This is a genomic window from Pseudomonas sp. GV085 (genome assembly GCF_003050925.1).
Lineage (GTDB): Bacteria > Pseudomonadota > Gammaproteobacteria > Pseudomonadales > Pseudomonadaceae > Aquipseudomonas.
In genome coordinates this window covers 172,378-228,809 of sequence record NZ_QAOV01000005.1, presented here as the reverse complement: position 1 = coordinate 228,809, position 56,432 = coordinate 172,378, and the positions used below count along the sequence as shown (strand labels likewise).

51 protein-coding genes and 1 riboswitch (2 of these 52 only partly in view) are annotated in these 56,432 nt (G+C 61.5%); of the genes, 35 read left to right on the top strand and 16 right to left on the bottom strand.

From position 1 onward, the window contains the following. On the bottom strand, window positions 1-936 hold the 5' portion of the coding sequence (gshB, locus tag C8K63_RS12805; protein ID WP_108217044.1) for a glutathione synthase. 18 nt of this gene lie to the left of the window's left edge; the window shows 936 of its 954 coding nt (coding positions 1-936); the start codon lies at window positions 934-936; the stop codon falls past the left edge of the window. Between the two features lie 344 nt (window positions 937-1,280). On the opposite strand from gshB, the gene pilG reads away from it, so the two are divergent. The 15 genes from pilG (at window position 1,281) to madM (ending at window position 18,864) form a co-directional block, all read left to right on the top strand. Beyond that, window positions 1,281-1,685, top strand: a complete 405-nt coding sequence (gene pilG, locus C8K63_RS12800; RefSeq protein WP_108217043.1) for a twitching motility response regulator PilG — start codon at window positions 1,281-1,283, stop codon at window positions 1,683-1,685. Window positions 1,686-1,742: 57 nt separating this feature from the next. Further along, entirely contained in the window at window positions 1,743-2,108 is a 366-nt protein-coding gene (pilH, locus tag C8K63_RS12795) for a twitching motility response regulator PilH (protein WP_008068134.1), read from the top strand. A gap of 10 nt (window positions 2,109-2,118) precedes the next feature. Then, window positions 2,119-2,658: a chemotaxis protein CheW gene (locus tag C8K63_RS12790; RefSeq protein ID WP_108217042.1), complete on the top strand. Its 540-nt coding sequence runs from the start codon at window positions 2,119-2,121 to the stop codon at window positions 2,656-2,658. Between the two features lie 154 nt (window positions 2,659-2,812). Beyond that, window positions 2,813-4,873, top strand: a complete 2,061-nt coding sequence (locus C8K63_RS12785; RefSeq protein ID WP_108217041.1) for a methyl-accepting chemotaxis protein — start codon at window positions 2,813-2,815, stop codon at window positions 4,871-4,873. 37 nt (window positions 4,874-4,910) lie between these two features. Then, window positions 4,911-10,931: an Hpt domain-containing protein gene (locus C8K63_RS12780; RefSeq protein WP_108217040.1), complete on the top strand. Its 6,021-nt coding sequence runs from the start codon at window positions 4,911-4,913 to the stop codon at window positions 10,929-10,931. Beyond that, window positions 10,924-11,385 (top strand): chemotaxis protein CheW, encoded by a 462-nt coding sequence (locus C8K63_RS12775; RefSeq protein ID WP_108217039.1) that lies wholly within the window; start codon window positions 10,924-10,926, stop codon window positions 11,383-11,385. The genes C8K63_RS12780 and C8K63_RS12775 overlap by 8 nt, the downstream gene beginning before the upstream one ends. 220 nt (window positions 11,386-11,605) lie before the next feature. Beyond that, a complete protein-coding gene (gene mdcA / locus C8K63_RS12770; protein ID WP_108217038.1) occupies window positions 11,606-13,276 on the top strand; it encodes a malonate decarboxylase subunit alpha in 1,671 nt (556 codons plus the stop codon). Then, window positions 13,276-14,151 (top strand): triphosphoribosyl-dephospho-CoA synthase, encoded by an 876-nt coding sequence (locus C8K63_RS12765; protein ID WP_108217037.1) that lies wholly within the window; start codon window positions 13,276-13,278, stop codon window positions 14,149-14,151. Before mdcA ends, C8K63_RS12765 begins: the two co-directional genes overlap by 1 nt. Next, entirely contained in the window at window positions 14,151-14,450 is a 300-nt protein-coding gene (locus tag C8K63_RS12760; RefSeq protein WP_007975424.1) for a malonate decarboxylase subunit delta, read from the top strand. Before C8K63_RS12765 ends, C8K63_RS12760 begins: the two co-directional genes overlap by 1 nt. Continuing rightward, window positions 14,443-15,294, top strand: a complete 852-nt coding sequence (locus C8K63_RS12755; protein WP_108217036.1) for a biotin-independent malonate decarboxylase subunit beta — start codon at window positions 14,443-14,445, stop codon at window positions 15,292-15,294. The genes C8K63_RS12760 and C8K63_RS12755 overlap by 8 nt, the downstream gene beginning before the upstream one ends. Next, complete coding sequence (mdcE, locus tag C8K63_RS12750) at window positions 15,291-16,094, top strand: biotin-independent malonate decarboxylase subunit gamma (protein WP_108217035.1); 804 nt, start codon at window positions 15,291-15,293, stop codon at window positions 16,092-16,094. The genes C8K63_RS12755 and mdcE overlap by 4 nt, the downstream gene beginning before the upstream one ends. Next, window positions 16,088-16,708: a malonate decarboxylase holo-ACP synthase gene (locus C8K63_RS12745; RefSeq protein ID WP_108217034.1), complete on the top strand. Its 621-nt coding sequence runs from the start codon at window positions 16,088-16,090 to the stop codon at window positions 16,706-16,708. The genes mdcE and C8K63_RS12745 overlap by 7 nt, the downstream gene beginning before the upstream one ends. Next, window positions 16,705-17,616 (top strand): malonate decarboxylase subunit epsilon, encoded by a 912-nt coding sequence (gene mdcH / locus C8K63_RS12740; protein ID WP_108217033.1) that lies wholly within the window; start codon window positions 16,705-16,707, stop codon window positions 17,614-17,616. The genes C8K63_RS12745 and mdcH overlap by 4 nt, the downstream gene beginning before the upstream one ends. Before the next feature lie 65 nt (window positions 17,617-17,681). Then, window positions 17,682-18,098 carry a malonate transporter subunit MadL gene (gene madL, locus C8K63_RS12735; protein ID WP_108217032.1) on the top strand — a complete coding sequence of 139 codons (417 nt, stop codon included), beginning with the start codon at window positions 17,682-17,684 and terminating at the stop codon, window positions 18,096-18,098. Window position 18,099: 1 nt separating this feature from the next. Then, on the top strand, window positions 18,100-18,864 hold the full coding sequence (gene madM / locus C8K63_RS12730) for a malonate transporter subunit MadM (RefSeq protein WP_108217031.1): 765 nt from the start codon (window positions 18,100-18,102) through the stop codon (window positions 18,862-18,864). A 110-nt stretch (window positions 18,865-18,974) separates the two neighbouring features. On the opposite strand, the gene C8K63_RS12725 is transcribed toward madM, so the two are convergent. Continuing rightward, a complete protein-coding gene (locus tag C8K63_RS12725) occupies window positions 18,975-19,889 on the bottom strand; it encodes a LysR substrate-binding domain-containing protein (RefSeq protein ID WP_090451917.1) in 915 nt (304 codons plus the stop codon). Window positions 19,890-20,109: 220 nt separating this feature from the next. Here C8K63_RS12725 and C8K63_RS12720 point away from each other — a divergent pair, with 220 nt between their 5' ends. Continuing rightward, on the top strand, window positions 20,110-20,727 hold the full coding sequence (locus C8K63_RS12720) for a hemolysin III family protein (protein WP_108217030.1): 618 nt from the start codon (window positions 20,110-20,112) through the stop codon (window positions 20,725-20,727). Here C8K63_RS12720 and C8K63_RS12715 read toward each other — a convergent pair. Then, on the bottom strand, window positions 20,724-21,641 hold the full coding sequence (locus C8K63_RS12715) for a LysR family transcriptional regulator (protein ID WP_108217029.1): 918 nt from the start codon (window positions 21,639-21,641) through the stop codon (window positions 20,724-20,726). The two genes, C8K63_RS12720 and C8K63_RS12715, sit on opposite strands and share 4 nt — an antisense overlap. Window positions 21,642-21,750: 109 nt before the next feature. Here C8K63_RS12715 and C8K63_RS12710 point away from each other — a divergent pair, with 109 nt between their 5' ends. From C8K63_RS12710 to C8K63_RS12700, 3 genes are read left to right on the top strand one after another with little or no spacing between them, the layout of a single operon-like run. Next, a complete protein-coding gene (locus C8K63_RS12710) occupies window positions 21,751-22,992 on the top strand; it encodes a D-amino acid dehydrogenase (protein ID WP_108217028.1) in 1,242 nt (413 codons plus the stop codon). Between the two features lie 27 nt (window positions 22,993-23,019). After that, on the top strand, window positions 23,020-23,370 hold the full coding sequence (locus C8K63_RS12705; protein WP_108217027.1) for a RidA family protein: 351 nt from the start codon (window positions 23,020-23,022) through the stop codon (window positions 23,368-23,370). Window positions 23,371-23,399: 29 nt separating this feature from the next. Then, window positions 23,400-24,302: a transporter substrate-binding domain-containing protein gene (locus C8K63_RS12700; RefSeq protein WP_108217026.1), complete on the top strand. Its 903-nt coding sequence runs from the start codon at window positions 23,400-23,402 to the stop codon at window positions 24,300-24,302. Window positions 24,303-24,367: 65 nt separating this feature from the next. On the opposite strand, the gene C8K63_RS12695 is transcribed toward C8K63_RS12700, so the two are convergent. Together C8K63_RS12695 and C8K63_RS12690 are read right to left on the bottom strand one after the other, a co-directional pair. Further along, window positions 24,368-25,087 carry a 16S rRNA (uracil(1498)-N(3))-methyltransferase gene (locus tag C8K63_RS12695; RefSeq protein WP_108217025.1) on the bottom strand — a complete coding sequence of 240 codons (720 nt, stop codon included), beginning with the start codon at window positions 25,085-25,087 and terminating at the stop codon, window positions 24,368-24,370. 81 nt (window positions 25,088-25,168) lie between these two features. Beyond that, on the bottom strand, window positions 25,169-26,575 hold the full coding sequence (locus C8K63_RS12690) for an adenosylmethionine--8-amino-7-oxononanoate transaminase (protein ID WP_108217024.1): 1,407 nt from the start codon (window positions 26,573-26,575) through the stop codon (window positions 25,169-25,171). Window positions 26,576-26,798: 223 nt separating this feature from the next. Between C8K63_RS12690 and C8K63_RS12685 the strand changes: the two genes are divergently transcribed. The 3 genes from C8K63_RS12685 (at window position 26,799) to C8K63_RS12675 (ending at window position 29,993) form a co-directional block, all read left to right on the top strand. Beyond that, window positions 26,799-28,550, top strand: coding sequence for a flavin monoamine oxidase family protein (locus tag C8K63_RS12685; protein ID WP_108217023.1), 1,752 nt, complete (start codon window positions 26,799-26,801; stop codon window positions 28,548-28,550). Window positions 28,551-28,815: 265 nt separating this feature from the next. Continuing rightward, complete coding sequence (locus C8K63_RS12680; protein WP_108217022.1) at window positions 28,816-29,367, top strand: cytochrome b; 552 nt, start codon at window positions 28,816-28,818, stop codon at window positions 29,365-29,367. A gap of 32 nt (window positions 29,368-29,399) precedes the next feature. Next, window positions 29,400-29,993: a YceI family protein gene (locus C8K63_RS12675; protein WP_108217021.1), complete on the top strand. Its 594-nt coding sequence runs from the start codon at window positions 29,400-29,402 to the stop codon at window positions 29,991-29,993. Between the two features lie 178 nt (window positions 29,994-30,171). Here the strand turns inward: C8K63_RS12675 and C8K63_RS12670 are convergent, their stop codons facing one another. From C8K63_RS12670 to ahcY, 4 genes are all read right to left on the bottom strand, one after another. Continuing rightward, window positions 30,172-32,043 (bottom strand): DEAD/DEAH box helicase, encoded by a 1,872-nt coding sequence (locus tag C8K63_RS12670; protein WP_108217020.1) that lies wholly within the window; start codon window positions 32,041-32,043, stop codon window positions 30,172-30,174. 224 nt (window positions 32,044-32,267) lie between these two features. After that, window positions 32,268-33,083: an ABC transporter substrate-binding protein gene (locus tag C8K63_RS12665; protein ID WP_108217019.1), complete on the bottom strand. Its 816-nt coding sequence runs from the start codon at window positions 33,081-33,083 to the stop codon at window positions 32,268-32,270. A 215-nt stretch (window positions 33,084-33,298) separates the two neighbouring features. Continuing rightward, on the bottom strand, window positions 33,299-34,144 hold the full coding sequence (gene metF / locus C8K63_RS12660) for a methylenetetrahydrofolate reductase [NAD(P)H] (protein WP_108217018.1): 846 nt from the start codon (window positions 34,142-34,144) through the stop codon (window positions 33,299-33,301). Between the two features lie 158 nt (window positions 34,145-34,302). Then, window positions 34,303-35,712 (bottom strand): adenosylhomocysteinase, encoded by a 1,410-nt coding sequence (ahcY, locus tag C8K63_RS12655; RefSeq protein WP_108217017.1) that lies wholly within the window; start codon window positions 35,710-35,712, stop codon window positions 34,303-34,305. 23 nt (window positions 35,713-35,735) lie between these two features. Then, window positions 35,736-35,835: riboswitch (S-adenosyl-L-homocysteine riboswitch) on the bottom strand. Window positions 35,836-36,033: 198 nt separating this feature from the next. Between ahcY and C8K63_RS12650 the strand changes: the two genes are divergently transcribed. Continuing rightward, window positions 36,034-36,438: an acyl-CoA thioesterase gene (locus tag C8K63_RS12650; RefSeq protein ID WP_007994339.1), complete on the top strand. Its 405-nt coding sequence runs from the start codon at window positions 36,034-36,036 to the stop codon at window positions 36,436-36,438. A gap of 43 nt (window positions 36,439-36,481) precedes the next feature. On the opposite strand, the gene C8K63_RS12645 is transcribed toward C8K63_RS12650, so the two are convergent. Next, on the bottom strand, window positions 36,482-37,651 hold the full coding sequence (locus C8K63_RS12645) for an MFS transporter (RefSeq protein ID WP_108217016.1): 1,170 nt from the start codon (window positions 37,649-37,651) through the stop codon (window positions 36,482-36,484). A gap of 316 nt (window positions 37,652-37,967) precedes the next feature. Here C8K63_RS12645 and C8K63_RS12640 point away from each other — a divergent pair, with 316 nt between their 5' ends. Then, window positions 37,968-38,801 carry an EamA family transporter gene (locus C8K63_RS12640; RefSeq protein ID WP_108217015.1) on the top strand — a complete coding sequence of 278 codons (834 nt, stop codon included), beginning with the start codon at window positions 37,968-37,970 and terminating at the stop codon, window positions 38,799-38,801. A gap of 49 nt (window positions 38,802-38,850) precedes the next feature. Continuing rightward, complete coding sequence (locus C8K63_RS12635) at window positions 38,851-39,234, top strand: MAPEG family protein (protein ID WP_108217014.1); 384 nt, start codon at window positions 38,851-38,853, stop codon at window positions 39,232-39,234. 65 nt (window positions 39,235-39,299) lie between these two features. Here C8K63_RS12635 and C8K63_RS12630 read toward each other — a convergent pair whose 3' ends face one another. Beyond that, window positions 39,300-40,484 (bottom strand): murein transglycosylase A, encoded by a 1,185-nt coding sequence (locus tag C8K63_RS12630; protein WP_108217013.1) that lies wholly within the window; start codon window positions 40,482-40,484, stop codon window positions 39,300-39,302. 128 nt (window positions 40,485-40,612) lie between these two features. On the opposite strand from C8K63_RS12630, the gene C8K63_RS12625 reads away from it, so the two are divergent. After that, entirely contained in the window at window positions 40,613-41,062 is a 450-nt protein-coding gene (locus tag C8K63_RS12625) for a cytochrome c (RefSeq protein WP_108217012.1), read from the top strand. 42 nt (window positions 41,063-41,104) lie between these two features. Here C8K63_RS12625 and C8K63_RS12620 read toward each other — a convergent pair whose 3' ends face one another. From C8K63_RS12620 to C8K63_RS12605, 4 genes are all read right to left on the bottom strand, one after another. After that, on the bottom strand, window positions 41,105-41,500 hold the full coding sequence (locus C8K63_RS12620) for a DUF1090 domain-containing protein (protein WP_108217011.1): 396 nt from the start codon (window positions 41,498-41,500) through the stop codon (window positions 41,105-41,107). Window positions 41,501-41,596: 96 nt separating this feature from the next. Then, window positions 41,597-43,276 carry an NAD-dependent DNA ligase LigB gene (ligB, locus tag C8K63_RS12615; protein ID WP_108217010.1) on the bottom strand — a complete coding sequence of 560 codons (1,680 nt, stop codon included), beginning with the start codon at window positions 43,274-43,276 and terminating at the stop codon, window positions 41,597-41,599. 281 nt (window positions 43,277-43,557) lie between these two features. Continuing rightward, on the bottom strand, window positions 43,558-44,748 hold the full coding sequence (gene metK, locus C8K63_RS12610; protein ID WP_108217009.1) for a methionine adenosyltransferase: 1,191 nt from the start codon (window positions 44,746-44,748) through the stop codon (window positions 43,558-43,560). 18 nt (window positions 44,749-44,766) lie between these two features. Then, window positions 44,767-45,762, bottom strand: a complete 996-nt coding sequence (locus C8K63_RS12605; protein ID WP_108217008.1) for a metalloregulator ArsR/SmtB family transcription factor — start codon at window positions 45,760-45,762, stop codon at window positions 44,767-44,769. Between the two features lie 272 nt (window positions 45,763-46,034). Here C8K63_RS12605 and tkt point away from each other — a divergent pair, with 272 nt between their 5' ends. The 6 genes from tkt to fba all read left to right on the top strand — a co-directional run bounded on the left by tkt (window position 46,035) and on the right by fba (window position 52,393). Further along, window positions 46,035-48,032, top strand: coding sequence for a transketolase (gene tkt / locus C8K63_RS12600; RefSeq protein WP_108217007.1), 1,998 nt, complete (start codon window positions 46,035-46,037; stop codon window positions 48,030-48,032). Between the two features lie 172 nt (window positions 48,033-48,204). After that, the gene (epd, locus tag C8K63_RS12595) at window positions 48,205-49,263 is read left to right on the top strand and encodes an erythrose-4-phosphate dehydrogenase (protein ID WP_108217006.1); all 1,059 of its coding nucleotides are present in this window, start codon (window positions 48,205-48,207) and stop codon (window positions 49,261-49,263) included. Between the two features lie 26 nt (window positions 49,264-49,289). Beyond that, window positions 49,290-50,453, top strand: a complete 1,164-nt coding sequence (locus tag C8K63_RS12590; protein ID WP_108217005.1) for a phosphoglycerate kinase — start codon at window positions 49,290-49,292, stop codon at window positions 50,451-50,453. Window positions 50,454-50,488: 35 nt separating this feature from the next. Then, the gene (locus C8K63_RS12585) at window positions 50,489-50,710 is read left to right on the top strand and encodes a hypothetical protein (protein WP_108217004.1); all 222 of its coding nucleotides are present in this window, start codon (window positions 50,489-50,491) and stop codon (window positions 50,708-50,710) included. Window positions 50,711-50,766: 56 nt separating this feature from the next. After that, window positions 50,767-51,096, top strand: coding sequence for an MliC family protein (locus tag C8K63_RS12580; RefSeq protein ID WP_108217003.1), 330 nt, complete (start codon window positions 50,767-50,769; stop codon window positions 51,094-51,096). A 232-nt stretch (window positions 51,097-51,328) separates the two neighbouring features. Further along, a complete protein-coding gene (gene fba, locus C8K63_RS12575) occupies window positions 51,329-52,393 on the top strand; it encodes a class II fructose-bisphosphate aldolase (RefSeq protein ID WP_108217002.1) in 1,065 nt (354 codons plus the stop codon). A gap of 103 nt (window positions 52,394-52,496) precedes the next feature. On the opposite strand, the gene C8K63_RS12570 is transcribed toward fba, so the two are convergent. After that, complete coding sequence (locus tag C8K63_RS12570) at window positions 52,497-53,162, bottom strand: polysaccharide lyase family 7 protein (RefSeq protein WP_108217001.1); 666 nt, start codon at window positions 53,160-53,162, stop codon at window positions 52,497-52,499. A 323-nt stretch (window positions 53,163-53,485) separates the two neighbouring features. Here C8K63_RS12570 and C8K63_RS12565 point away from each other — a divergent pair, with 323 nt between their 5' ends. The 3 genes in view from C8K63_RS12565 to C8K63_RS12555 are tightly spaced (at most 45 nt apart) and all read left to right on the top strand, a layout consistent with a single transcriptional unit that may run on beyond the window. Beyond that, window positions 53,486-55,609 (top strand): bifunctional diguanylate cyclase/phosphodiesterase, encoded by a 2,124-nt coding sequence (locus C8K63_RS12565; protein WP_108217000.1) that lies wholly within the window; start codon window positions 53,486-53,488, stop codon window positions 55,607-55,609. Between the two features lie 45 nt (window positions 55,610-55,654). Continuing rightward, window positions 55,655-56,143: a YgjP-like metallopeptidase domain-containing protein gene (locus C8K63_RS12560; protein ID WP_108216999.1), complete on the top strand. Its 489-nt coding sequence runs from the start codon at window positions 55,655-55,657 to the stop codon at window positions 56,141-56,143. Between the two features lie 37 nt (window positions 56,144-56,180). Further along, a protein-coding gene (locus tag C8K63_RS12555) for a helix-turn-helix domain-containing protein (RefSeq protein WP_007894945.1) crosses the window boundary here: on the top strand, window positions 56,181-56,432 show its 5' portion. 45 nt of this gene lie beyond the right edge of the window; the window shows 252 of its 297 coding nt (coding positions 1-252); the start codon lies at window positions 56,181-56,183; its stop codon lies off the right edge, out of view.

The following is a 56,432-nucleotide window of genomic DNA, read 5'->3' as shown; positions in this document are numbered from 1 at the left end:
CTGATCGATGGCATCCATCAGCAAGCCGCCGATGTCGGTACCAAACGCATTATCAATCTCGCGAATGCAGGTCGGGCTGGTGACGTTGATCTCGGTCAGGTGCTCGCCGATCACGTCCAGGCCAACGAACAACAGGCCTTTTTCACGCAGGGTCGGGCCGACTTGCGCGGCGATCCAGCGGTCTTTGTCGGTCAGCGGGCGGGCTTCGCCACGGCCGCCGGCGGCGAGGTTGCCACGGGTTTCGCCCAGGGCCGGAATCCGCGCCAGGCAATAATCCACCGGCTCGCCATCGATCATCAGGATGCGCTTGTCGCCATCGACGATGGCCGGCAAGTAGCCCTGGATCATGATTTGCTGCTGGCCATGCAAGGTCAGTGTTTCGAGGATCACCGACAGGTTCGGGTGGCCGGCGGTGTGGCGGAATATCGAAGAACCGCCCATGCCGTCCAGCGGCTTCAGGATCACATCGCCATGGTGGTCGGCGAATTCGCGCAGGACGTCCGGGCGACGGCTGACGATGGTCGGCGGCGTGCATTGCGGGAACAGTGTGGCGAACAGCTTTTCGTTGCAGTCGCGCAGGCTTTGCGGCTTGTTGACCACCAGCACCCCGGCGCGCTCGGCTTGTTCCAGCAGATAAGTGGAGTAGACGAACTCCATGTCGAACGGCGGATCCTTGCGCATCAGGATCACGTCCAGGTCGCTCAGCAGCGCGTCGCTTTCAGCGCCCAGTTCGAACCATTTTTCCGGGTTGGCGAACACCTGCAGCGGACGCATCCGCGCCCGCGCCTGGCCTTCGCCCTGATACAGGTCGCGCTGTTCCATGTAGAACAGCTCCCAGCCACGCTTCTGCGCGGCCAGCAGCATGGCCAGCGAGCTATCCTTTTTATAGGAAATGCTGGCGATAGGGTCCATGACAATCCCGACGCGAACGCTCATTGGGTTTTCCTCGAAATTTTGGGGGCTTGTGCCGATCTGTAGGAGCGAGCCTGCTCGCGATGGATGTCAGAACACCGCGTTCATCCAGCCTGCACGCGTCATCGTTAGCGATCATCGCGAGCAGGCTCGCTCCTACAAAGAGCCGTATAAAAGTGGCGTCAGAGTGGCGCTGAGTGTGTTCCCGGTCAAGGAAAAACCACCTTGCAGGTCGGCCGATAGATTGGTTTTGGAGACTGTGCTAAAAAGACTGCCATGTCGTGCCGGCCCTTGAACATCAAGGGTTTCGAGCCGCGTTAACCGGCAAACGGACAATTTGTTTCGCAAAGGCGACGGTAGAGCATTTTATGGAACGGTACCCCAGCGCCTTGAAGGTCATGGTGATCGACGATTCGAAGACGATTCGTCGCACCGCCGAAACGTTGCTCAAGAACGTGGGTTGTGAGGTCATCACGGCCATCGACGGCTTCGATGCCCTGGCCAAGATTGCCGACAACCACCCCAGTATCATCTTTGTCGACATCATGATGCCGCGCCTGGATGGCTACCAGACCTGCGCCCTGATCAAGAACAACAGCGCGTTCAAGTCCACGCCGGTGATTATGCTGTCGTCCAAGGACGGGCTGTTCGACAAGGCCAAGGGGCGCATCGTCGGCTCTGACCAGTTTTTGACCAAGCCTTTCAGCAAGGAAGAATTGCTTGATGCGATCCAGGCCCATGTACCTGGTTTTGCCGCCGTTTTGCCGCAGTAGGACACGCACAGTGACGCTCGGCCATCGGGCCCGGTGTCGACAAGAATGGGGAAGACCATGGCACGTATTCTGATCGTCGATGATTCGCCGACCGAAATGTACAAACTGACCGGCATGCTGGAAAAGCACGGTCATGAAGTGTTGAAAGCCGAAAACGGCGCCGACGGTGTGGCCCTGGCCCGCCAGGAAAAGCCCGACGCGGTGCTGATGGACATTGTCATGCCCGGCCTCAACGGCTTCCAGGCGACCCGCCAGCTGACCAAGGACCCGGAAACCGGACACATCCCGGTGATCATCATCACCACCAAGGACCAGGAAACCGACAAGGTCTGGGGCACGCGCCAGGGCGCCAAGGATTACCTGACCAAACCGGTCGATGAAGAGACCCTGATCAAAACCCTGAACAACGTGCTGGCCGGTTGATCATCAGGTCATGAACGAGTCGCTGACGGCTTTTGAACTGCTGCTGCAAATCGACCGGCGCTGTCGATTGCTGGCGGCGGACTTGCCGTCCCAGCCACCCCGGCGGGACAGCTGGAGCGGCATCGGATTTCGCCTGGGCGAGCACTGGTATGTCGCGCCCATGAGCGAAGTCAGCGAAGTCCTGCACGAACCGCGTTTCACTCAGCTACCGGGGGTCAAACCCTGGGTCAAGGGGGTTGCCAACCTGCGCGGGCGTTTGCTGCCGGTCATGGATCTGTGCGGCTTCTTCGGGCATGAGCTTTCGGCGATGCGCGGGCAGCGGCGGGTGTTGGTGGTGGAACATGACGAGGTGTTTGCCGGGTTGTTGGTCGACGAAGTCTTCGGCCTCCAGCACTTTGCCCAGGACAGCCTGGAACCGGTGCCGGCAGAGGAGTTGAAGGGGCCGATGGCGGCGTTTGTCAAAGGCCGGTTTCAGCGCGAGCAGTGCTGGCAGGTGTTCAGCCCGTTTGCGTTGACGCAGTCCCAAAGCTTCATGCATGTGGCGGTGTAACCGGGCAACAGAGAACCCTGTGGGAGCGAGCCTGCTCGCGATTGAACGATAACGCGGTATTCCTGAAACACCGCGGCGCCTGAATCGCGAGCAGGCTCGCTCCCACAAGGGGCTTGGTATGCTTTACAGGGTGTTGGTTAACAGGCGAGGACCGATGATAAAAGCAAAAGCAGGCAAGCCAATGGAAGGGTCGCGCAGCCGGTCGCAGATTATCGTGCTGTTCATCGCGCTGATCGTCTTCATCATGCTGCTGTTCGCCAACTTCGCGTACCTCAACACCCAGGCTACCTACGACAAACAGTACATCGGCCACGCGGGCGAGCTGCGTGTGCTGTCCCAGCGTATCGCCAAGAACGCCACCGAAGCCGCCGCCGGCAAGGCTGCCGCGTTCAAGTTGCTCAGCGATGCGCGCAACGATTTTGCCCTGCGCTGGGGTTACCTGAAGAAAGGCGACCCGGCCACCGGCCTGCCACCGGCCCCTGCTACCGTGCGTCCGGAGATGCGCGCGGTGCAACAGGATTGGGAGCGTCTGCTGAAAAACACTGATGCGATTCTTTCCAGCGAGCAAACCGTACTATCGCTGCATCAGGTCGCCGCGACCCTGGCCGAAACCGTGCCGCAGTTGCAGGTCGAGTACGAAAAAGTCGTCGAGATCCTGCTGCAACGGGGCGCCCCGGCAGCCCAGGTGGCCATGGCCCAGCGTCAGTCGCTGCTGGCCGAGCGCATCCTCGGCGCGGTGAACACGGTATTGGCCGGCGACGAAAACTCACAGCAGGCCGCCGACGCGTTCGGACGCGACGCGACGCAGTTCGGCAAGGTGCTCAACGGCATGCTCCAGGGCGACCCGGCGCTCAAGGTCAGCCAGGTCGAAGATCGCGACGCCCGTGCGCGTCTCGCGGAAATCTCCGAGCTGTTCGAATTCGTGTCGGGTTCGGTGGACGAGATCCTCGAAACCTCGCCAGAGCTGTTCAAGGTCCGCGAATCGGCCTCGAACATTTTCAGCCTGTCGCAAACCCTGCTCGACGAAGCCTCACACCTGGCCAGCGGGTTCGAAAACATGGTCGGCGGGCGCACCACCGACACCATCGGCGGTTATGTGCTGGGCTTGCTGGCGCTGGCTTCGATCATCCTGATCGGCATGGTGATGGTGCGCGAAACCAATCGTCAGTTGCACGAAACCGCCGAGAAAAACGAGCGTAACCAGAACGCGATCATGCGCTTGCTCGACGAGATCGAAGACCTGGCCGACGGTGACCTCACGGTGACCGCCTCGGTGACCGAAGACTTTACCGGCACCATCGCCGATTCGATCAATTACTCCGTCGACCAACTGCGTGATCTGGTCGCGACCATCAACCTCACCGCTGGTCAGATCGCCGCCGCCGTACAGGAAACCCAGGCCACCGCCATGCACCTGGCCCAGGCTTCGGAACATCAGGCCCAGCAGATTTCCGAGGCCTCCATGGCGATCAACGACATGGCCGAGTCCATCGACCAGGTGTCGGCCAACGCGGCTGAATCTTCGGCGGTTGCCGAACGTTCGGTGGAAATCGCCAACAAGGGCAATGAGGTGGTGCACAACACCATCCACGGCATGGACAACATTCGCGAGCAGATTCAGGACACCGCCAAACGCATCAAGCGCCTGGGTGAGTCGTCCCAGGAAATCGGCGACATTGTCAGCCTGATCGATGACATTGCCGACCAGACCAATATCCTTGCCCTCAACGCGGCCATCCAGGCGTCCATGGCCGGTGACGCCGGCCGCGGTTTCGCCGTGGTCGCCGATGAAGTGCAGCGCCTGGCCGAGCGCTCATCCGCTGCCACCCGGCAGATCGAAACCCTGGTGCGGGCGATCCAGACCGACACCAACGAAGCGGTCATCTCCATGGAGCAGACGACGACCGAAGTGGTACGCGGCGCCCGTCTGGCGCAGGATGCAGGTGTGGCCCTGGAAGAAATCGAAGGCGTGTCCAAGACGCTTGCGGCGCTGATCCAGAGCATTTCCAATGCGGCGCAACAGCAGACGTCGTCGGCCGGTCAGATTTCCCTGACGATGAACGTGATCCAGCAGATCACCTCGCAGACGTCGTCGGGCTCCACTGCTACGGCCGAGAGCATCGGTAACCTGGCGAAAATGGCCAGTCAGTTGCGTCGCTCGGTGTCCGGTTTCACCTTACCGGCAGCCAAGGCGCAGGCTGTGGACAAAGCGTGAATCGCCCGCGGGTAGAACTATGGTGACTGAAGTGGTTATGGGGGATCGGCACGACTATGTGGCCCTCGAATGGGTCAAGGGCGAGATTGCCGAAACGCTGAAACAGGCTCATCACGCGATTGAAAACCTGCTCGATGACCCGCAGGCGACGCAAGCGCTGGATGATTGCCTTTCGTGCATTCATCAGGTCCACGGCAGTTTGCAGATGGTCGAGTTCTACGGCGCGGCGTTGCTCGCCGAAGAAATGGAACAACTGGCCATGGCCTTGCAGGACAACCGTGTCAGCCATCGCGACGAGGCGTTGCACCTGTTGATGCAGGCCCTCGGGCAGCTGCCGATCTACCTCGACCGGGTGCAAGGCGCGCGTCGCGACTTGCCTCTGGTGGTGTTGCCACTGATCAACGACCTGCGCAGTGCCCGCGGCGAAAGCCTGCTGTCGGAAACCAGCCTGTTCAGCCCGCAATTGCCCGAGTTACTGGCGCTGGACGCAGATACGCTGGCGCAGCTGGAGCCGGCCGAATTGCCCAATGTGCTGCGCAAGCTGCGGCAGATGCTGCAAATGGCGCTGGTCGGTTTCCTGCGTGAACAGGACAACGACACCAATCTCGATTACCTGGCCAAGGTCTTCACCCGCCTCGAAGCACTGTGCGCCAATGCACCCCTGAGCCCGTTATGGCAGGTGGCATCGGCGCTGGTCGAAGGCATGCAGGGCGGTGCGATCGCCAACAGCCCGGCTTTGCGCAGCCTGTTCAAGGATGCCGACAAGGAACTCAAGCGCCTGCTCGAACAAGGCATGCCCGGCATCAACCAGCCGGCCCCGCCGGAGCTGCTCAAGAGTTTGCTGTTTTACATTGCAAAGGCCGAACATCCCACCGGGCAGATGCTGACCATGAAAGAACGCTACTCACTGGACGACGCGCTGCCCGACAGCGCGATGGTCGATGAAGAACGCGCGCGGCTGGCCGGTCCCGACCGTGACGCCATGCGCTCGGTGCTGGCAGCGCTGTGCGAAGAGCTGGTGCGGGTCAAGGAACGTCTGGATCTGTTCGTGCGCAGTGACCGCCAGCACACCTCTGACCTCGAGAGCCTGCTGGCACCGCTGCGGCAAATCGCCGACACCCTGGCGGTGCTGGGCTTCGGCCAGCCGCGCAAGGTGATCATCGATCAATTGGCGGTGGTGCTCAGCCTCGCCCAGGGTCAGCGCGAACCCAACGATGCGATCCTCATGGACGTTGCCGGGGCCTTGTTGTACGTCGAAGCGACGCTGGCCGGCATGGTCGGTACCGTGGAACCGGAGAGCCAGGATGACAATCGCCTGCCGACCACCGACCTGACGCAGATCCATCAGATCGTGATCAAGGAGGCCCGCATCTGTTTGCAGCAGGCCAAGGACATGATCGTCGACTACATCGACGCCGATTGGGACCGCCAGTATTTGCAGGCGCTGCCGGCCTTGCTGACCCAGGTGCGCGGCGCGCTGGCGATGATTCCGCTGGGCCGGGCGGCGAGCCTGGTCGAAACCTGCAATCACTTTATCCGCGAGCACCTGATGCTCGAACCGGGTCAACCGGGTTGGCAGGAACTGGACAGCCTGGCCGACGTGATCACCAGCATCGAGTACTACCTCGAGCGCCTCAGCGATGACCCGCAAACGCAGGGTGAAAACCTGCTCGATGTCGCGGAAAAAAGCCTGGCCAGCCTCGGGTTTTTCCCCAGTGAGCAGCATGTGCCAGTGCTTGATGATGCGCTCAACCCGACCGAAGCGCAGGTGATGCAAATGATGCAGGAGCTGGATGATCCGCAGACCGTCCAGACCCTGGCCGATGTGCTTGCCAGCCCGGTTTCGAGCCTGAATCCACCCGCCCTGAACATTCCGGGCAGCCTGCTGCCGCCGCCAGCAGGCGAAGAGCCGGTGGACGAGGAACTGCGTGAGGTGTTCCTCGAAGAAACCGACGAAGTCCTGGAGATCCTGCGCGAGTACTTGCCGGGCTGGTCGGTCAACCCTGAAAACCGCTCGGCCCTGAGTGAGCTGCGCCGTGCCTTCCATACCCTCAAGGGCAGTGGTCGCATGGTGCGCGCTCTGGTGCTGGGCGAGCTGGCCTGGGCCGTGGAAAACCTGCTCAATCGCGTACTGGAAGGCAGCGTGGAACCGGGCGCTGCGGTGCAGCAACTGATCGGCGATGTGCTGCAGCTGCTTCCGGAGCTGGTGGCTGAATACGCCGCCAATGCCCAGCGCCAGCGCAACGATGTCGATCAGTTGGCCGCCTCCGCCCATGCCCTGGCCAAGGGCGATGAGCAGGTGTCCGATGAGGATACGCAGGATGTCGCGGCCCTCGACCCGCTGTTGCTGGAGATCTTCCGCAAAGAGGCTGAAACCCACTTGGGCAGCCTCAATCGCTTCCTTGATAAGGCCGCCGAACATGTGCCGTTGCCGGCCAGCGACGAATTGCAGCGCGCCTTGCACACCCTCAAGGGCAGTGCCTCCATGGCCGGTGTGTTGCCGATTGCCGAGCTGGCCGCACCGCTGGATCAACTGGCCCGGGAGTACAAGGCGCATCTGATCGCGCTGGATCTGGATGAAGTCGAATTGCTGCTGGAAGCTGAAGGATTGTTTCGCCTCGGCTTGCGCCAGCTCAAGACTGATCCGCTGGCGGAAATTCCCGGCGCCCGGGATTTGACCGAGCGAGCCAGGGCGCTGCTGGCCGAGCGTCTGGAAAACCTTCTGAACACGCCGAACACCGGGCTGCGGATCAAGCGCGATCCGCAACTGATCAACAACTTCCTCGCCCAGGGCATGGACATCCTGCTGGACGCCGAAAGCCTGTTGCAGCGTTGGCAGCAACACCCCGGCGAACGTCAGGAACTCAGCGCACTGCTGGACGAATTGACCACCCTCGGCGAAGGCGCCCATCTGGCCGACCTGCACCCGGTGGATGAGCTGTGCGAAGCGTTGCTCGACCTGTACGGGGCCGTGGAAGAAAGCAGCCTGGCGGTCAGCGAGCGGTTTTTCCATGAGGCACAGGGTGCCCACGAAGCGCTGATCAACATGCTCGACGAACTGGCTGCCGGTCAGGAAGTCAGCCCGCAGCCACAACGGATCAGGGCCTTGCGCAAACTGCTCGACGAGAGCCTCGACCCGTCGGCCATGGGCCTGATCCGCAGCGATGGCAGCCGTAGCCTGAGCATCCGTGACCTGTCCGATGCCACCGCCGAACTTGAGCGCACGCTACCCCCCGCCCCTGTAGGAGCGAGCTCGCTCGCGATGGACGTTAACGATGACGCGTTGTCATTGGATAAACGCGGCGCCGGTGAGCCCATCGCGAGCGAGCTCGCTCCTACAGGAGAGGGGCGCGAGCTGGATGCGGAAATCGTTGCGATCTTCCTTGAAGAAGCGGTGGATATCCTCGACAGCGCCGGTCAGGCCTTGCAGCGTTGGTTGCGCGACCCGGACAACGCCGCGCCGCTGTCGTCCCTGCAACGGGATTTGCACACCCTCAAGGGCGGCGCACGCATGGCCGAGATCGGGCCGGTCGGCGATCTGGCCCATGAACTGGAAAGCCTTTACCAGGGCTTGGTGGACCGTCGTTATGCCTTCAGTGATTCACTGGCGGTGCTGCTCAAACAGAGCCATGAGCGATTGGCGTTGTACCTTGAACAGTTGCAGCCCAACCAGCCACTGGACGACTCCCGTGAGCTGATCGAAGCCATGCGTGCCTACCGTCAGAGCTACGCGGGCGGCACCGAGACGGCCCGGCAGGCGACCGGCAACGACTCGGCTGCGCATGATCCGCAATTGCTGGAAATATTCCTCGAGGAAGGTTTCGACATCATCGAAAGCTCCGGGGCGGCGCTGGAGCGCTGGCAGGCCCAGCCTTCGAATCGGCAGGAAGTGGAAACCCTGCTGCGCGACCTGCACACCCTCAAGGGCGGCGCGCGCATGGTGGAAATCGCCGCGATTGGTGATCTGGCCCATGAACTGGAGTTCCTCTACGAAGGCCTGTCCACCGGCGAGTTGCAACCGACGGAGCCGTTGTTCGCGCTGTTGCAGCGCAGCCATGACCGCTTGGCGCAGATGCTCGACGCGGCCCGCGCCGGTGAACCGATGCCGCCCGCCGACCGTTTGATCGATGCGATCAGGAACTTCAGCCACCCGGCCGTGCTTGAAGCCCCCGCGCCGATTGCTCCGCCGGCCACGCCCAAGGCGGAGCCGCTGGCGCCGCCGTCCGATGCCGGCACCGACATGGTCAAGGTCTCGGCGGAGCTGCTCGACGATCTGGTCAACCTGGCCGGTGAAACATCGATCTTCCGTGGCCGGATCGAACAGCAGGTCAACGATGCGCACATCGCCCTGAATGAGATGGAGACCACCATCGAGCGCATGCGCGACCAGTTGCGCCGCCTCGATACCGAAACCCAGGGACGGATCCTCAGCCGCCAGCAAGTCGACGCCGAACGCCTGGGGTACGAGGAATTCGACCCGCTGGAAATGGACCGCCATTCGCAGTTGCAGCAGTTGTCCCGGGCGCTGTTCGAATCGGCCTCTGACTTGCTCGACCTCAAGGAAACCCTCGAGCGACGCAATCAGGACACGGAAAACCTGCTGCAACAGCAGGGCCGCATCAACACAGAATTGCAGGAAGGCCTGATGCGCACGCGCATGGTGCCGTTCGAACGCATGCTCCCGCGTTTGCAGCGCATCGTCCGGCAGGTGTCCAGTGAACTGGGCAAGGACGTGGATTTCATCGTCGATAACGCCGAAGGCGAGATGGATCGCAACGTTCTCGAACGCATGGCCGCACCGCTGGAACACATGCTGCGCAACGCCGTCGACCACGGCCTGGAGTCCGTCGAAGCACGGCTGGCGGCGGGGAAACCGGCCAAGGGCAAAATCACCCTCGATCTGCTGCGCGAAGGGGGCGACATCATTTTCGACATCCGCGACGACGGCGCCGGTGTGCCGCTGGACGCGGTGCGGCGCAAGGCGATCAAGCGCGGCCTGCTCGCCCCGGACAGTGTCATCAGTGATCACGACGTGTTGCAGTTCATCCTGCAACCGGGGTTTTCCACCGCCGAAAAAATCACCCAGATCTCCGGGCGCGGCGTCGGCATGGACGTGGTGCACGAAGAGGTGCGGCAACTGGGCGGCACCATGAGCATCGACTCGGTGCCCGGGCAGGGCGTGCATTTCCGCATTCGCCTGCCGTTCACCGTCTCGGTCAACCGGGCGTTGATGGTGCAGTGCGGAGAGGACCAATACGCGATCCCGCTCAATACCATCGATAGCATCGTTCGTGTCCTGCCCAATGAACTCGAAGGGTATTTCCGTTTCGATTCGCCGACCTACGAATACGCCGGACAACGTTACGAGCTGTGCTACCTGGGTGAGTTGCTGAAAACCAGCCCGCGCCCGAAGCTGTTGGGCCAGAGCCTGCCACTTCCGGTGTTGCTGGTGCAGTGCAATGAGCGGCACATCGCGGTGCTGGTGGACGCCATGGCCGGCACTCGCGAAATCGTGGTCAAGAGCCTGGGGCCGCAGTTCGCGGCGGTGCAAGGGGTATCCGGGGCGACGATTCTCGGGGACGGCCGGGTGGTGCTGATTCTGGATTTGCTGGCGCCGATCCGCGCCATGCAGGCCCGTGTGCCCCAGCGTCCGCCAGGACAAGAGGTCGAGGCCGAGCCGCATCGGCCGCTGCTGGTGATGGTGGTCGACGACTCGGTCACCGTGCGCAAGGTCACCAGCCGCTTGCTCGAACGCCACGGCATGAGCGTGCTGACTGCCAAGGATGGAGTCGATGCCATGCTGCTGCTGGAAGAACACGTGCCCGACCTGATGCTGCTGGACATCGAGATGCCGCGCATGGATGGCTTCGAAGTCGCGACCCAGGTGCGCAATGACGAACGTCTGCGACACCTGCCGATCATCATGATCACCTCCCGCACCGGACAGAAACACCGCGACCGCGCCATGGCCATCGGCGTCAACGACTACCTTGGCAAGCCGTACCAGGAATCGGTGCTGCTCGAAAGCATCGCCTTGTGGAGCAAGACCCATGCTTGAGCACCGCACCAGCAACCTCACTGGCCTGCTGCTGCCATTGGCCGACCGCAACCTGATCCTGCCCAACGTCGCCGTAGCCGAGCTGATCGACTACCAGCAGCCGGGGACCTTCGACCTGGACACACCGCCGTGGTACCTGGGCCTGGTGGCGTGGCGCGACCGGCAGATTCCGCTGCTGAGTTTTGAGTCGGCCTGCGGACAGAAAATCGTCATCGGTTTACGCGCGCGGATCGTCATTCTCAACGCCCTCGGCGGGCGCCCCGAGCTGAAGTTCATCGCGCTATTGGTGCAGGGCATTCCGCGCTCCTGCAAGCTCGACAGCCAGTTGAGTTATGTGGATGTGCCGTTGTGCGCGCTGGAGCAGGCGGCGGTGCAGGTGGGTGAGCAGGTGGCCAAGGTGCCGGATCTGTTGGCGCTGGAGGGGTTGTTGGTGGATGCCGGGTTAGTCAACTGATCCCGACTCAGCGGTGAACTGACCGGCCCCTTCGCGGGCAAGCCCGCACCTACAAGGTTTTGTGTGCACCGCCGACCCACTGTAGGAGCGGGCTTGCCCGCGAAGGCGTCAGTTCTGACAACCATTACCCTGAGCGTAACGATCCGCCACTCTGCTTGATTGATACGCTACGACCAACACTCCTAAGGTAGCTCCACGACAGCGAACCCGTGGAGTGGTCATGACAACAACAATATCCCCCGACTCGCGATGGACGCGGCGGCGCAGCGAAAAGCAGCGGCGCCTCGAGCTGGTGCGAGGGCTTGCCGACGGCGTGGTGTTGCCCACCGACAACATCGTCGCGGCGCTGGAGGCCTTGATCCTGCCTGGCGACCGCGTGGTGCTCGAAGGCAATAACCAGAAGCAGGCGGATTTCCTTTCCCGTTCCCTGGCCAAGGCCGATCCCGCAAAGCTGCATGACCTGCACATGATCATGCCCAGCGTCGGGCGCACCGAGCACCTGGATCTGTTCGAGCGCGGCATCGCGCGCAAGCTCGACTTCTCTTTCGCCGGCACTCAAAGCCTGCGCATCAGCCAGTTGCTCGAAGACGGCCTGCTGGAAATCGGCGCGATCCACACCTACATCGAACTTTACGCACGGCTGGTGGTGGACCTGATTCCCAACGTCGTGCTGTCGGCCGGGTTCATGGCCGACCGCGCGGGCAACATCTACACCGGGCCGAGCACCGAAGACACCCCGGCCCTGATCGAGCCGGCGGCCTTCAGCGACGGCATCGTCATCGTTCAGGTCAACCAATTGGTGGACGACGTCAGCGACCTGCCGCGTGTAGACATTCCCGCCTCCTGGGTCGACTTCGTGGTGGTGGCGGACAAGCCGTTCTATATCGAACCGCTGTTCACCCGCGATCCACGGCACATCAAGCCGGTGCACGTGCTAATGGCGATGATGGCGATCCGCGGCATCTACGAAAAACACAATGTGCAGTCCCTCAACCACGGCATCGGTTTCAACACGGCCGCCATCGAACTGATCCTGCCGACCTACGGCGAATCCCTCGGCCTCAAAGGCAAGATTTGCCGCAACTGGACGCTCAACCCGCATCCAACGCTGATCCCGGCGATTGAAAGCGGTTGGGTCGAAAGCGTGCATTGCTTCGGCACTGAGTTGGGGATGGAGAACTACATTGCGGCACGGCCGGACGTGTTCTTTACCGGGCGCGACGGCTCCCTGCGTTCCAATCGGATGTTCAGCCAACTGGCTGGGCAATACGCGGTGGACCTGTTCATCGGCGCGACTTTGCAAGTCGATGGCGACGGTCATTCTTCCACCGTGACGCGCGGACGCCTGGCCGGTTTCGGCGGCGCACCGAACATGGGCCATGACCCGCGCGGTCGTCGTCACGGTACGCCGGCCTGGCTCGACATGCGCAACACCGATGTGGCCGAGCCCATGCTCGAACGCGGTAAGAAACTCGTGGTGCAGATGGTCGAAACCTTCCAGGAGGGTGGCAAACCGACTTTTGTTGAAACCCTCGATGCGGTCGATGTGGCGAAGAAAAGCGGCATGCCACTGGCGCCGATCATGGTCTATGGCGACGACGTCACCCACCTGCTGACAGAAGAAGGTATCGCCTACCTGTACAAGGCGCGCTCGCTGGAAGAGCGCCAGGCGATGATCGCCGCCGTCGCCGGGGTAACCGCCATCGGCCTGCGCCACAACCCCAAAGACACCGCACGCATGCGTCGCGAAGGCCTGATCGCCTTGCCCGAAGACCTCGGCATCCGCCGCACCGATGCCACTCGCGAATTGCTCGCGGCGAAAAGCGTGGCCGATCTGGTGGAATGGTCCGGTGGCCTCTACAACCCGCCCGCCAAGTTCAGGAGCTGGTAATGCACGCACTTAACCTGCAACCCAAAAGCCTGAGCCTGGCCGAACGGCTGGCGGACCTGGCGGTGGACGCACTGATCGACGAAGCTGATCTGTCGCCGAAACCGGCACTGGTCGACCGTCGCGGCAATGGCGCCCACACCGATTTACACCTGGGGCTGATGCACGCTTCGGCGTTGTCGTTGTGGCCGGCTTTTAAAGAAATGGCTGAAGCAGCCATCGAGTTCGGCGAAGTCGGCTCGCCCCTGCGCGAAGCCGTGGGCCGCATTGGTCGCGAAGGCGAGCAAGCGATGCTCGACACCACCGGCGGCGTGAACACCCATCGCGGGGCGATCTGGGCCTTGGGCCTGTTGGTCACTGCCGCTGCACTGGAACCTCAATCCTGCAGCGCCAATAGCGTGGCGATACGTGCTGCGCGGTTGGCCTTGCTCGACGACCGTTTTGCACCACGTCCGCTCAGTCACGGTGCGCAAGTCGCCCAACGCTATGGCGCTCGCGGTGCTCGTGAAGAAGCGCAACTCGGTTTTCCGGCTGTGACCCAACGTGCTCTGCCACAACTGCTGCGCAGCCGCGCCGCCGGTCATGGCGAACACAACGCCCGGCTCGATGCGCTGCTGGCGATCATGACGAATCTGGCCGACACCTGTGTGCTTTACCGCGCCGGTGAAGAAGGCCTGAACACCATGCAACTGGGTGCCCGGGCGGTGCTCGATGCCGGTGGCAGTGCCAGCCTCGGCGGACGTCGCCGCCTGCATGAGCTGGACCAACAACTCATCGCGTTGAATGCCTCGCCCGGCGGTGCTGCCGACCTGCTCGCAGCCTGCCTGTTCATCGACCGTATCGCGTCTGGCGACGGCCTCATCCAGGGAGTGTTTTGATGGAAACCTTATCTTTTGAATTCCCCGCCGGGCAGCCACCACGCGGCCGCACCCTGGTGGGCTGTGTCGGCTCGGGTGATCTGGAAGTGCTGATCGAACCGGGTCAGGCCGGCAAGCTGACGATCAACGTGCAGACCTCGGTCAATGGCAGCGAGCAACGCTGGCAGCATCTGTTCGCACGGATGTTCGACGGCCAGACGCCACCGGCCATGGATATCGATATCCACGATTTCGGCGCGACGCCCGGTGTGGTGCGCCTGCGTCTGGAACAAGGCTTCGAGGAGATTGGCCATGACTGACAGCGCATCTCTGCTCAACAAGCACAGTTTCGTCGAACTCGGTGCGCGGCAACGGGCCAAGGCGTTGCTCGACGTCGGCACCTTCCGCGAACTGCTCGATCCCTTTCAACGGATCATGTCGCCGTGGCTGTCGCGCCAGGGTGTGGTGCCGCAAGCCGACGACGGCGTGGTGATCGCCAAGGGTAATCTCGATGGTTTGCCGGTGGTGATCGCGGCCATCGAAGGCGCATTCCAGGGCGGCAGCCTCGGTGAAGTCGGCGGAGCAAAAATCGCCGGTGCACTGGAACTGGCCGCCGAAGACAACCGCAACGGCATTCCGACCCGCGCCGTGCTGCTGCTGGAAACCGGCGGCGTGCGCTTGCAGGAAGCCAACCTCGGCCTGGCAGCCATTGCCGACATCCACGCGGCGATTGTCGACTTGCAGCAGCACCAACCCGTGGTCGGTGTGGTGGCGGGCAGCGTCGGCTGCTTTGGCGGCATGTCGATTGCCGCCGGCTTGTGCAGCTACCTGTTGGTGACCCAGGAAGCGCGGCTTGGCCTGAATGGTCCGCAAGTGATCGAGCAAGAAGCCGGACTCGAAGAATACGATTCCCGCGACAGGCCCTTCATCTGGAGCCTGACCGGTGGTGAACAGCGTTTCGCCAGTGGTCTGGTGGATCGTTACGTGGATGACGATGTGGCACAGATTCGCCAACAGGTGGCTGAGTTGCTCCATCAGGGTTTGCCTGCACAGCCGCGCAGCCGGCAGGCCGAGTTGTTCCTGCAACGCCTGGCGCGTCTGGACGCCGAATCGCAAATCGAGCCGTCCGTGGTTCGCGATCTGTACCAAGGAGAACGCCCATGAGTCCGTATTCCCTGCGTGGTTTGAACTGGTTCAACGCCTTGAGTGCCGGGGCGAAAGCAGTCGAGGGCTTGCCGGCTTCGCTGAAGGTCGCGGACGGAGCGCTTGGCGATCAGCCTGTGCGTTTCATCGCGGTGGTGGCTGACCCGGAAAACCGCTTCGTCCGTGCCCGTAACGGCGAAGTGGGTTTGCTCGAAGGCTGGGGCCTGGCCAAGGCTGTGGATGAAGTCATTGCCGCCGATCAGAACAAAGCACACAAACGCGCCCTTTTCGCCATCGTCGACGTGCCGAGCCAGGCTTACGGTCGACGCGAGGAAGCCCTCGGCATTCATCAGGCGCTGGCCGCCGCGGCGGACAGTTATGCCCGTGCCCGTCTCGCTGGTCATGCGGTGATTGGTCTGCTGGTGGGCAAGGCGATGTCCGGGGCATTTCTGGCCCACGGCTATCAGGCCAATCGCTTGATCGCCCTGCGCGATCCGGGGGTGATGGTGCATGCCATGGGCAAGGCGTCGGCGGCGCGGGTGACCTTGCGTAGCGTCGAAGAACTCGAAGCCCTGGCCGCCAGCGTACCACCGATGGCCTATGACATCGACAGCTATGCCAGCCTCGGGCTGCTGTGGGAAACCTTGTCAGTGGAACAGATCGAGCAGCCGACTGCGGCGGATCTGGCGCGGGTGACTGAGTGCCTGGGTCAGGCGATGGGCGATATCGCTGAAAAGGGTACAGATCTCAGTGGTCGTCTCGGTGCGGCCAACCGTGCGGCATCGAGCAAGGTTCGCCAATTGCTGAGAGCGCAGTGGTGAACACGCTACTGGCCCATGACCTGCTGTGGGGCATGACCCCGCAGCAGTTGCCGACGGATGCGCCTGCGTGGGTAACCGAGTCGATTAGTGCTGGTCAACCGGTGGTGGTCCGTCGCGCCTTGAGCGCGGCGGGGCAGGTGGCGGTGGGCGTGCGCGGGCCGCTGCGCGAACAGCGATTTGCGGCGGTGATGGAAGTCGCTGCCATTACGCGGCAGGTGCGGCCGGAAGAACTCTGCCATGTTCAAGGGCAGCGCGATTTCCCGGCGCTGCGGGCCTTGGAGCAGCTGCGCTCGTACCTCGATGACAGTGGTTGGGTCTGGGGTGTCAGCGGAAGCGCCGGGTTCGAGTTGGCCAGTGGATTTGCCGCTTTGCACACGGGCAGCGATCTCGATCTGATCCTGCGTACGCCACGTCCGATGAGTCGTGTCGGCGCCCAGGCGTTGGCGGCCGTTCTCGACGCCGCCGTGTGCCGCGTGGACCTGCAATTGCAGACACCGTCGGGCGCCGTTGCCTTGCGCGAATGGGCCGGTGCTTCGTCGCGGGTCCTGTTGAAAAGTGCCACTCAGGCCAGCCTGATCACTGATCCGTGGAATCTACAGGAGCAAGCAGCATGAGCAGCTTGCTGGTGTTCCCCGGCCAGGGTGCGCAACAACCCGGAATGCTGGCGCGTTTGCCTCGGGAAACGTTGATCGAGGCGAGCGACCTGCTCGGCGAAGATGTCACGCAGCTGGATTCTGCCGAGGCGTTGCAGTCGACGAGGGCGGTTCAGCTTTGCCTGCTGATTGCTGGAGTCGCCGCTTCACGTCAGCTGGCCATGGCCCCGGACTACGTGGCTGGCTTGTCGATCGGCGCTTATCCGGCAGCGGTGGTGGCTGGTGCCTTGGGTTTCAGCGATGCGTTGCATCTGGTCAGCCTGCGCGGCGAACTGATGCAGCACGCTTATCCACAGGGCTACGGCATGACCGCGATCATCGGTCTGGACCTGGCCACGGTGGAAGGATTGCTGGCCCGGGTGTACTGCGTAGAAATGCCGGTTTATCTGGCCAATATCAACGCCGATAACCAGGTGGTGATTGCCGGTAGCGACGCGGCGATGAAAGCGGTGGCGGAGTTGGCGAAAGGTTACGGAGCAGGCTTGGCCAAGCGTCTGGCAGTGAGCGTGCCGTCCCATTGCCCATTGCTTGAGGCCCCTGCGCAACGGTTGGCCGAAGCCTTCGCCAAGGTGCCGCTGCAAACCCCGAAGATCGGCTACCTGAGCAGCAGTCGTGCGCGTCCGCTGATCAAGCCTGAAGCCTTGCGTGACGACCTGGCCTTCAACATGTGCCGCATCGTTGACTGGCGCGGCACGGTACAAAGCGCCTACGAGCGCGGCGTACGTCTACAGATCGAACTGCCGCCCGGTGCGGTGCTGACCGGGCTGGCGCGCCGGGTGTTCGAGCAGGGCACCGTGATTGCCTTCGACGGTGCACGGCTCGATACCTTGCAGGCGCTGATGCGTGAGGAGGGAAGCCGCCACTCTTAAATCACCCGGCTTAAGGCTTCGAACAACAAAAACAACATTCGAAATGCACTTTGAGGACTACAACAATGATTATTTACGGTGTGGCGCTGTTGGCGATCTGTACGCTGGCAGGGGTGATCATGGGTGACATGCTCGGTGTGTTGCTGGGAGTGAAGTCAAACGTCGGCGGTGTCGGGATCGCGATGATCCTGCTGATCTGCGCGCGGTTGTGGATGCACAAGCGTGGCGGCATGACCAAGGATTGCGAGCTGGGTGTCGGCTTCTGGGGCGCCATGTACATTCCGGTGGTGGTGGCGATGGCGGCGCAACAAAACGTGGTCACGGCGCTGCATGGTGGTCCGGTGGCGGTGTTGGCGGCGATCGGCTCGGTGGTGGTCTGCGGCTGCACCATTGCCCTGATCAGCCGGACCCACAAAGGCGAACCCTTGCCCGATGAACCGGCGGATGTAACGCCGGTTGGCGCACCGGCAGGAGGTCGCTGATATGTGGGAACTCATCGAGAAAGGCCTGGCCACGAACAGCCTGGTCACAGCATTCGCTTTCGTCGGCATCATCATGTGGGTGTCGGTCATTCTTTCCAAACGCCTGACTTTCGGACGCATCCACGGTTCGGCGATTGCTATCGTCATCGGCCTGGTGCTGGCCTGGGTCGGCGGCACATTGACTGGCGGACAAAAAGGCCTGGCGGATTTGACGCTGTTTTCCGGCATCGGGCTGATGGGCGGCGCCATGCTGCGGGACTTCGCCATCGTTGCCACGGCATTCGAGGTGCAGGCCACGGAAGCGAAAAAGGCCGGCTTGATCGGCGTGATCGCGCTGTTGTTGGGCACGGTGCTGCCATTTATTGTCGGCGCGTGCATGGCCTGGGCCTTCGGTTATCGCGATGCGGTGAGCATGACCACCATTGGCGCCGGTGCGGTGACTTACATCGTCGGGCCGGTGACCGGTGCGGCAATCGGTGCGACTTCGGATGTGATGGCGCTGTCGATTGCCACCGGCCTGATCAAGGCGATTCTGGTGATGGTCGGCACGCCAATGGCGGCGCGCTGGATGGGCCTGGATAACCCGCGTTCGGCGATGGTGTTCGGCGGGCTGGCCGGCACCGTGAGCGGCGTGACCGCCGGTTTGGCGGCGACGGATCGGCGCCTGGTGCCTTATGGCGCGCTGACCGCGACCTTCCACACCGGGCTGGGCTGTCTGCTGGGGCCTTCGCTGCTGTTCTTCATTGTTCGCGGGATTGTCGGGTAGCCGCAAATCCTGAGTTGTCTGATCTGACGTCTTCGCCGGCAAGCCGGCTCCTACAAGGACAGCGCAGTTCCTGTAGGAGCGAGCTTGCTCGCGATGGCCGCGACACGGTCTCAAACCTGCCGATTGGCATACATCCGACACTCCGCCAGCAACGCCAGCAGATTCGGATCACGCTCCTTGGCCTTCAGGAACACCACGCCAATGTGCTGCTGCAAGCGGTACTTTTCCTGCAGCGGGATCAGCTTCACCCGGTTCTCGTACACCGCCGCAATCCGCCCCGGCAGCAATGCATAACCCACGCCCGAACTGACCATGCTCAGCAGGGTGAAGATGTCGTTGACCTGCATCGCCACCTTCGGCTCGAACCCTGCCTGCTCGAATACCCGCTTGCCGTCCTGATGGGTGGCGAAGCCCTGGGTCAGGGTGATGAAGGTTTCGTCGCGGACTTCGGCCAGGTCGACTTCGGTTCGCTGGGCAAACTTGGAATCGGCGGGGGTGGCGAGGAAGATGTCGTCGGAAAACAGCGGGATCTGCTCGCAATCCGGATCGTTGACGCTGTCGTCCAGCGACACCAGGGCCGCATCGACTTCCATGTTCTTGAGCTTGTAGAGCAGGTCGATATTGGAACCCAGAATCAGGTCGATGTTGAGCTCGCTGCGGCGGATCTTCAGGCCCATGATCAGTTGCGGCACGGTCTTCACTGTCAGCGAATAGAGTGAACCCAACTTGAAGCGCTCGGCGGAGAAACCGGCGGCCTCGCGGGTCAGGCGCACGCTTTCGACCACGTCCTGAATCAGCTTCTGTGCCCGCTCTTCCAGCACATAAGCGCTTTCCAGCGGCGTCAGGCTGCGGCCTTCGTGCTTGAACAACGGGCAGCGCAGGGCGCTTTCCAGGGAATGGATCGCCCGATGCACGCTGACATTGCTGGTCTGCAATTCGGCAGCGGCCCGCGCCAGGTTGCCGGTGCGCATGAAAGCCAGGAACACCTCGAGTTTTTTCAGGGTCAACTCTTCATCGATCAGCATGGGGCGGACTCTTTTTGGTATCGGTCAATTGTGCCCGGTAAACACGGAGCGTTGTAGGAGCTGCCGAAGGCTGCGATCTTTTGATCTTGAAAAATCCAAATCAAGAGATCGCAGCCTTCGGCAGCTCCTACAGGGATCATGACGTACGGAAACATTGCGCTTTTACGCTTGAAGCCTGAGCCTTGCGCGTTGCGGTGATGAAATTCGAGGTGAGTAACGCATGTATCACGGGGAAAGACTGAACGCCTGGACGCATCTGGTCGGGGCAGTGGCGGCGTTTGTCGGCGGGGTGTGGCTGATTGTGCTGGCCAGTCTCGACGGCAGCCCGTGGAAGATTGTCAGCATGGCAATCTACGCCTTTACCTTGCTGGTGCTATACAGCGCATCGACCGTGTACCACAGCGTGCGCGGGCGCAAGAAAGCGATCATGCAGAAGGTCGATCACTTTTCGATCTACCTGTTGATCGCCGGCAGCTACACGCCGTTCTGCCTTGTGACCCTGCGCGGGCCGTGGGGCTGGACGTTGTTCGGGACTGTCTGGGGACTGGCGCTGATCGGCATCCTGCAGGAGATCAAGCCGCGTTCGGAAGCACGCATTCTGTCGATCGTGATTTATGCGGTGATGGGCTGGATCGTGCTGGTGGCGGTCAAGCCGCTGCTCGCGGCGCTGGGTGTCGTCGGGTTTGCGTGGCTGGCATCGGGCGGGGTGCTGTACACCGTCGGGATTATCTTTTTTGCCCTCGATCATCGACTGCGCCATGCCCACGGCATCTGGCATCTGTTCGTGATCGCCGGGAGCCTGCTGCACTTTGTGGCGATTTTCTTTTATGTCCTTTAAGGCTGTACCGGGACCAGGCGATCCAGCTGCTCCCGGGCTCGACGGCTGAACACCTGCAACAGGTCGTTCAAGGTGTGGGGCGGTGGTTCGGCGGCGCGGGTCACTGCGTACAGGGTGATGGGTAGCGGCGGTGCCAGAGGGCGGATGGTTGTGCTGGCGCAAGAGGCGCCAAGGGCGGTGAACGGATCGATCACCGCCAGGCCCGCGCCGGATTCCACCATCGCCCGTGCCAGTGAGTAGGTTTGCACGGCGATGCGTACCCGCGGCGGCGGTTCGACCGCTTCCAGGTAACTGTCGAGTCGCGCGGCCAGCGGATCAGCGCTGGATAAACCGATCAGTGGTGCATCCGCCAGCGCCATCAGCGGCAACGGTTTACCCGCCTCTTCCTGAGGCCAGTAACCACTCGGCGCCAGCGCCACCAGCACGCCGGACGCCAGCGCCTGGGCCTTGAGCCCCGGGTGATCTGGGCGTTGCAGGGTCAGGGCGACATCCACTTCGCGCATCAACAGGTTCTGCACCAGTTCGCGACTGTGGGCGCTGGAGAGTTCGCAAACGATGTCCGGGTAACGCCCGGTCCACTCGTGTATGGCCGGCGGCAGCAATGACAGGGCCAGTGCCGGGGTGGCACCGATGCGCAGGCTGTGGCCGGGTTCACGGCGCAGGCTCTGCGCCAGGCGTCGCACGCCTTGCAGGCTTTCACTGACCTTGTCCACCTCGCGCTCCAGCTCCAGCGCTTCCGGCGTCGCCTGCAACTTGCCGCGTACCCGCAGGAACAACGGGAAGCCCAATTGCTGCTCGGCGTGCTGCAACACCTTGCTCACCGCTGGTTGCGAGACGTGCAGCAATTGCGCGGCAGCGCTGATCGATCCGGTCTGGCGGATGGCCTGGAAAATTTCGATATGGCGAAGGCGCATGGCAAGTCCATAACCTTTGTTTATGGGGTTGCCATCTTTATGCATTGTTCAACGTCTGTCACCTGGCTCTAACCTTGGCCTTGTCTTCACAACGTATTTAGGGACCGACATGGCTCAGCGTGTGTGCATCATCGGTGGCGGCGTGATTGGCCTGGCAACGGCCTATGCGCTGGTGCGCGACGGCTTCGAGGTGACGGTGGTCGAGGCACGGGACTCGCTGGGCAGCGAAACCAGCTTCGCCAACGGCGGCCAGTTGTCCTATCGCTATGTCGCGCCCCTGGCCGACGCCGGTGTGCCTTGGCAAGCCATCGGCTGGATGCTGCGCGGCGATTCACCGCTGAAGCTGCGCCCGCGCTTCGACCCGGCCCAGTGGCGCTGGATGGCGTCGTTCCTCGGCGCCTGCCGCCGCTCGGTCAACCGCGAGAACGCCGCGCACTTGCTGCGCCTGGCGCTGTTCAGCCAGGACACCTTGAAGTCCTGGCGCGAGGACGACGGATTGGCGGGATTCCAGTGGCGGCGCAATGGCAAACTGGTGACTTTCCGCCAGAACAGCAGCTTCGAACATGCGCGTCAGGGCCTGGCCGACCCGCAGCAACAGCAGGTGTTGTCGCCGGCCGAATGCGCGCAGCTGGAACCGGCGCTGACCGATGCGCCCTTTGTCGGGGCGATCTACACCCCGGACGAAGAGGTCGGCGATTGCCACGGTTTCTGCCAGCAACTGGCCGCACGACTGAAGGCGTCCGGCCGTTGCGAGTTTCTCCTCGGGCAAGCGGTGACCGGCATTCGCCACAGCAACGGCAGCGTCAACGCCATCGAACTGGGCGAACACGTGCTGCCGGTCGAGCAACTGGTGATCGCCGCCGGCCACCGCAGCCCGCTGTTGGCGTTGCCGGGGCTGCAACTGCCGCTTTATCCGCTCAAGGGCTACAGCCTGACCGTGCCGATTCGCGCCGGTCACCGGGCGCCGGACGTGAGCATTACCGACTACGACCGCAAGATCGTCTGCGCCCGCATCGGCGAGCAATTGCGCGTGGCGGCGATGGTCGACATCGTCGGCTTCGACCCTGCGCTGGACCCCAAACGCCTGGCACTGATCAAGCGCCAGGCCCATGACACCTTTCCAAATGCCGGCGCCTACGACGAAGCCGTCGAGTGGGCCGGCATGCGCCCGGCCACCCCCAGCGGCGTGCCGTTGCTCGGTGCGACGGCGTATCGCAATCTGTGGCTCAACCTCGGCCACGGTGCGCTGGGCTTCACCCTGGCATGCGGCAGCGGGCGCTTGCTCAGCGAGCTGATCGGCGAGCGCGAGCCTTCCATCGACCTGCTCGGTTTCAACCACCGGGCCGCCTGAACGCCGACTTCTGAAGAGGACATTGCAATGACCATTACCCGACTGCACAGCAACCCGCGCCTGTCCGGCGCCGTGACCTTTGGCGACCTGGTGTTTCTCTCCGGGCAGGTGCCGGGCGATACCCTGGATGCCAGCGGCCAGACCCGCGAAGTGCTGGCGAAAATCGATACCTTGCTGGCCGAGGCGGGCAGCGACAAGGATCATCTGCTCAGCGCGACCATTTACCTGAAGAACATCACCACGGATTTCGCCGCGATGAACGAGGTCTGGTCGGCCTGGCTGTCGCCGGGGCAGGCGCCGAGCCGCACCACCGTGCAGGCCGAACTGGCCCGCCCGCAGGTGCTGGTGGAAATCACCGTCATCGCTGCACGCGTCTGATAAACCAACACCCACAACGGAGAATAACAATGCAAAAAATCACGTTGCTCGCTTGTACGCTTGGCCTGTTGCTCGGCAGTCAGGTTCAGGCCAATGAAGCGCCGCTGACCGGCACCCTGAGCAAGATCGCCAGCGCCAACAGCATCACCCTGGGCTATCGCGATGCTTCGGTGCCTTTCTCCTACGTGGGCGATCACACCGGTAAGCCGATGGGTTACTCGGTGGATCTGGCAGGCAAGATCGTCGAGCGCATCCAGCAGCAACTGGCGCTGCCGGACTTGCAGGTGAAGTACAACCTGGTGACCTCGCAGACCCGTATTCCACTGGTGCAGAACGGCACCGTGGACCTGGAGTGCGGCTCCACCGGCGTAACCGCCGAACGGCAGAAGCAGGTGGCGTTCTCCTACGGTTTCATCTACGTCAAAGGCCAGTTGCTGACGGCCAGTGACAGTGGGATCAAGAGCTTCGCCGACCTGCGCGGCAAGAACGTGGTGACCACCGCCGGCACCACCAACGAGCGCTTCCTGAAAAGCTACAACGTCGATCACAAGATCGACATGTTCGTGATCAGCGCCAAGGACCACGGCGAAGCCTTCCAGATGCTGCAGTCAGGCCGGGCGGCGGCGTTCTACATGGACGATGCGCTGCTCTACGGCGAGCGCGCCAAGGCCCATGACCCACACAAGTGGGTGGTGGTCGGGGAGGAGCAATCGCGTGAGATCTACAGTTGCATGGTGCGCAAGGACGACCCGCAGTTCCTGGCGCTGGTCAACGGCGCGTTGGCGGATCTGTACAGCTCGGGCGAGATCAACGGCATCTACAAACGCTGGTTCGAGCAACCGATCCCGCCGAAGGGTTTGAACCTCGAGTTCCCGATGACCAGCGAACTCAAGGCGATCATTGCCAAACCGGTGAGTGATCCGGTGCAGTAAAATGCAAAAGATCGCAGCCTGCGGCAGCCTGTAGGAGCTGCCGCAGGCTGCGATCTTTTTACTTTTTAGAAATCACCCCAAAGCTGCTGGGCCACCGCCAGCGCTACTACCGGCGCGGTTTCGGTACGCAGCACCCGCGGACCGAGGCGGGCAGCATGAAAGCCGCCGGCCTTGGCCTGATCGACTTCGGCATCGGACAAACCACCCTCCGGACCGATCAGGAATGCCAGGCTTGAAGGCTTGGCATGGCTCACCAGCGGTTCGGCCACTGGATGCAGCACCAGTTTCAACTCGGTTTGCGTTTGCTTCAGCCAGTCGGCCAACAACAGCGGCGGATGAATCACCGGCACTCGCGAGCGCCCGCATTGCTCGCATGCGCTGATCGCCACCTGGCGCCAGTGCAGCAGGCGTTTGTCGGCGCGCTCGTCCTTGAGCCGGACTTCGCAGCGTTCGGTGAAGATCGGGGTGATTTCAGTGACGCCCAGTTCCGTGGCTTTCTGAATTGCCCAGTCCATGCGCTCGCCTCGGGACAGGCCCTGGCCGAGATGGATGTGCAGCGACGATTCGACCTGCCCGGCGAAGCTTTCATCGATCTGCACCACCACGCGCTTTTTGCCGACGTCGACCAGCCTGGCGCGAAATTCCTGGCCCGAACCGTCGAACAACTGCAACGCATCGCCCTCGGCCATGCGCAGCACACGGCTGATGTAATGGGCCTGGGCTTCGGGCAACTCGTGCTCGCCGATGCTCAGGGGGGCGTCGATAAAGAAGCGGGACAGTCTCATGCTGGGTCTCTAAAAATTGGATCGGAATCGCATTTGTGGCGAGGGAGCAAGCTCCCTCGCCACAGGTAACTGCATCGGGTATCAACCCGGATCACGGAACCCCGGATGGAAGTCCTTCGGCACCGCCACGCTGACGCTGTCACGGGTCGCAATGTCGATCCCTTCGCTGGCCACTTCGGCAAGGAAGTCGATCTGCTCCGGGGTGATCACATACGGCGGCAGGAAATACACCACGCTACCCAGTGGACGCAGTAAGGCACCGCGCTCCAGGGCGTGCTGGAACACCTTCAGGCCACGACGTTCCTGCCATGGATAAGCTTCCTTGCTGGCCTTGTCCTTGACCATTTCGATGGCCAGCACCATGCCGGTCTGGCGCACTTCGGACACGTTCGGGTGGTCGACCAGATGCGCCGTCGACGAAGCCATGCGCTGCGCCAGCGCCTTGTTGTTCTCGATGACGTTGTCTTCTTCGAAAATATCCAGGGTCGCCAGGGCCGCCGCGCACGCCAGCGGGTTGCCGGTGTAGCTGTGGGAGTGCAGGAAGGCGCGCAGGGTCGGGTAGTCGTCGTAGAACGCGCTGTAGACTTCGTCGGTGGTCATGCACGCCGCCAGGGGCAAGTAACCGCCGGTCAGGGCTTTGGACAGGCACAGGAAATCCGGGCGGATGCCGGCCTGTTCGCAGGCGAACATCGTCCCGGTGCGGCCGAAGCCAACGGCGATTTCGTCGTGGATCAGGTGCACGCCGTAGCGGTCGCAGGCTTCTCGCAGCAGCTTGAGGTACACCGGGTGGTACATGCGCATGCCACCGGCGCCCTGGATCAGCGGCTCGACAATGACTGCAGCCACGCTGTCATGGTTCTGCGCGAGGGTCTGCTCCATCGCGGCGAACATGTTGCGCGAGTGCTCTTCCCAGCTCATGCCCTCGGGACGCAGGTAGCAATCCGGGCTCGGCACCTTGATGGTGTCCATCAACAGCGCTTTGTAGGTCTCGGTGAACAGCGGCACGTCGCCCACCGACATCGCCGCCATGGTCTCGCCGTGGTAGCTGTTGGTCAGGGTGACGAAGCGCTTCTTGGCAGGCATGCCGCGATTGAGCCAGTAGTGAAAGCTCATTTTCAGCGCGACTTCGATGCAGGACGAACCGTTATCGGCGTAGAAGCACCGGGTCAGGCCTTCCGGCGTCATCTTCACCAGGCGCTCGGACAGTTCGATCACCGGTTGATGGCTGAAGCCGGCAAGGATCACGTGTTCGAGCTGATCGACCTGGTCCTTGATGCGCTGGTTGATCCGCGGGTTGGCGTGGCCGAACACATTGACCCACCAGGAGCTGACCGCATCGAGGTAGCGTTTACCTTCGAAGTCTTCCAGCCACACGCCTTCCCCGCGCTTGATCGGGATCAGCGGCAGTTGTTCGTGATCTTTCATCTGGGTGCAGGGATGCCACAACACGGCGAGATCGCGTTGCATCCACTGATTATTCAGGCCCATTTTCACTCTCCTGGAGGCGGTCCGTGACCAGCGCGGACAAACAATCGCGCAAGCCTATGCAATGCGTGCCACGGGGACAACCCATTGTGTCGAATCAGCTACTTTATCCAGGTCGATAGACGTTGCTGGCGGGTGTTGGAAGGCTGACGTATCCTTCGCGGTTCTTGAGCCGTCTGGCTCGCAAAAACTGCTGTTTTCCTCGTGTGATTCCGGAGTTCGCTGAATGTCTGTCGGTTGGCTGCGCGCCTGTGCGCTGGTGTTGTTGGGGCTGTTCAGCGTGTCTGCGCTGGCCAAGGATAAAACCGCGATCGTGATCGGCGGCGGCCTGTCGGGCCTGACTGCTGCGTTCGAGCTGCAGAACAAGGGTTGGCAGGTCACCCTGCTGGAAGCCAAGTCGAGCCTGGGCGGCCGTTCCGGCATGGCCACCAGCGAGTGGATCGGCAACGACAAGGCCCAACCGGTGCTGAACAAATACGTATCGAACTTCAAGCTGAGCACCACGGCGGCCCCTGAGTTCGTGCGGACCCCAGGCTATCTGATCGATGGTGAGTATTTCTCTGCCGCCGACCTGGCGACCAAGCAGCCGGCCACCGCCGAGGCGCTCAAGCGCTTCGACAAGACTGTGGACGATCTGGCGCGCTCGATCGACGACCCGCAGAACCCGGCCGCCAACAACACGCTGTACGCGCTGGATCAGATCAACGTGTCGAGCTGGCTCGACAAGCAGAACCTGCCGGCCACCGCCCGCCAGCTGATCAACCAACAGATCCGTACCCGCTACGACGAACCTTCGCGCTTGTCGCTGCTGTACTTCGCGCAGCAGAGCCGCGTTTACCGCGGAGTCTCCGATCGTGACCTGCGGGCTTCGCGCCTGGTCGGTGGCAGTCCGGTGCTGGCCCAGGCCCTGGTCAAGCAGCTGAAAACCATCAAGACCAATTCCCGGGTCTCGTCAATCACTCAGGACAAGGACGGCGTGACCGTCAAAGTCGATAGCGTCAGCTATCAGGCTGACTATGTCGTGCTGGCGGTGCCACTGCGCGCCCTGAACAAGATCCAGATGATCCCGGCGCTGGACGCCCAGCACCTGGCGGCGATCAAGGGCACCAACTACGGATGGCGCGACCAGATCATGCTGAAGTTCAAGACGCCGGTGTGGGAATCCAAGGCGCGCATGTCTGGCGAGATCTACAGCAACACCGGCCTGGGCATGTTGTGGATCGAGCCTGCCCTGAAGGGCGGTGCCAATGTGGTGATCAACCTGTCCGGCGACAATGCACGAGTGATGCAGGCGTTCGGCGACAAGCAGATGGTCGATCAGGTGTTGATTCGCCTGCATGCGTTCTATCCACAGGCTCGCGGTTCGTTCACCGGTTATGAAATCCGTCGCTACAGCACCGACCCGTCGACTGGCGGCGCCTACCTGGCCTTCGGCCCGGGCCAGATCAGCAAGTTCTGGCGCCTGTGGGAACGCCCGATTCAGCGCGTAACCTTCGCTGGCGAACACACCGACACCCTGTATCCGGGCACCCTGGAAGGCGCGCTGCGCACTGGTCAGCGTGCGGCCAGCCAGGTTGAAGACCTGGCGGCGGGCAAGTCGTTCGAACCGGCGAAAGTGGTCCCGGCCGCCGCGGCGGCGGGCGCTGGTGCGGTGGCGGCGAAGAAAGGCAATTTCTTCAGCAACCTGTTCGGCGGCTCCGATGACGAGAAGAAGCCAGAGCTGGTCAAGGCACCTGAGCCGGTTGCACCGCCAGTGCCTGCTCCGGCGCCAGCCCCGGCAGTCGCACCGGCCCCGGTGGAAGCACCGAAGCCTGCGACCCCGGTAAAAACCGAGCCGGCCAAAAAGGCTCCGGCAAAACCGGCTGCCAAGACTGAGGCGAAAAAAGCCCCGGTCAAGGCACCGGCCAAGAAAACCGAGCCGGTGAAGAAGCCAGCAGCTAAACCTGCGGCGACTCCGGCGATGGATGCCAAGGCGTAGTAAGCCCTGGGACAAAAAGAACGCGGCGTAAATGCCGCGTTTTTTTTGCCTGAAGAAAGCCGGGGTCTAAAATCGAATAAAACATTTGGTACAGGTGTTCTTCGGTTTGTATTCATTTTTTCTAACACTTTCGACTTTAATCTTTCCTTAACTCGCCTGTTTCAGACTCTTGATCGTATTTCTCGATATTTCAAAGCGAAATTTTCGGCTTTAATTCGATAGATAACCCGATAGTCTTGGGCCAGCACTTACAGGGATCTAGGCAATGCAGCTACGTAACTCGACCTCCCGCTACGGCTGGGTCAGCATCATCATGCACTGGGGCGTGGCGCTGGCCGTGTTCGGTTTGTTCGCCCTCGGGCTGTGGATGGTCGGTCTCGGCTATTACGACCCGTGGCGCAAGGACGGGCCGGATCTGCACAAGAGCATTGGTTTGATCTTGCTGGGGGTCATGGTGCTGCGGGTGTTGTGGCGTTTCATCAGCCCGCCACCACCGGCATTGGCCAGTTACAGCCGCATGACGCGCCTGGGTGCCATGTTCGGTCATGCCTTTCTGTATTTCTGTCTGTTCGCCGTGATGGTTGCCGGTTACCTGATTTCCACCGCAGAAGGTGCCGGGATTCCGGTGTTTGACTGGTTTGAAGTGCCTGCCCTGGTTTCGGGACTGCCGGACCAGGCAGATAACGCCGGTGCGATTCACCTCTATCTGGCGTGGGTGCTGGTAATTTTTTCCGGCCTCCATGCGTTGGCAGCATTGAAGCACCACTTTATCGATCGTGATGCGACCCTCAAGCGAATGCTGGGTCGCAAAGCCTGAAGTTCAACCTCGACTCCCAAGGAAAACAAAGCATGTTGAAAAAGACCCTCGCCGCTCTGGCAATCGGTTCCGCTCTGCTGTCCGCCAACGTGATGGCGGCTGACTACGTTGTGGACACAACAGGCCAGCACGCCTTCGTCAACTTCAAGATCAGCCACCTGGGCTACAGCTTCATCACCGGTACCTTCAAGACCATGGACGGCAAGTTCAGCTTCGACGCTGCCAAGCCTGAAGACAGCAAGATCGAGTTCAACGTGAACACTGCCAGCGTCTTCACCAACAACGCCGAACGTGACAAGCACGTCTCCAGCAAAGACTTCCTGAAAGTGGCTGATTTCCCTAAGGCCACGTTCGTGTCCACCAGCGTCAAGGCCACCGGTAAAAACGCCGCTGGCAAAGACACGGCCGACGTGGCCGGCGACCTGACTATTGCTGGCGTAACCAAGCCAGTCGTGATCAAGGCCACTTTCCTGGGTGAAGGCAAGGATCCATGGGGCGGCTACCGTGCAGGCTTCGAGGGCACTACCAGCATCAAGCGTTCCGATTTCGGCAAGATGATGGACCTGGGCCCACAGTCCGACGCGGTTGATCTGTACATTTCGTTTGAAGGTGTTAAAGCGAAGTAATGCTGAGACGGTAGGAGCGAGCCTGCTCGCGAAAAACCTGAGAGCGCCGCAGAGCATCAAGCTTGCAGCGTTATCGTTGACGACCATCGCGAGCAGGCTCGCTCCTACAGGATTTCATCAGCCATAAAAAAATGCCCCTGATCTCGCGATCAGGGGCATTTTTTATTGCAGCGATAACTCAGCGATTGCGGGTCAGCAGCGCTGGTTTCTCACCACGAGGACGGCTCGGCAGTTGATCCAGTTGCTCAGGTGTCGGGAAGCGGTCGGCCTTCGATTCCTTGTGCATGATCTTCGGCGCCGGGCCACGCGGGTTCTGCACGGCCGGCTCGGATAGCGGCTGGTCGTCACGGGCCGGGCGGCGGTTGCGCGAGTCTTCGCGGCGGGCCTGGCCGTCGCGCGGTGCGCCACTGCGAGGGCCGCTACGCTTGGCCGGTGGGGTGCCGGTGCTGGCGCCATCGCTGTTGCGCGGACCGCTCTGGCGACCTTGTGGTTTGCCGGAGCGTGGAGCGCCCGAACTGGCGGCGGTGCCTTGTGCCGGAGCACCCGGACGGCGCCCACGGCCTTGGGCCGGTTTCTGCTGCGGCACGTAGTCGACGCGGTTACCGAAGTTATCGATATCGTCGTCCAGGAACTCGTCCGGGGCACGGTCAGCGGCGACGCGTGGTGCTTGGCTCGGCTGACGCTGTTCACGGGCCGGAGTACCTTCGCGGGGCTTTTGCTGACGGGCAGGGCGCTCGCCGCGTTCGCCGGCCGGTTTTTCCTTGCCCTTGTCCTTGCCTTTGTCCTTGCGACCGCCGCCGCCACCGCTGCCGTTCGGACCGTCGCCGCGTGGGCCACGTGGATTGCGCGGGTTACGCATGTCCGGACGCTCGCGCACTTCTGGTTTCTCGGCTTCCACGGCGCTGGCATCGAAGCCCATCAGGTCGCCGTCGGCGATTTTCTGACGGGTCATGCGTTCGATGCTTTTCAGCAGTTTTTCTTCGTCCGGGGCTACCAGCGAAATCGCCTCGCCCGAACGACCGGCGCGGCCAGTACGGCCGATACGGTGCACGTAGTCTTCATCCACATTTGGCAACTCGAAGTTGACCACGTGGGGCAACTGGTCGATGTCCAGGCCGCGGGCGGCGATGTCGGTGGCGACCAGGATGCGCACTTCGCCGGCCTTGAAGTCGGCCAGGGCTTTGGTGCGGGCGTTCTGGCTCTTGTTGCCGTGGATCGCGACGGCGCTCAGGCCGTGTTTGTCCAGGTACTCGGCCAGGCGGTTGGCGCCGTGCTTGGTGCGGGTGAACACCAGCACCTGTTCCCAGGCGCCGGCGGTGATCAGGTGCGCCAGCAGCGAACGCTTGTGGCTGGCGGCCAGGCGGAACACACGCTGTTCGATACGCTCGACCGTGGTGTTCGGCGGCGTGACTTCGATGCGCTCCGGGTTGTGCAGCAGCTTGCCGGCGAGGTCGGTGATGTCCTTGGAGAAGGTCGCCGAGAACAGCAGGTTCTGGCGCTTGGCTGGCAGACGTGCCAGCACTTTCTTCACGTCATGGACGAAACCCATGTCGAGCATGCGGTCGGCTTCGTCCAGCACGAGGATTTCCACGTGGGACAGGTCGACGCTGCCTTGGCCGGCCAGGTCGAGCAGGCGGCCAGGGCAGGCCACCAGCACATCCACGCCACGGGCCATGGCCTGAACCTGCGGGTTCATGCCGACACCGCCGAAGATGCAGGCGCTGACGAACTTCAGGTCACGGGCATAGACCTTGAAGCTTTCATGCACTTGTGCGGCGAGTTCGCGAGTCGGGGTCAGGACCAGTACGCGCGGCTGGCGCGGGCCGTGACGCTGGGATTTGTCCGGGTGACCGTTGGGGAACAACCGCTCCAGGATCGGAAGGGCGAAACCGCCGGTTTTACCAGTACCTGTCTGTGCCGCGACCATCAGGTCGCGACCTTGCAACACGGCGGGAATGGCCCGCTGTTGCACCGGAGTAGGCTCGGTATAGCCCGCTGCCTCGATGGCGCGGACTAAAGCCTCGGAGAGACCGAGGGAAGCAAAGGACATGAGTAATCCTGTTTTAAGTTAGGGCTTGGCCCAATGGGAGTCTTGCCTGGCGCGAATGGCGTTTAAGAGGACGCAATCCCGTCCGGTCCTGCTGGGTCTCGAAGGCTCGTCTGCAAACGCTCGCGCGGGCTGCAAAGCTGCGCAGTAGCGGGGTTGAGATGCCTTTAACGATTCCGGGCGTCCGGGCGTGAGCCTGGCGGGAAGGCCGGAGTATAACAGAGCTATCACTGCGCGCTGCTTTCCTGCTGCTCAACGGTTTTTTCCGTGGTAGCCGTGGCCTTTTCAGCCTTCACGCTGGCCGCCGGTTGCGCGCCATAGCGGGCGCTCAGTTCAGCGTAGGCAGGTTCGCGCTTGAAGCGTTTGAGTTCGGCGCCGAAACGCTGCACCAGCAGATCCATGCCCGCATTGCGCCGCACCGCGAGAAACTGGCTTTGCTGGCTGATGACCGTGGGGTTTTCGGTGATCTTGCCGCGGATGCCCAGTTCATCGAGCAAATGCTGGCCGACCCGGCGGTCGGTAATCAGCAGGTCAATGCGCCCGCGCACCAGTTTGCCGAAGTTGGCTTCATGGGTGGGAGCCGGCTCGCGGGTGAACAGCGTCGAATCGCTGAAGTCCTTGCTGTACAGGTACCCCGGCGAAGTGCCGATGGTCAGGCCGCGCAAGTCATCGAGGGTGCGAAACGGATGGGGCCGGTCATTGGCGTAGAACATCACGAACTGGACTTCAGACAGTGGTTCGCTGGGGTAGAGCAGGGTCGCATCGCGTTCGTCGCTGTGAAAGATGTCCAGCGCGCCGTCGGCCTGCCCGGTTTCAAGCATCGACAGGCAGCGTTTCCATGGCAGGAACTGCCATTCCACTTCGATGCCCAGGCGCTTGAAGACAATGGCGGTGGTTTCGTAGTCCAGACCTAGCGATTTGCCGTTGACTTCATACACATAAGGCGCCCACGGCTCCGTGACAATGCGCAGCTTCTCGCCCCGAGCGGCGAAGCTCAGGCAAGCGAAGACAAGCATGGCGATTAATTGCGTGATCAAAGGCATGGGTTTGAGATTACGACGAGAAACCGGAAAGAGCCAGAAACTGACCGCAGATGCTCTAACTCCGTGGATTGCTGCACATTAATAGTGCGCTGAAAGCAAAAGATCGCAGCCTGCGGCAGCTACTACAGGGAATACACATTCCGGGGATAGGAGCTGCCGCAGGCTGCGATCTTTTGATCTTGCTTGTAGCTTTCAACTTGCAGCTTGTAGCTGCCTCAACGCGGCAATTTCAGGTTTCTCCACACCGCCAGGCTCGCTTCAGCCTGGTTCAGTGTGTAGAAGTGCAGCCCTGGAGCGCCGCCCTGCAGCAATTGTTCGCACATTTCGGTGATGACCTGTTCACCAAAGCGCTGAATGCTCTGGGTGTCGTCGCCGTAGGCTTCCAGTTGCTTGCGGATCCAGCGCGGGATTTCCGCACCGCAGGCATCGGAGAAGCGCGCCAGCTTGCTGTAGTTGGTGATCGGCATGATGCCCGGCACGATCGGGATGTTCACACCCAGCGCCCGCACACGTTCCACGAAGTAGAAGTAGCAGTCGGCGTTGAAGAAGTACTGGGTGATCGCACTGTCGGCGCCAGCGTTGGCCTTGCGCACGAAGTTGGCAACATCGTCTTCGAAATTGCGCGCTTGCGGATGCATTTCCGGGTAAGCGGCGACTTCGATGTGGAAGTGATCACCGGTTTCTTCACGAATGAATTCAACCAGGTCGTTGGCGTGGCGCAATTCACCGCTGGCCATGCCCATGCCCGAAGGCAGGTCACCGCGCAGAGCGACGATACGCTTGATGCCGGCGGCCTTGTACTCGGCCAGCAGGCCGCGCAGGTCAGCTTTGCTATCGCCCACGCAGGACAGATGCGGAGCGGCAGGGATTTTGACTTCGCTTTCGAGCTGCAACACGGTGTTCAGCGTGCGATCACGGGTCGAACCGCCGGCGCCGTAGGTGCAGGAGAAGAAATCGGGGTTGTAGGTGGCCAACTGGCGAGCAGTGGCGAGCAGCTTTTCTTGCCCGGCATCGGTCTTCGTAGGGAAGAACTCGAAGCTGTAGCGACGATCTTGGGACATGGTCATATCCTTGGAAACTCATAAGGCGGACGCTGGCCCCCTGTAGGAGCGAGCTTGCTCGCGATGGACGTCAACGATAACGCGCGCTGTCTGGATAAACGCGTTGCCTTGACGTCTTTCGCGAGCAAGCTCGCTCCTACACAGGAAGATCCGGCCGATCAGTAGCGGTAAGCGTGCGGCTTGAACGGGCCTTCGACGGTCACGCCGATGTAGTCGGCCTGGGTCTTGGTCAGTTGAGTCACGACGCCGCCGAAGCCACGGACCATTTCCAGGGCCACTTCTTCGTCGAGTTTCTTGGGCAGTACTTCAACGGTCAGGCGCTCGGCCTGCTGGGCGGGCGACAGGTCGGCGTACTTCTGGCCGAACAGGAAGATCTGCGCCAGAACCTGGTTGGCGAACGAGCCGTCCATGATGCGGCTCGGGTGGCCGGTTGCGTTGCCCAGGTTAACCAGACGGCCTTCGGCCAGCAGGATCAGGTAGTCGTCGTTCTGCGGATCGAAATCGCCAGCGCCGGTACGGTGGATCTTGTGAACCTGCGGCTTCACTTCTTCCCATGCCCAGTTCTTGCGCATGAAAGCGGTGTCGATTTCGTTGTCGAAGTGACCGATGTTGCAGACAACGGCACGCTTCTTCAGGGCTTTGAGCATGTTCGAATCGCAAACATTGACGTTGCCGGTGGTGGTCACGATCAGGTCGATCTTGCCCAGCAGTGCCTTGTCGATGCTTGCTTCAGTACCGTTGTTGATACCGTCGATGAATGGCGAAACCAGTTCGAAACCGTCCATGCAGGCTTGCATGGCGCAGATCGGGTCGACTTCGGAAACCTTGACGATCATGCCTTCCTGACGCAGGGACTGAGCGGAACCCTTGCCCACGTCGCCGTAGCCGATGACCAGCGCTTGCTTGCCGGACAGCAGGTGGTCGGTGCCGCGCTTGATGGCATCGTTCAGGCTGTGACGGCAGCCGTACTTGTTGTCGTTCTTGCTCTTGGTCACCGAGTCGTTGACGTTGATGGCCGGGATTTTCAGCTCGCCCTTGGCCAGCATGTCCAGCAGGCGGTGAACGCCGGTGGTGGTTTCTTCGGTCACGCCGTGGACGCGGTCCAGAACCTGTGGGTACTTCTTGTGCAGCAGCTCGGTCAGGTCGCCGCCGTCGTCGAGGATCATGTTGGCGTCCCATGGCTGGCCATCTTTGAGGATGGTCTGCTCAAGGCACCACTCGTACTCTTGCTCGGTTTCACCTTTCCAGGCGAAAACCGGGATGCCGGCAGCGGCGATGGACGCGGCGGCCTGGTCCTGAGTCGAGAAAATGTTGCAGGACGACCAGCGTACTTCGGCACCCAGGGCAACCAGGGTTTCGATCAGCACGGCAGTCTGAATGGTCATGTGGATGCAGCCGAGAATCTTCGCGCCCTTGAGCGGTTGCTCTTCGGAGTACTTGCGACGCAGACCCATCAGGGCTGGCATTTCGGATTCAGCGATGATGGTTTCGCGACGGCCCCAGGCAGCCAGGGACATGTCGGCGACTTTGTAATCGGTAAAATCTGCAGGCGTGATAACAGCGCTCATGAAGAGCCTCCATTCGTAATGTATGCGAATGGGCGCCGTTGTGCGTTTAGTGTCTGGCTTAAGGCCAGGCAACGCCCCATCCGAGCCTGACAGGAAGAACCTGCTGCAGCGCCCCTCGGACAGGTGGCGGGAAAACGGTATCAAGCGATGATGACCGTTTTGAAACGGTGGCGATTATAGCGGGCTATGCTGATCTTCCAAAGCGTTTCTGTTGGTCAATGTCCGAACGGTAATCGAGACCATAGTCAAAGCTCGATAGAGCTCTAGCCCGGGCTCTGCCATGATGCCAGGCATCAATCGGCAAGATGGTCAGGAGTGAATATGAATTTCCACACCCGCAAATGGGTAAAACCCGAAGACCTCAACCCTAACGGCACTTTGTTCGGCGGTAGCCTGCTGCGCTGGATCGACGAAGAGGCGGCGATCTACGCCATCGTCCAGTTGGGGAACCAGCGTGTAGTGACCAAGTACATTTCCGAAATCAACTTCGTCAGCGCCTCGCGCCAGGGCGACATCATCGAACTGGGCATCACGGCAACCGAATTCGGCCGCACCTCGATCACCCTGACATGCGAAGTGCGCAACAAGATCACCCGCAAGAGCATCCTGACCGTGGAGAAGATGGTCTTCGTCAACCTGGGTGAAGACGGCTTGCCCGCGCCCCATGGCCGAACCGAGATCAAGTACGTCAAAGACCAGTTCAAGGATGATGATGCCGCTCAGTGAGATTAGTGGCGCGCCCTTCGCGAGCATACGATCAATTTGATGCTCAGCCCGCCACATCAAGCGCAGCCGCAACGCGACGCTGGCGATAGATGAAGAACAATGCAGTCAACACGGTCAGCCCGCTGACCAGCGCACCGGTCCACGGCAAGTCCGCCAGATCCGCGCCGCTGGCCACCACCAGGCCGCCGATCCAGGCTCCGGCGGCGTTGCCGAGGTTGAAGGCGCTCTGGTTCAAGGTAGAACCCAGGTTTGGCGCCTCAATAGCCTGATCGATGATCAGCAGTTGCAGGATCGGGCACAGCGCAAAGGCGAACGTACCCCACAGCACCAGCGTGATCGCTGCCGGAATGGCCGAATGGCTGGTTTGCGTGAACGCCGCCAGCACCACCAGTACCGCCAGCGCCATGCCCACCAGTGAAGGCAGCAAGCGGCTGTCCGCCAGACGACCGCCGAGCATGCTGCCGGCGGTCAAGCCAACGCCGAACAACAGCAGCATGATGGTGACGCCGTGCGGGCTGACGCCAGTGATGTCCTGCAGGATCGGCGCAATGTAGGTGAACACACTGAACAGGCTGGTCGAAGCCAGCACACTCATGCCCAGTGCCAGCAGTACGTTGGCCTTGCCCAGCACCTTGAACTCGCTGGCCAGGTTGGCTTTATCCATCGCGATGTTCTTCGGCAACCAGACCCATTGTGCAATCGCCGCCAGTACACCGATCACCGACACCGCCCAGAAGGTCGAGCGCCAACCTGCGTATTGCCCGAGTGCGGTGCCCAGCGGCACGCCGAGCACGTTGGCCAGGGTCAGGCCGGTGAACATCATGGCAATCGCCTGGGCCCGTTTGTTGGGTGCCACCAGCCCGGCGGCGACCACCGAACCGATGCCGAAAAATGCGCCATGGCACAGTGCGGTGATCACTCGCGCGGCCATCAGCGTGGCGTAATTCGGCGCCAGCGCGCAGAGCATGTTGCCGAGGATGAACATCAGCGTCATGCCCAGCAGGGTAGCTTTGCGCGGCATGTTGGCGGTGCCGACGGCGAGGATCGGTGCGCCGAACACCACACCCAGGGCATAGCCGGTGATCAGCAGTCCGGCATCGGGAATGCTCACGCCGAGATCGCGGGCGACGTCGGGCAACAGGCCCATGATGACGAATTCGGTGGTGCCGATGCCGAAGGCGGCAACAGCGAGGGCAAGCAAAGCGAGTGGCATGCGCAAGGTCTCTGTCGGTAGTCTTGACGCTGTGATCAGGCATACGCAGGCCGACGACCGTCCTCGACGAGAGCGGGCCGGGCAGAATTTTTATTGGAATTAGTCTGTGCGCAACTGAGTGCGGCGTGGTCGCTTGCAGTATAAACAGCCACTGGTATATGGCGAATCAATTCTCTGCCGAACACTGTAGGAGCGAGCTTGCTCGCGAAGGACGTCAACGATGACGCGTGTTTGCTGGCTAACCGCGTTGCCCTTGCTTTTTTCGCGAGCAAGCTCGCTCCTACAAGGATCGTGGAGACAACAAAAGGAGTAGGCCGTGCTTGCGACGGCGTTGGTGTTGATGGCGGCGCTGTTGCACGCGGCGTGGAATACCCTGATCAAGTTCAGTGCGGAGCGGCTGTTGGTGGTGGCCTGCATGGACAGTGTGGCGCTGCTCTTTGTCGCGCTGATGTTGCCATTCCTGAGCGTGCCGCCGCTGGAGATCTGGCCGTGGATCCTGGCATCGGCGGCGTTCGAGTTGCTCTATCGCTATTTGTTGATCCAGGCCTATCGGGTCGGTGACCTCGGGCTGGTTTACCCGTTGATGCGAGGCCTGTCGCCGTTGGTGGTGCTGGCGCTGACGCTGATCTTTGCCGGGGAAGAGCTGACCCACCAACAGATTTTCGGAATCCTGCTGATCCCGTTCGGCATGCTGTGCCTGCTCTGGCAGGGCGGCGGCGGAGCGCGCCTTCCATGGTCGATGCTACCGGTGGTGGCGCTGATCGGCCTGTGCATCGGTTGCTACACCTACATCGACGGGCAGGCATTGCGGCGCTGGTCCCATCCACTGGATTACCTGGTCTGGGTCACTCTGCTCAGCGCCTGGCCGTTTCCTCTATTGGCGTTGGTGCGTAAACGACCCGCGTTCATGCTGTTCTGGCGCGAGCAGTGGCGGCTGGGCCTGGCGGTCGGGTTCTGCGTGTTGTTCAGCTACGCTTTGGTGCTGTGGGCGATGCAGTTGGGTTCGATTGCCGAGGCCGCAGCGTTGCGCGAGATCAGCGTGATTCTGGTGGTGCTGTTTGGCATGCGTTACCTGAAAGAACCGTTTGGCGGGCCACGGTTGCTCGCCTGTAGCCTTGTGATGATCGGCATACTGGTGATGAAATTTTAATCGCGCGGATGGAGTTCAACTCTCCACAACTAGAAGAAAGGACGACGTTATGACGGTGGCTCTGTGGTGCATTTTGATTGCGATTTTACTGCCGTATGTGTGTACGTGGGTCGCCAAGATCAGTGGCGGGTTCAGGCTGAAAGACAATCATGACCCTCGGGATTTTCTCGACTCTCTGGAAGGTTTGGGCAGGCGGGCACACTCGGCGCAGTTGAACAGTTACGAAGTGACGCCGGCGTTCGCGGCGGCGGTGATCGTGGCGCACCTGGTCGGCAATGCCGAACTGGTGACGATCAATGTGCTGTCGGTGTTGTTCATTACCAGCCGCCTGCTCTACATCATCTGCTACCTGGCGGACTGGGCGACGCTGCGGTCGCTGGTGTGGTTCGTGGGGATGGCGTTGATCGTGAGTTTCTTTGTGGTGTCGGTCTGACAGATCTTCGCTGACACTATTGACCTGTAGGAGCCGGCTTGCCGGCTCCTACAGTAATCAGTTGCTCAAGGATTGGCTTTAACCGCATCCGCCACCTGCGGCACTTGCGGTAGCGCCGCACCTTTGGGCCAGAGCATCCAGATTTGCCCCTGCTGCTTCATGTCTCCGGCCAATTGCCCGGCCGCATCGCCGGTGCCCCAAAACAGATCCGCCCGGACCTCGCCGGCAATGGCGCCGCCGGTGTCCTGCGCTGCCACCGGGCGAACCAGCGCGGTGCCGTCCGGTTTGGTGGTGGACAGCCACAACAGGCTGCCCAGCGGGATGACCTTGCGATCCACTGCCGCGCTGTAACCGGCGGTCAGCGGTACGTTCAGCGAGCCGCGCGGGCCTTCGTTGCTGTCCGGGTTACGGGTGAAGAACACGTAGCTGGGGTTGCTGCCGAGCAGTTCGGGAATCCGTGACGGATTGGCCTTGGCCCAGGTACTGATGGCGCCCATGGTCACGTCTTCTTTTTTCAACTCGCCCTGTTCCACCAGCCAGCGGCCAATCGGTCGATACGGATGGCCGTTCTGATCGGCGTAAGCAATGCGCAACTGGCGGCCATTGTCGAGCTGGATACGACCCGAGCCCTGGATTTGCAGGAACTGCAGGTTCATCGGATCGGTCAGCCAGGCCACGACCGGCGCCTTGACCCCTTTGCTATCAATGGTTGCCGCATCGTCGTACGGCTTGAGCACGCGACCTTCGAGCCGACCGCGCAGGCGTTTGCCCTTGAGTTCCGGGTAAATGCTGTCGAGGGCGACGATGATCATGTCTTCGGGGACGCCATAGACCGGGACATTGGCAGCGCCGGTCTGGGTCAGGCTCCCGGGATAGACCGGTTCGTAGTAGCCGGTGATCAGACCGCTGGGGTTGTCGTTGGCAGCGCGCAGGCCATAGACATCGAGGTTCTGTTTGAGAAAACCGCGAATGTCGCTGGCGGTTTGCGGCACGTTGGCAGCCGCTGCGCAGGTGCCACCCCAGACCGGGTCGGCCTTGAGTCGGGTGCAGGCGCTACGCCATGAGCCGAAGCCGGCGACCAGGTCGATGTCGGACACCGTCGGCAGCGCTTCCCATGTGGCACTGGAATAGGTCGCCAGAGCATGGGTCTTCGGTTGTTGGTTGTCGCCACCGGTGCAGCCTGCGAGCAGGGCCACCATCGGCAGGGTCCAGGCCAGACTGTGACGCCATGCCTTGATACGGCTGTTCATGGAGTGATTCCTTTGCCGGTTACCTGAGTGCTCCATGCGCTCAAGCAACCCTTATTGATAATAGGGCTATTGGTCTTTGCCGATGACGCGAGGATACTGGCCGCCGTTTCCCGTGACCTGAAGCCACCATGACTCTTAAAAGACTTTCTGTTGTATTGCTGGCCTGCCTGACGTTGTCCGCTTGTGGCGGAGTCGACCCCAACTCGCCGCTCGGCCAGCGCAAGGCCATTTTCAAGCAGATGCTCAAGACTGGCGAAGACCTGGGCGGCATGCTGCGTGGGCGCATTGCGTTCGATGGCCCGAAGTTCGCCGAGGGCTCGGTGAAACTCGATGCGCTGTCCCGTGAGCCGTGGCAACACTTTCCGCAGGTCCGCGAAGAAGATCACACCAGCGCCAAGAGCGATGTCTGGGAGCAGCAGGCGCGCTTCCAGGCCATGGCCCGTGACCTTGAATCCGCCACCGGTGAATTGGTGATCGCCAGCCAGGTTCAACCCTACAAGGCCAGTAACCTGGGGCCGTCGGTGCAGAAAGTCGAAGATGCTTGCAGTGCTTGTCATAAGGCGTTTCGGGATCATTGATTCTCGGCTGCGACGGTCTGCTGTTGTGGCGAGGGAGCTTGCTTATTTATCCAGCTCATCGAGTGCGTCCTGCAATTCCTTGCGGGCATCGGCGAGTTTGTCTTTGCGCTTGTTGATCTTGTCAGAGTCGCCTTTGCTCATGGCCTTGTCGAGGTCCGCCTGACGCTTGCTGACCTCGTGCCTGGCGTCAAGCACCTTGTTTTCCCGCTCCTTCTTCAGCGAGGCGTCGGTGCAGTTCGCCTCGACTTCGCTCAGGGCTTTTTCCAGACCGGCCTGCTGGTCGGCGTTGCCGTGGACCTTGGCCAATTCGATCTGGTTGACGATACCTTGCTTCCTGGCCGCGCAACCGGTCAGCCCCGGCGCTTCCTCGTCCGCCATCAACGGGGTGGCCAGCACACTGCAAAGGGCCAACAGGACGAGCGGTGAAAGAAATTTCATAAAAGCTCCATGTAAGAAGACAAGCGGGCCGGTGTGGCAACGGCTTGTTGGAGCCCGGCGGTCCCCTGGGGTTCCCGCTGGGCGCAAGGCTGACCGCTAAAAGCCGTCAATCCCCGCATCACGTAACGTTTCACTCAAGGCCAGGACCTGCGGATCGCTGAAAAAGGCGTTCAGTTGCGCCGCGCGTCCTGGTCCGATACCGGTCTCGGCCCGCCATTGTTCAATGTCTCGCTGCGCCAGTGCCTGCCATGAGTTGCCGAGGTGCACCTGACCTGTCGGCGGTAATCCCAAGGCTTTCAGCCAGTGCGCGAACGGGCGTTGCCGGGCTCGGTTGAAGCTGTCTGCGAGGCGAACCGCGCTGCGCTCGCCGAAACCGTCAATGGTAGCAAGCTCTTGAGCATCGAGGGCCAACCAATCCAGCAGGCCGTTCAGGCGACCTGTTGCAAGAAGTTTTTCCCAAGTGCCCGGACCCACATTGGGCAGCGCCAGCCCCTGTTTGCTGCTGAGCCAGGTCAGGCGCGCGAGGAACTGGCTCTCACAGCCCGGAGTCGGTCGCCAGCAACTCAATGAATGAAAGTCCGCTGCCAGCGGCGCGTTCAATTCGGCGCGTTCGCTGTTGCGCGATACAACGCTATCGAGCCTGGGAATGGTCAGCCCGGCCAGGCTGATGGCGACCCGGTCACCCGGACGTATGTCCAGCGCCTGCCAGCGTTGCAACGAACCGACGCTGACGTGTTTGATCTGCCGGTCATCGAGCTTCACCGGGGTCAGTTCAAGTACCGGAGTGATCCGCCCGGTCCGGCCGATTTTGAAGTGAACCTGGCGGACTTCGGCCAGTGCCTGGGCGAAGGGGTATTTCCAGGCGATGGCCCAGTAAGGTGACCTGGCCTGCCAGCGTTCGGCGGCCGGGCGCTGGTTCTGGCGCAGGACAATGCCGTCGCTGGCAAAGGGCAGGGGGGAGCGATACCAGTGTTCGCGCCAGCGTTCGGCATCGATGACGGAGGCGATCGGCTGGCTGTATGCCGTGGTACTCGGGAAGCCCAGCGCAGTCAGCGCCGCGGCACGTTCGGGCACGCTCGCCGGTCCCTGGGGCCAATCCCAGACAAACAGGTCGATGCCGGCGGCCTGTTCGGCGCTCAAGACCTTGCGCGCCATCAGGCCGGCCACCGAGGCGCGAGCATTGAGGCTGCCGGCCTGGGCCTGCACGTGATCGGTCAGGCGCCAATACAGTTCGCCTTGCACGATCACGTCCCGGGCCTGCGACAGCCGATGCGGGATGGCCGGAATCTGCCGTGCCGGAGCCGTCCAGTCCTGACCGCTTTCGCCGTCGCCACGGCTGATTGCCTGGGCCAACAGGCCGTTACGGTAAACCAGGGTCACCGCCACACCATCGATTTTAGGCTGGACCCAGACGTCCACCCGGTCACGCAGCCATTTTTCCACTGCGGGACGATCATGCAGTTTGTCCAGGCCGGTGTGGGCGATAGGGTGGGGGAGCGTGCCGCGTGCAGTGCGCAAGGGGTCTGCGGACAGGCTCAGGTTGAAGCAGTGGCGCCATTGGGTGAGTTGCGAGCGGGACTGGTCGTAGAGTTCATCGGCGACCAGTGAGCGTCCCTGGCGGTGATAGCTGTCGTCCCAGAGGTCGATTTGCTGTTGCAGTTTGTTGACTTCGTTCAGGGCGCGTTCGGATGGCCAGTCCGGGCACTCTGTGGCATTGGCGGTCAGGTGGGCAAAGGTCAGTAGAACGGCGAAAAACAGGCGCAGGTCGGAAAGCATCTTGAGCGTCCTTGCTCGGTGAGGTGCGTGAAGGCTAGGTCAGTATGGGGTGGCGCGGAGAGGGGGTATTTTGCCGGGTATTTCCGGTGGCTGTGCTGGCCTCTTCGCGAGCAGGCTCGCTCCCACAGGGATTTGCGCTTGCCCACAGATATCAGTCACGCCAAAGATCAACTGTGGGAGCGAGCCTGCTCGCGAAGGCCGCCATACGGTCTCAAGCGCAAGGCAATAAAAAGCCCCGCAAGGCGCGAACCGTGCGGGGCTTCGGGTGTTGCGGGGAAATCTTACAGGCCGGCAGCAGAACGCAGAGCGTCGGCGCGGTCGGTTTTTTCCCAGGTGAACGTGGTGAAGGTGTCGTCACCAACGGTCTTGGTTGCCGGGGTGCGACCGAAGTGGCCGTACGCAGCGGTTTCCTGATACATCGGGTGCAGCAGGTCGAGCATGGTGGTGATCGCGTATGGACGCAGGTCGAACACTTCGCGGACCAGTTTGACGATCTTGTCATCGCTGATCTTGCCGGTGCCGAAGGTGTTCAGCGAGATCGAAGTCGGCTGGGCAACGCCGATGGCGTAGGACACCTGAATTTCGCAACGCTCGGCCAGGCCGGCGGCAACGATGTTCTTGGCCACGTAACGACCGGCGTAGGCTGCCGAACGGTCAACCTTCGATGGATCTTTACCGGAGAACGCGCCGCCACCGTGACGGGCCATGCCGCCGTAGCTGTCGACGATGATCTTGCGACCGGTCAGGCCGCAGTCACCCACCGGGCCGCCGATGATGAACTGGCCGGTCGGGTTGATGTGGAACTGGGTGTCCTTGCTCAGCAGTTCGGCAGGCAGCACGTGCTTGACGATCAGCTCCATCACGCCTTCGCGCAGGTCGTTGTACGACACTTCCGGGTTGTGCTGGGTCGACAGGACAACGGCGTCGATGCCGACAACCTTGCCGTTTTCGTAGCGGCAGGTCACTTGCGACTTGGCGTCCGGACGCAGCCAAGGCAGCAGGCCGGATTTGCGGGCTTCGGCCTGGCGCTGCACCAGTTGGTGCGAGAAGGTGATCGGCGCTGGCATCAGCACGTCGGTTTCGTTGCTGGCGTAGCCGAACATCAGGCCCTGGTCGCCGGCACCCTGATCTTCAGGCTTGGCACGGTCGACACCCTGGTTGATGTCAGGGGACTGCTTGCCGATGATGTTCATCACGCCGCAGGTCGCACCGTCGAAGCCGACGTTGGAGCTGTTGTAGCCAATGCCCAGGATCACGTCACGAACGATCTGTTCCAGGTCGACCCAGGCCGAGGTGGTGACTTCGCCGGCGATGATCGCCACGCCCGTTTTCACCAGAGTCTCGCACGCCACACGGGCGAACTTGTCTTCAGCAATGATGGCGTCCAGCACCGCATCAGAAATCTGGTCGGCGATTTTGTCCGGATGCCCTTCAGACACGGACTCGGAGGTGAAAAGGGAGTATTCGCTCATCTCGATGTTTTCCTGAATTTACCGATGGTGAGTGTCGCCAGCCGGTCGCTGAAAATGGCGGACCTGGATCTGGAAACCATTGCGTAAGCCTACATAGAGGCTTTCCCCGGGAGCGAGTCCCGCAGCGGTGGCCCAACGGGCCAAATCGTCCTGTTCAAACCCCAGCCAGAGATCACCGCAGGCCTCCTTGGCCCAACTCTGGTTGTGGCTACATAACTCTGTCACTAACAGGCTACCGCCTGGTTGCAGCAAGTGGGCCATGTGCTTGAGCGCATCGGCCGGCGCGGCAAAGTGGTGCAGCACCATGTTCAGTACCACGCAATCGGCCTTGAGGCTGACGCCGTTCAATGCATCGGCCAGTTGCAGGCTAACGTTAGTCAGTTTGTCGCGTTCACAGACCTGGCGCGCCAGTTCGAGCATCGCGCTGCTGTTATCCAGCGCCGTGACCTGCGCGAAGCGGCGCGCCAGTTCCGGCAGGAATGCGCCATCGCCGGGGCCGACTTCAATGGCCGTGGCGTCTTTGTCGAAGCTCAGCTTGTCGAGCAGGGCCACCACGCTTTCGCGGTATTGCGGCAGGCCGGCGATCAAGTCTTGCTGGGCGCGAAACTTCTCCGCCACCCGTGAAAAAAAGTCCTGGCTGGCGGCCGCCCGTTGCCCATGGACCTGGGTGATGCGCGACTGTACGTCGGTCGGCAGCGTCAGGTTGTCCACTTCTTCGAGCAGGGCTGCGTGCAGTTTGCCGCCCAGCAGTTCGGTGTGGGGCAGGGCGCGACGGTAGAAGATCGCGTTGCCTTCGCGGCGCGTCGCCACCAGGCCGGCCTGGGCCAGTACCTTGAGGTGGTGGCTCATGCCTGACTGGCCGATGCCGAAGATCTGCGCCAGTTCCAGCACACCGAACGAGTCGTTGGCCAGTGCGCGCAAAACATTCAACCGCAGGGGATCGCCGCCAGCCTTGCACAAGGCCGCCAGCTCATCGCAATCGTCATGTTGAATGGAGGGCACGCGTAAATTCATAGGGCCGGCAGTCTAGTCACGGGCCGAAGGCATCGCAAGAGCAATATCAAAAAGTTTTGATATTGCTCGATAGATGGCACTTCTTGACGTTAGGTTCAGTCAACAAAGCCAGAGCAGAAAGGTTTCATCACGTTAATACGTCGTTATCCATTGGAAAAACGCCTCCAGATGACTATCTGTCATTGCCCCGAGGCGGCCCGGTGAGGGAAAATGCTCGCCTTTTTTCCGTTTCGATTTACTCACTCTTGTTTCAGAATCCCAGGAGAACAGCGATGCCTAGCCGTCGTGAGCGTGCCAACGCCATTCGTGCCCTCAGCATGGATGCCGTGCAAAAAGCCAACAGCGGCCATCCCGGTGCCCCTATGGGTATGGCAGATATCGCCGAGGTACTTTGGCGCGACTACCTCAAACACAACCCGAGCAATCCATCGTTCGCCGACCGTGACCGCTTCGTACTGTCCAACGGCCACGGCTCGATGCTGATCTACTCGCTGCTGCACCTGACCGGCTATGACCTGTCGATCGATGACCTGAAGCAGTTCCGCCAGCTGCACAGCCGCACCCCGGGCCACCCGGAGCTCGGCTACACCCCGGGCGTAGAAACCACCACCGGTCCACTGGGCCAGGGCCTGGCCAACGCCGTGGGTTTTGCCCTGGCTGAAAAAGTCATGGCAGCGCAGTTCAACCGTCCTGGCCACAACATTATCGACCACCACACCTACGTATTCCTGGGTGATGGCTGCATGATGGAAGGCATTTCCCACGAAGTCGCTTCCCTTGCCGGTACCCTGGGCCTGGGCAAACTGATCGCCTTCTACGATGACAACGGCATCTCCATCGATGGCGAAGTCGAAGGCTGGTTCACCGACGACACGCCGAAGCGCTTTGAGTCCTATAACTGGCAAGTGATCCGTAATGTCGACGGTCACGACCCGGAAGAGATCAAGACTGCGATCGACACTGCACGCAAAAGCGAGCAGCCAACCCTTATCTGCTGCAAGACCACCATCGGTTTCGGTTCGCCGAACAAGCAAGGCAAGGAAGATTGCCACGGCGCCCCGCTGGGTGACGCGGAAATCGCCCTGACCCGTGCGGCGCTGAAATGGAATCACGGCCCGTTCGAAATCCCGGCCGACATCTACGCCGAGTGGGACGCCAAGGAAACCGGTCGCGCCGTGGAAGCCGAGTGGGATCAGCGTTTCGCTGCCTACTCTGCCGCTTTCCCGACCGAAGCCAATGAATTGGTGCGTCGTCTGAGCGGTGACCTGCCAGCCGATTTCGCCGAGAAGGCCGATGCCTATATCGCCGAAGTGGCGGCCAAGGGCGAAACCATCGCCAGCCGTAAAGCCAGCCAGAACGCCCTGAACGCGTTCGGCCCGCTGCTGCCCGAGTTCCTTGGCGGCTCGGCTGACCTGGCCGGTTCCAACCTGACCCTGTGGAAAGGTTGTAAAGGCGTCACCGCCGAAGACGCCAGCGGCAACTACATGTACTACGGCGTTCGCGAATTCGGCATGACTGCGATCATGAACGGCGTAGCCCTGCACGGCGGCCTGGTGCCTTACGGCGCGACCTTCCTGATGTTCATGGAATACGCCCGTAACGCGGTACGCATGTCGGCCCTGATGAAGCAGCGCGTGATCCATGTCTACACCCACGACTCCATCGGTCTGGGCGAAGACGGCCCGACTCACCAGCCAATCGAGCAACTGGCCAGCCTGCGCTGCACGCCGAACCTCGATACCTGGCGTCCAGCCGATGCCGTTGAATCGGCGGTGAGCTGGAAGTACGCACTGGAGCGCAAGGACGGTCCTTCGGCTCTGATCTTCTCCCGTCAGAACCTGCAGCACCAGACCCGCAGCGCCCTGCAGATCGCCGACATCAGCCGTGGCGGCTACGTATTGAAGGACTGCTCAGGCGAGCCTGAGCTGATCCTGATCGCCACCGGTTCGGAAGTCGGTCTGGCCGTACAGGCCTTCGACAAACTGACCGAGCAGGGCCGCAAGGTGCGCGTGGTTTCCATGCCTTGCACCAGCGTGTTCGATGCCCAGGATGCCGGCTATAAGCAAGCGGTCCTGCCGTTGCAGGTCAGCGCGCGTATCGCCATCGAGGCTTCCCATGCCGACTACTGGTACAAGTACGTGGGCCTGGAAGGCCGCGTGATCGGCATGACCACCTACGGCGAGTCGGCGCCTGCGCCGGCTTTGTTCGAAGAGTTCGGCTTCACCCTGGAAAACATCCTGGGTCAGGCTGAAGAGCTGCTGGAAGACTAAGCACGACGCGGTGGTTTCACGACCACCGCGGTCCCCTGTAGGAGCGAGCTTGCTCGCGATGGTCGTTAACGATAACGCTGGCTGTCTGGATAAACGCGTTGTTCTGAAGTCCATCGCGAGCAAGCTCGCTCCTACAAGGGTTGTGTTGTACTTGCGCATAATCGAGAACCCCATGCCTCAACCGCGTCCCTACAAAGTTGCACTCAACGGCTACGGCCGGATTGGTCGTTGCGTCTTGCGTGCGTTGTTCGAGCGAGGCTCGACGGCTGGGTTCGAGATTGTCGCGATCAACGATCTGGCCGACATGGCCAGCATCGAATACCTGACACGCTTCGACTCCACCCACGGGCGTTTTCCCGGCGAAGTGAAGGTCGACGGCGATTGTCTGCATATCAATGGCGACTGCGTGAAGGTCCTGCGCAGTGCCACCCCCGAAGGCATCGATTGGGCGTCCCTGGACGTCGATCTGGTGCTGGAGTGCTCCGGCGCTTATCACACTCGCGAAGACGGCCAGCGTTTCCTCGACGCCGGCGCACCGCGCGTGCTGTTTTCCCAGCCGATGGCCAGCGAGACCGATGTCGACGCCACCGTCGTCTACGGCGTGAATCAGGATTGCCTGACCGGCGACGAACTGCTGGTGTCCAACGCGTCCTGCACCACCAACTGCGGCGTGCCGCTGTTGCGCCTGCTGAATCAGGCCATTGGCCTGGATTACGTATCGATCACTACCATTCACTCGGCCATGAACGATCAGCCGGTCATCGATGCCTATCACCACGAAGACCTGCGCCGCACCCGTTCGGCGTTCCAGTCGGTGATTCCGGTGTCCACCGGTCTGGCGCGTGGCATCGAACGCCTGTTGCCGGAACTTGCCGGACGAATTCAGGCCAAAGCCGTGCGGGTGCCAACGGTCAACGTGTCCTGCCTCGATATCACGATGCAGACCGCTACCGCGACCGATGCCACCGAGGTTAACCGGATCCTGCGCGAAGCCGCCACCAGCGGCCCGCTCAAAGGCCTGCTGGCCTACACCGAGCTACCCCACGCAAGCTGTGATTTCAACCATGACCCACATTCGGCGATCGTCGATGCCAGTCAGACCCGCGTTTCCGGCCCTCGGCTGGTGAACATCCTGGCCTGGTTCGACAACGAATGGGGTTTTGCCAACCGAATGCTGGACGTTGCAGAGCACTATCTGCAAACAGCGACTTCAAAAAAACCTGCTCTCTAAGATCAGCTACTCAGGAAATGCGACCCATGACCGTGTTGAAGATGTCCGACCTCGATCTGCAAGGTAAGCGCGTATTGATCCGCGAAGACCTCAACGTCCCAGTCAAGGACGGTGTTGTCACCAGCGATGCGCGTATCCTGGCCTCGCTGCCGACCATCAAGCTGGCCCTGGAAAAAGGCGCGGCCGTGATGGTCTGCTCGCACCTTGGCCGTCCGACCGAAGGCGAGTTCTCGGCCGAGAACAGCCTCAAGCCAGTCGCCGACTACCTGAGCGAGGCTCTGGGCCGTGAAGTGCCGCTGGTGGCCGACTACCTGGGCGGCGTCGACGTCAAGGCCGGCGACATCGTGCTGTTCGAAAACGTGCGCTTCAACAAGGGCGAGAAAAAGAACGCCGACGAACTGGCCCGGCAGTACGCCGCCCTGTGCGATGTGTTCGTGATGGACGCCTTCGGCACCGCTCACCGTGCCGAGGGTTCGACCCACGGCGTGGCCAAGTTCGCCAAGGTTGCCGCTGCCGGCCCGTTGCTGGCTGCTGAGCTGGATGCACTGGGCAAGGCCCTGGGCGCTCCGGCCCAGCCAATGGCGGCCATTGTTGCCGGCTCCAAGGTGTCGACCAAACTCGACGTGCTGAACAGCCTGAGCCAGATCTGCAACCAGTTGATCGTCGGCGGCGGCATTGCCAACACCTTCCTGGCCGCTGCCGGTCACCCGGTCGGCAAATCCCTGTACGAGCCGGACCTGCTCGACACCGCTCGCGCCATTGCCGCCAAGGTCAGCGTGCCGCTGCCAGTGGACGTGGTGGTTGCCAAGGAGTTCGCTGAAAGCGCCGCTGCGACCGTCAAGCTGATCGCTGACGTCGCTGCCGACGACATGATCCTGGACATCGGCCCGCAGACTGCGGCGAATTTCGCCGAGCTGCTGAAGTCGTCCAGGACTATCCTGTGGAACGGCCCGGTCGGCGTGTTCGAGTTCGATCAGTTCGGTAATGGCACCAAAGTGCTGGCCCAGGCCATCGCAGACAGCGCGGCATTCTCCATTGCCGGCGGTGGCGATACCCTGGCTGCCATCGACAAGTATGGCGTGGCCGAGCAGATCTCCTACATTTCTACCGGTGGTGGCGCGTTCCTCGAATTCGTCGAAGGCAAGGTTCTGCCAGCCGTTGAAGTCCTGGAAAGCCGGGCCAAGGCCTGAGGGTCGCCCGTTTGACCAGGCAAGGGAGTGTTTACATGGTCAAGACGTTAGCGCTGTTGATCGTCGCGGGTTCGCTGGTGGCGTGCGGGAGTAACCCGAAGGCCACACCGGAACCTGCGCCGTCCGAGTCGGACAAAGGCTGCTACCAGGCTGACTGGCAGGCCGAAACCAACCCGGTGCTCAACAAGCGCGCAGGTCCCGAGGGTCTGGACAAATACGAGACCCAGGCACCCGCCAAGGAACATGGCTGCCCTTGACGGGTCTGACTCTTTACTCAGGGCTGGCAGCGTGCGCTGTCAGCCGAGGGACACGGATGAAAGGTTTTATCGCAGTTGCGGCATTGGCGTTGTTGGCCGGTTGTGCTCAGTTGAACCTGTTCCATTCGTCCGCGCCTGTGGATAACTGGACCACCTGGACCTGCGACAGCCAGGCCAAAGTACTGTGGCGTTACACCGACGACAGCCGTGGAGAAGTCGACGTGCGCCTGGGCGGTGCCGATCAGGTCTACCGCTTGAAGCAGGAACCGGGTGCATCGGGCTCGCTGTACAGCAATGACATGCTGGCGTTTCACATAAAAGGTGAGGAAGGCCTGGTTTACTGGGTCGCCACCAATGATTTGATCGGCCGTGGTTGTCACCTGTAGGAGCGAGCATGCTCGCGATGGTCGTTAACGATAACGCTGGGGACCTGAATGCCCGCGTTGTCTGGGCCATCATCGCGAGCAAGCTCGCTCCTACAAGGGGCAGCGTTCGGCACTGATGCAACACCAAATCCGCAGCCCGGGCTCAACCCCCGATCTGCAATAACTTGAATAGCCGCCGCCGCTACGGCAGGCTGGCACGATTAACGACCCTCAACCGGGAGAGATATACAAAATGGCACTTATCAGCATGCGCCAGATGCTGGACCACGCAGCCGAGTTCGGCTACGGCGTTCCAGCCTTCAACGTCAACAACCTTGAGCAGATGCGCGCCATCATGGAAGCCGCTGACAAGACTGACTCCCCGGTGATCGTCCAGGCTTCGGCCGGTGCTCGCAAATACGCCGGCGCGCCGTTCCTGCGTCACCTGATCCTGGCAGCCATCGAAGAGTTCCCGCACATCCCGGTGTGCATGCACCAGGACCACGGCACCAGCCCTGACGTCTGCCAGCGCTCCATTCAACTGGGCTTCAGCTCGGTGATGATGGACGGTTCCCTGGGCGAAGACGGCAAGACCCCGACCGACTACGACTACAACGTGCGTGTGACCCAACAAACCGTGGCCATGGCTCACGCCTGCGGCGTTTCGGTAGAAGGCGAGCTGGGCTGCCTGGGTTCGCTGGAAACCGGCATGGCCGGTGAAGAAGACGGTATCGGCGCCGAAGGCGTTCTGGATCACAGCCAGATGCTGACCGACCCGGAAGAAGCCGCTGACTTCGTAAAACGCACTCAGGTCGATGCCCTGGCCATCGCCATCGGCACCAGCCACGGCGCCTACAAGTTCACCAAGCCACCTACTGGCGACGTGCTGGCCATCGACCGCATCAAGGAAATCCACAAGCGCATTCCGAACACTCACCTGGTGATGCACGGTTCGTCTTCGGTTCCGCAAGAGTGGCTGGCGATCATCAACCAGTACGGCGGCGACATGAAGGAAACCTACGGCGTACCGGTTGAAGAAATCGTCGAAGGCATCAAGCACGGCGTGCGCAAGGTCAACATCGACACCGACCTGCGCCTGGCATCCACTGGCGCAATGCGTCGCCTGATGGCCACCAACCCGAGCGAGTTCGACCCGCGTAAATTCTTCGGCGCCACCGTGACCGCCATGCGCGATGTGTGCATCGCTCGCTACGAAGCCTTCGGTACTGCCGGCAACGCTTCGAAGATCAAGGCGATCTCCCTGGAAGGGATGTACCAGCGTTACCTGAAAGGTGAGTTGAACGCCAAGGTCAACTAAGACTGAGCGTTAAGCTGCCTTGATGAAAAACCCGCCGAGAGGCGGGTTTTTTGTGGGCGACACGATCATTGTAGGAGCGAGCTCGCTCCTACAGTTTGTGTGTTTATTGATTGTGATCAATATCCAGCTTGCTGAACGTCACTTCCCCGCCTTCGCTTGTGTACCCCGTATTGTCCTGCACATAGACGCCGGCCTTGAAGTACAGGGGCTTATCACGCCACATCGTGCTGATATCGGTATTCCACTGATAGCCCGCCGCACTGATGCCCAAGGCACCGCCGGGGCTGAGGTGGATGAGGTAGGAGAATTCCTGATTGAGTTTCACGCCGGTGGCGATGGTGATGACTCGGGGGGTGTCGTCGGGGTGCATACGGACTTTGGCGACGATATTGCCGGTCGAGCTGTCGGTTTTGTATTGATACTCGACCTTCACCATGGGCTTCTGGCTGTTATAGGCGTGGATCTGGCCAATGACGATCTTGCCCGAGCTGGGTACCTGGCTGACCGAAAGGGTCGCATGCAGGGAGTTGTCAGCGTCGGGGTAGTACCAGTTTTTCAACGTGCCGTTGCTGTAGGTTTCACGCAATTCGGTGCGTGGGTAAATCGCGTTTTCGGTACGTGAACCGGTCACGGGCGCCCAGAAAAACAATGTGCCGGTGTCGGAGTGGAAGTATTGATCCTTGAAGCCATCCACCAGTTTGGCGGTTTCGACGGTGTACGGCGGGTTGCCAACGGGAACGCTGAGGTTCCAGCTTGCGAGATCGATCATGTCGGTTCTTCCACTCGATTCATGCTGCACAGGTGTGCCAGAAGCTCTAGACCGCACCTTTAGGGGGTGCCTTTATAAGCGTAGCGGGATATTTTGTTAACGCTCGTCTGACGGGTGGTTGACGTCAACATCCTGTCGAAATGCCAGCTTCCCGGTTTTCATGGAGCTGAACCATCGACCGTTAGTCGGTAAAAAGACACAATGATTATATGATGGCTTACTGACACCTTCTGCTTTTGCAGAACCGGGTCTAGAGTGATGGCACCGTATTTGTCCGGTTTTCACGAGAAGCCGGCCTGACACCCCGCAATTAGAGAGGCAGCATGGAATGCGCGCAACCCACGCCAGTAGAAGGCGGCTCAACCCTTTTAGTCGTCGATGATTACCCTGAAAACCTGATCAGCATGCGCGCGTTGTTACAGCGCCAGGACTGGCGGGTCATGACTGCCGCCTCGGGTTTCGAGGCCCTCGGCTTGTTGCTTGAACACGATATCGACCTGGTGCTGCTGGACGTGCAGATGCCGGGCATGGACGGCTATGAAGTGGCGCGCCTGATGCGCGGCAGCCAGCGGACCCGTCTCACGCCGATCATTTTCCTGACCGCCAACGAACAGTCCCAGGACGCGGTGATCAAGGGCTATGCCAGTGGTGCGGTGGATTACCTGTTCAAGCCGTTCGACCCCCGGATCTTCACGCCCAAGGTCCAGGCGTTGCTCGAACACCAGCGTAACCGCCGGGCCTTGCAGCGCCTGAGTCATGATCTGGAATCCGCTCGTGCCTTTAATGCGTCGGTGCTGGATAACGCTGCCGAAGGCATTCTGGTATTGGGTGAGGACGGTCTGATTCGTTTTGCCAATCCGGCGATGTCACGGCTGCTCAATGCCACGGTGCAGGAACTGCAAGGCAAGGAGTTTCTGGACTACCTGCAAAAACCGCATATCCCGATCTGGGCCGATTCCGAGTTGCTGGCCGGATACAAACGCGGCGAAACCCTGCGCCTGCACGATGCCCTGCTACGAACGGCGCCCGGCCAGCAGGTGCCGGTGGCCTTGTCCTGCGCGCCATTGCCTGCCGAGCAACATGCGATGGTAGTGACCGTGCTGGACATGTCGGTGGTGCGCCATCTGCATCAGCAACTGGAGTTTCAGGCGGTCACCGATCCGCTGACCGGATTGCTCAACCGCCGGGGTTTCTACCAGACCGTGGAGAACCTGCTGTTGCGCGGTGAGCGCTCCGACAGTTGCTGGGTCTTGATGTACCTGGACCTCGACGGCTTCAAGCGCGTCAATGATTCGCTCGGGCACGATGCCGGCGATCGGGTGCTGCGCTGGGTCTGCGAACAGTTGAAGGCCTGCCTGCGGCCCTTCGACATTCTGGCGCGGATGGGCGGCGACGAATTCACCGCGCTGCTGGATCTGGAGTTCCCCGAGCAGGCGGCGAAGATTGCCGAGAAGCTCATCGAGCGAGTGTCGATCTGTCAGCAGATCGATGGCCTCGATATCGTGCTGGGTGCCAGCATCGGCATCGCTACGTTCCCTGATTGTGGCGCCAATCTCGACGGGATGCTGCGGGCGGCCGACATTGCCATGTACGAAGCCAAGCGTGCCGGTCGCCAGCAATATCGCTTCTACGATCACGAAATGAACGGCCGGGCGCGCTCGCGGCTGATGCTGGAAGAAAGTGTGCGAACCGCCATTGAGAATCGGGATTTCAATCTGGTGTATCAGCCTCAGGTGGCGATTGCCGACGGGCGGATTCGTGGCTTCGAGGCCTTGTTGCGCTGGCAGCATCCGAGCGTTGGCGATGTACCCCCGGGGCTGTTTTTGCCATTACTGGAGGAGGCGCGGCTGATCAGTCGCCTGGGCAGCTGGATCTACCATCGCTGCGCCGGGCAACGCAAAGCCTGGGAGTCCCTGTTTACCGAGGACCTGGTGCTCGGCGTCAGTTTGAGCAGTACGCAGTTCGGCATGCCCAACCTGGTCACCGAGTTGCGCCAGGTGCTTGAGCGTAATGACTTGCAACCGCGTCATCTGGAAGTCGAGGTCACGGAAGAGGCCTTGATGCACAACCCCGAAGAAACCCGCAAGCAATTGCGCCTGCTGCACAATCTGGGCGTACGAGTGGCACTGGATGACTTCGGGGCCGGCCCCTGCTCCCTGACGCACTTGCGCGACCTGGAGCTGGATACCCTCAAGATCGATCGCCATTTGATCGCCCGGTTGCCAGAGTCGGTACGGGATGCGGCGCTGGTGCGCAGTGTGATCGACCTGTGCAAACAGTTCGGGATGCTGGTGATTGCCGAAGGGGTCGAAACCGCCGCGCAGTTTGAATGGCTGCAAGCCAATGGCTGTGAATATGTGCAAGGTTTTCTGGTGGCCCGGCCGATGATGGCCGAAGACACCGGGGTCTTTGCCCAGCCATTTGACTGGAGCGCGCTGGCCCGCTGAATTCGCTACACTGGCGACCTTTCAGTGACCTGTATTGCCGCCCCGATGACCGTGTTGAAATATCTCCAGGCCTATCCCGCCACATTGCAGGATTCGGTGCGCCAGCTGATCGCCGACGGTCGGCTGGGCGATTACCTGAGCCAGCGTTACCCGCAAAAGCACGGGGTGCAGAGCGACAAGGCGCTGTACACCTATGCCCTGGACCTCAAGCAGGAATACCTGCGTAATGCCCCGGCCATCGACAAGGTGCTGTTCGACAACCGCTTGGACCTGACCCACCGTGCCCTTGGCCTGCACACCACGATTTCCCGGGTGCAGGGCGGCAAGCTCAAGTCCAAGAAAGAAATCCGCATCGCGTCGCTGTTCAAGGAAGCGCCTTGCGAGTTCCTGAAAATGATCGTGGTGCATGAGCTGGCGCACTTCAAGGAGTCGGACCACAACAAGGCCTTCTACAAACTGTGCGAGCACATGCTGCCGGGTTATCACCAGGTGGAATTTGATGTGCGGGTGTACCTGACGTGGCGGGATCTGTAGGAGCTGCCGCAGGCTGCGATCTTTTAAGGAGCAATGAATGGACGTGAGCAAGACCAAGAGCAGCTTCTACCGCCGGTTGTACGTGGCGTACCTGATCGACAGCGGGCTGGCCAGCAGTGTTCCGGCGCTGACCGAGGTCACCGGCATGCCCCGGCGCACGGCACAGGACACCATCGCGGCGCTGGCGGATCTGGATATTGTCTGTGAATTCGAGCAGGAAGAGGGTGCGCGCAACCATGCGGGGCGCTATCGGATTCGCGAGTGGGGTGCGATCGATCGCGGGTGGATC

What these genes read in the sequence shown, in the direction of transcription:
- pilG (WP_108217043.1), top strand. Translation starts at nt 1,281, where the DNA reads ATGGAACGGTACCCCAGCGCCTTGAAGGTCATGGTGATCGACGATTCG.
- pilH (WP_008068134.1), top strand. Translation starts at nt 1,743, where the DNA reads ATGGCACGTATTCTGATCGTCGATGATTCGCCGACCGAAATGTACAAA.
- C8K63_RS12790 (WP_108217042.1), top strand. Translation starts at nt 2,119, where the DNA reads ATGAACGAGTCGCTGACGGCTTTTGAACTGCTGCTGCAAATCGACCGG.
- C8K63_RS12785 (WP_108217041.1), top strand. Translation starts at nt 2,813, where the DNA reads ATGATAAAAGCAAAAGCAGGCAAGCCAATGGAAGGGTCGCGCAGCCGG.
- C8K63_RS12780 (WP_108217040.1), top strand. Translation starts at nt 4,911, where the DNA reads ATGGGGGATCGGCACGACTATGTGGCCCTCGAATGGGTCAAGGGCGAG.
- C8K63_RS12775 (WP_108217039.1), top strand. Translation starts at nt 10,924, where the DNA reads ATGCTTGAGCACCGCACCAGCAACCTCACTGGCCTGCTGCTGCCATTG.
- mdcA (WP_108217038.1), top strand. Translation starts at nt 11,606, where the DNA reads ATGACAACAACAATATCCCCCGACTCGCGATGGACGCGGCGGCGCAGC.
- C8K63_RS12765 (WP_108217037.1), top strand. Translation starts at nt 13,276, where the DNA reads ATGCACGCACTTAACCTGCAACCCAAAAGCCTGAGCCTGGCCGAACGG.
- C8K63_RS12760 (WP_007975424.1), top strand. Translation starts at nt 14,151, where the DNA reads ATGGAAACCTTATCTTTTGAATTCCCCGCCGGGCAGCCACCACGCGGC.
- C8K63_RS12755 (WP_108217036.1), top strand. Translation starts at nt 14,443, where the DNA reads ATGACTGACAGCGCATCTCTGCTCAACAAGCACAGTTTCGTCGAACTC.
- mdcE (WP_108217035.1), top strand. Translation starts at nt 15,291, where the DNA reads ATGAGTCCGTATTCCCTGCGTGGTTTGAACTGGTTCAACGCCTTGAGT.
- mdcH (WP_108217033.1), top strand. Translation starts at nt 16,705, where the DNA reads ATGAGCAGCTTGCTGGTGTTCCCCGGCCAGGGTGCGCAACAACCCGGA.
- madL (WP_108217032.1), top strand. Translation starts at nt 17,682, where the DNA reads ATGATTATTTACGGTGTGGCGCTGTTGGCGATCTGTACGCTGGCAGGG.
- madM (WP_108217031.1), top strand. Translation starts at nt 18,100, where the DNA reads ATGTGGGAACTCATCGAGAAAGGCCTGGCCACGAACAGCCTGGTCACA.
- C8K63_RS12725 (WP_090451917.1), bottom strand. Translation starts at nt 19,889, where the DNA reads ATGCTGATCGATGAAGAGTTGACCCTGAAAAAACTCGAGGTGTTCCTG.
- C8K63_RS12720 (WP_108217030.1), top strand. Translation starts at nt 20,110, where the DNA reads ATGTATCACGGGGAAAGACTGAACGCCTGGACGCATCTGGTCGGGGCA.
- C8K63_RS12715 (WP_108217029.1), bottom strand. Translation starts at nt 21,641, where the DNA reads ATGCGCCTTCGCCATATCGAAATTTTCCAGGCCATCCGCCAGACCGGA.
- C8K63_RS12710 (WP_108217028.1), top strand. Translation starts at nt 21,751, where the DNA reads ATGGCTCAGCGTGTGTGCATCATCGGTGGCGGCGTGATTGGCCTGGCA.
- C8K63_RS12705 (WP_108217027.1), top strand. Translation starts at nt 23,020, where the DNA reads ATGACCATTACCCGACTGCACAGCAACCCGCGCCTGTCCGGCGCCGTG.
- C8K63_RS12700 (WP_108217026.1), top strand. Translation starts at nt 23,400, where the DNA reads ATGCAAAAAATCACGTTGCTCGCTTGTACGCTTGGCCTGTTGCTCGGC.
- C8K63_RS12695 (WP_108217025.1), bottom strand. Translation starts at nt 25,087, where the DNA reads ATGAGACTGTCCCGCTTCTTTATCGACGCCCCCCTGAGCATCGGCGAG.
- C8K63_RS12690 (WP_108217024.1), bottom strand. Translation starts at nt 26,575, where the DNA reads ATGGGCCTGAATAATCAGTGGATGCAACGCGATCTCGCCGTGTTGTGG.
- C8K63_RS12685 (WP_108217023.1), top strand. Translation starts at nt 26,799, where the DNA reads ATGTCTGTCGGTTGGCTGCGCGCCTGTGCGCTGGTGTTGTTGGGGCTG.
- C8K63_RS12680 (WP_108217022.1), top strand. Translation starts at nt 28,816, where the DNA reads ATGCAGCTACGTAACTCGACCTCCCGCTACGGCTGGGTCAGCATCATC.
- C8K63_RS12675 (WP_108217021.1), top strand. Translation starts at nt 29,400, where the DNA reads ATGTTGAAAAAGACCCTCGCCGCTCTGGCAATCGGTTCCGCTCTGCTG.
- C8K63_RS12670 (WP_108217020.1), bottom strand. Translation starts at nt 32,043, where the DNA reads ATGTCCTTTGCTTCCCTCGGTCTCTCCGAGGCTTTAGTCCGCGCCATC.
- C8K63_RS12665 (WP_108217019.1), bottom strand. Translation starts at nt 33,083, where the DNA reads ATGCCTTTGATCACGCAATTAATCGCCATGCTTGTCTTCGCTTGCCTG.
- metF (WP_108217018.1), bottom strand. Translation starts at nt 34,144, where the DNA reads ATGTCCCAAGATCGTCGCTACAGCTTCGAGTTCTTCCCTACGAAGACC.
- ahcY (WP_108217017.1), bottom strand. Translation starts at nt 35,712, where the DNA reads ATGAGCGCTGTTATCACGCCTGCAGATTTTACCGATTACAAAGTCGCC.
- C8K63_RS12650 (WP_007994339.1), top strand. Translation starts at nt 36,034, where the DNA reads ATGAATTTCCACACCCGCAAATGGGTAAAACCCGAAGACCTCAACCCT.
- C8K63_RS12645 (WP_108217016.1), bottom strand. Translation starts at nt 37,651, where the DNA reads ATGCCACTCGCTTTGCTTGCCCTCGCTGTTGCCGCCTTCGGCATCGGC.
- C8K63_RS12635 (WP_108217014.1), top strand. Translation starts at nt 38,851, where the DNA reads ATGACGGTGGCTCTGTGGTGCATTTTGATTGCGATTTTACTGCCGTAT.
- C8K63_RS12630 (WP_108217013.1), bottom strand. Translation starts at nt 40,484, where the DNA reads ATGAACAGCCGTATCAAGGCATGGCGTCACAGTCTGGCCTGGACCCTG.
- C8K63_RS12625 (WP_108217012.1), top strand. Translation starts at nt 40,613, where the DNA reads ATGACTCTTAAAAGACTTTCTGTTGTATTGCTGGCCTGCCTGACGTTG.
- C8K63_RS12620 (WP_108217011.1), bottom strand. Translation starts at nt 41,500, where the DNA reads ATGAAATTTCTTTCACCGCTCGTCCTGTTGGCCCTTTGCAGTGTGCTG.
- ligB (WP_108217010.1), bottom strand. Translation starts at nt 43,276, where the DNA reads ATGCTTTCCGACCTGCGCCTGTTTTTCGCCGTTCTACTGACCTTTGCC.
- metK (WP_108217009.1), bottom strand. Translation starts at nt 44,748, where the DNA reads ATGAGCGAATACTCCCTTTTCACCTCCGAGTCCGTGTCTGAAGGGCAT.
- C8K63_RS12605 (WP_108217008.1), bottom strand. Translation starts at nt 45,762, where the DNA reads ATGAATTTACGCGTGCCCTCCATTCAACATGACGATTGCGATGAGCTG.
- tkt (WP_108217007.1), top strand. Translation starts at nt 46,035, where the DNA reads ATGCCTAGCCGTCGTGAGCGTGCCAACGCCATTCGTGCCCTCAGCATG.
- epd (WP_108217006.1), top strand. Translation starts at nt 48,205, where the DNA reads ATGCCTCAACCGCGTCCCTACAAAGTTGCACTCAACGGCTACGGCCGG.
- C8K63_RS12590 (WP_108217005.1), top strand. Translation starts at nt 49,290, where the DNA reads ATGACCGTGTTGAAGATGTCCGACCTCGATCTGCAAGGTAAGCGCGTA.
- C8K63_RS12585 (WP_108217004.1), top strand. Translation starts at nt 50,489, where the DNA reads ATGGTCAAGACGTTAGCGCTGTTGATCGTCGCGGGTTCGCTGGTGGCG.
- C8K63_RS12580 (WP_108217003.1), top strand. Translation starts at nt 50,767, where the DNA reads ATGAAAGGTTTTATCGCAGTTGCGGCATTGGCGTTGTTGGCCGGTTGT.
- fba (WP_108217002.1), top strand. Translation starts at nt 51,329, where the DNA reads ATGGCACTTATCAGCATGCGCCAGATGCTGGACCACGCAGCCGAGTTC.
- C8K63_RS12570 (WP_108217001.1), bottom strand. Translation starts at nt 53,162, where the DNA reads ATGATCGATCTCGCAAGCTGGAACCTCAGCGTTCCCGTTGGCAACCCG.
- C8K63_RS12565 (WP_108217000.1), top strand. Translation starts at nt 53,486, where the DNA reads ATGGAATGCGCGCAACCCACGCCAGTAGAAGGCGGCTCAACCCTTTTA.
- C8K63_RS12560 (WP_108216999.1), top strand. Translation starts at nt 55,655, where the DNA reads ATGACCGTGTTGAAATATCTCCAGGCCTATCCCGCCACATTGCAGGAT.